The organism is Motiliproteus sp. MSK22-1 (assembly GCF_001968815.1).
Lineage (GTDB): Bacteria > Pseudomonadota > Gammaproteobacteria > Pseudomonadales > Balneatricaceae > Motiliproteus.
In genome coordinates this window covers 115343-173013 of the sequence record NZ_MIEQ01000022.1, presented here as the reverse complement: position 1 = coordinate 173013, position 57671 = coordinate 115343, and the positions used below count along the sequence as shown (strand labels likewise).

Genomic DNA, 57671 nt, shown 5'->3' with positions numbered 1-57671 from the left:
GGCACTCTCTACCAAAAGCGTTTTGGAGCCGGTGTTGACCTGATCTCCGCTTCTTTTTTTCAATATCTTGCCACTGCACTGTGGATGGCGCTGTTAAGCTACTTTTTCGAAAATCAACAGGTGGAGTGGCACCCTCAGCTTATCTGGTCGCTAGCCTGGCTGGTATTTGGCCTCTCGGTCACAGCCATCCTGTTGTTGATGTATATGATCCGTGAGGGCGAAGCCTCTAAAGTCGCGAGCTATTTTTACCTTGTTCCACCTCTAACAGCTCTGGAAGCCTGGTTACTGTTTGATGAAGTGCTCAGTATCGGCGCTATCGCAGGCGTATTGGTCACCGTCGTTGGTGTTTTCCTGGTACTGAAAGCACCAGGAAACCCAGCCAGATCAGTCAAGCTCAATGAAAAACGAGGCAACTTGTAAAATCAGCTCCTGAACCAACAGGTTTGATATGACTCAAAACGACAAGAAGGCCTCGAATCATCCTATTTTAACCGCCACGATATAGGGTATAAGTTACCTTCATAATCCATCCAGGCTGATCGATAATGATATCGACCAGCCTGGACAACGGTTACCCCTGCAAAACCTGAAGAACCTCCCCCGCGAATTCAACCTCCAACCCCGTCATTAAAAAGTATATGGATCTATACTTTCCAGCAGGGATAGAACTTAAAACGAAGCAACCTCGGTATCGATGGTTTTAAATGGAGGCCCCCATGTCAAACAAGAACACCCTGACATTAACCGACAATCGCACCGGAAAAACCATCAGTTTACCGATCCAAGCAGGCACAGCCGGACCTCCTGTGGTCGATATTCGCGGGATTTACGGCGATTTCGGACTCTTTACTCTGGACCCTGGTTTTAAGTCTACCGCCTCCTGTACCAGTAATATCACCTTCATTGATGGGGAAAAAGGGGTTTTACTCTACCGAGGCTACCCCATTGAGCAGCTAGCCGATCAAAGCAGCTTTGTTGAAACCTCCTATCTACTGATGAAAGGTGAATTACCAAATCAGTCACAACTGGATGATTTTGACCAATTGATTACCCGGCATACCATGGTTCATGAGCAATTGCTGAACTTTTATCAGGGTTTCCGGCGAGATGCGCACCCGATGGCGATCATGGTCGGTGTAGTCGGTGCATTATCAGCGTTTTATCATGATTCACTGGATATTCATGACCCCCGACACAGGGAATTATCAGCTATTCGACTATTGGCAAAAATACCAACCATCGCAGCTGCCTGTTATAAGCATTCGATTGGTCAGCCTTTTATCTATCCTGATAACAATTTGGATTATGCAGCCAACTTCCTGAAAATGATGTTTGCAGTACCGGGACAAAATTATCAGGTCAACCCGGTAGTGGCCAGGGCACTCGATAAGATTCTCATTCTCCATGCAGACCATGAACAAAATGCCTCCACATCCACAGTACGCTTAGCAGGCTCTACCGGTGCGAACCCGTTTGCAGCAATATCTGCGGGTATCGGTGCACTTTGGGGACCTTCTCACGGCGGTGCTAATGAAGCAGTGCTGAAAATGCTGTATGAAATAGGAACCGTTGAGAATGTTCCAAAGTTTATCAAGAAAGCCCAGGATCCGAATGATTCCTTCCGCCTGATGGGCTTTGGTCATCGAGTCTATCGCAATCACGACCCTAGGGCTCAGGTACTGAAAAAAGAAGCTAAAAAAGTCCTGGAAGCGCTGGATCATCATGATGACCCACTCTTCAAACTGGCTTTGGAGTTGGAACGAATTGCATTGGAGGACGAGTATTTTATCGAGAAAAAACTCTATCCCAACGTGGACTTTTACTCGGGCATTATTGAAAGTGCGATGGGCATACCCACAAACATGTTCACGGTCATGTTTGCCATGGCTCGTTGTGTCGGTTGGATTGCCCAGTGGAAAGAAATGATGGTCGATAAGGATCTGGTCATTGGTCGTCCCCGGCAACTATACCAGGGACCGGCTCAACGAAATTATAAAGCCGTTAATAGCCGTTGATGTAACGGACTCAAAATACCGGTTTCAATTAGCTCCGGTTTACATCAGTTGGTGATATCTGTGTCGTTGCCAATGCAAATAGTTCAAGCTCGGAACCAACACCTCGAAGAGCATGAGAGCCTAGTGAAACCCAATCGCCCCGGGTTTCATCGACAAAGGGTTTTGACGCCAAAACACGATAGCCTAATTGCTTGGTTAAATCCTCAATTCGAGCTGCTTCATTGGCTGCGGGACCGGTTACCGAAAAGTCCAGCCTTTCTGGCACTCCTATATTGCCGTGCATCACTTCACCAGTATGCAAGCCCAAACCATAGGATAGAGGATCTAAACAGTCGGCTTGTCGCTGTCGATTCAATCGCTTAATTCTCTCCTCCGCTTCAATTGCTGCATTCAATGCCCGCTGACAGGTGCCCTCGGCTATCGGAAAAATTGCCAGAATACCGTCACCAATAAAGCGCAGTACTTCCCCCCCGGCATCGATAACTGCTCCAGCGGTACAGTCAAAGAACTGATTGAGAGTCCGCAGATACTCAGGTCCAGTCAATACTTCAGCCATGCCCGTCGAATTTCTCAGATCACAATACAGGATTACCGCGGGTATCAGATCCCCATCGCCTCGACGAATTTTTCCACCCAAGACTTGCTTTGCGGTTTTTTCTCCCAAATAGGCGGTAAGTGCATTCAGAGATGCCCGCTCTCTCAGGGCCAATTTGATAGCCACGCCAAGGTATGTCGAGATATATTTTATCTCGACAATTTCCTGTTCACTAAAACCCTGAGTAGCATCAGCGCACCAACTCATCAGAACACCTTCATATACGGGCTCCATCTCAGGAGGAGGTCCAAAGCCAACAGCCGTAATAAGATAGTCCGTCGCTCCCCGGTCCCGAAACTGTTCCAAAACGGGGTAATCAAGACGGGCCTCAGGCCCTGTCAAATGTCGTCGGAAAAATGGCAGTTGATTATCAACTACGTACTTAAGAGGACTTAGCTGCCAATCCAGATTCTTCGAATCACTCGAAGAACCATGACCACGAAACTGGATATCCTCCATCCCATGATTTTTAAGCCAACTGAAGCTAAGTCCTTCGATGGTTGGGTGCAGAGTGCGCCAGGAAAGACTTACCCGATAAAGAGGAACCCCGGCTTCCACCATCTTTTCACAGATAATCCCAAGGAAGTCTGAAGTCAGGGCCGGCCCCAACACTCGCTCTATAAGGCAATGGGCTATCAACCTAATCTCTTCCCTGATATTTTCAACGCTACCCATCTGCCTCTCACAATAAATGTATTCAATTTTAATATACGGTATCTTAAACCATATTATTCAAAACACTTATTCGTTCTTGGCGGAATAATAATTTACTTATCAACGAGCCTTGTTAGCGGTTAGTGTCAACTGCAGCTAGTTCCGACCAGCCATCACTCCACCATCAACATCCCAGATAGCGCCGGTAACCCAACCGGCCTGATCTGATAATAAAAAGGTTATCACGTTAGCCACATCTTCTGGCGTACCTATACGACCGATCGGATGAAAGTCATTAAAACTATCGAGTACTGCATCAACCTCAGAGGGATCAATAAAAGACTCATAGATTGGAGTTTTTACTACAGCAGGGGAAACACAATTAACACGAATACCGACATCTGCAAGCTCCATTGCCAAATGTTGTGTCAAAGCATGCAAACCCGCTTTCGCCATTGAATAAGCCGATGAAGGAGTCGCTTTGATTGCCTGCTTAGCCCACATCGAGCCAATGTTGACAATACTGCCACCCCCTTGCGCTTTCATTTTTTCAGCTACGGTCTGGGTAACAAAGAAGATCGCTCTGTTGAGTCCCATATAGGCTTCATAATCACCAACCTCATGATCCAGAAAACCTTTTGGATGAAAACATCCCGCAGCATTCACCAACCGATCAATATCGACACCGGGCTCGGCCAGACAACGACAAAGCTGCTGAACCTGTTGTGGATCATATAGATCAGCACGCAAACTACTGACATTTCCGTATCCCCTTAGCTCTGTTTCTGCGGCAAACAACTTTTGCTTGTCTTTGCCCGTTATGATTACCTTCTGTCCTGACCTCAATAACTGTCGTGCAACCTCAAACCCCATACCGCTGGAGCCACCGATAACTAACGAACTTGCAATCACTTGAGTGGTCATACATTCTCCTGATAAATATCAACTTCAGTAGTAGCCACTTTAGTTTCGCTTCGACTGCTTGAAAACCAGGCACAAACAGGTACCCCAGGTACTTTTTGGTACATCTTTATGATTAATAAAGAGAAAAAATTCTCCAGAAAATCAGCTCCTGAGCAGACCGCCAGAATGGTGGAAACTATTTTTGGCTGTAAATGGTCTCTTACCCTGTTCAATCTGCTCGCTCATGGTATTAACCGACCCGGAGAGATGGTTCGTAATGTCGAAGGTTTGTCCACTAAGGTGTTGAATGATTGTCTGCGCAAGAATACTGAATTCGGTATTCTTGAAAAACGTAGTTTTGCAGAACTTCCTCCACGAGTGGAATATCATGTCACCCCTTTTGGAGAAAAATTCATTGCCGTGCTCGAACAAATTGAACAACTGCAAAAAGAAGCTGAGAATAACGATGACTGATGGTTAAAGGTCAGCATCGCCAGCGACATTGATAGCCAGCTATTATATATAGCCACTCAATATTAGATTTTGAAATAGGATAAGTACTTTGGAAACCTTGATAAACCTGTCAATACTGGCAGTTTTTATACCCACTTTTTTTTTCGTATCGATCACTCCCGGTATGTGCATGACACTGGCCATGACAATGGGTATGACGATTGGTCTGCGACGTACATTCCTGATGATGATTGGCGAATTGCTGGGCGTTGGTCTGGTGGCCCTGCTCTCAGTCGTTGGGGTAGCAACAATCATGCTGCAGTACCCTGCTGTTTTTCTGCTGTTCAAGTATTTAGGAGGGGCTTACCTGTTTTATCTGGGTATTCAGCTCTGGTTATCTCGCGGAAAGATGGCAGTAACAGAGGAACGGTTGGACGGCAACAATGCAACAGCGATGGAATTGGCTACTCAGGGATTTGTTACCGCCGTAGCTAACCCTAAGGGATGGGCATTTTTTGTTGCCTTACTACCTCCGTTTATCAGTGATGACTTACCGATGGCACCGCAAATCAGTATATTGCTAGCGATGATTCTGGTGATCGAATTCTGCTGTCTGGTCATTTACGCCAGTGGTGGCCGTACAATGAGTAAATTTCTGCAAAAAAGTGGAAACCTTCAGCTGATGAACCGTATCGCAGGAACATTGATGATGGTCGTGGGTATCTGGCTGGCTTTTGGTTGAAATGGTTGTCCAGAAAGAACAGCCATAAAAATACAGCCTCAGCGCCGGTTTCTTAACTTCGAGAGCTATCTATGATTTACCGAGTTGCCTGGATTCTAATTTTTGTACTGGTTCTGGTCTGGTCTGCGATAGAACCCAAGGATCAATTCACCTGGTTTCTTGAGGTACTTCCGGCGTTAATTGGCGCTGGAGTGTTGCTGATAACCCGCAAGAGCTTCCCGTTGACCCCTATGGTTTACCTGCTCATTCTTATTCATTGCGTTATTTTGATGGTAGGCGGGCATTATACCTATGCAGAAGTCCCACTCTTCGATTGGATTCGAGACTCCTTTGATCTACAGCGGAATAATTATGACAAAGTGGGCCACCTGGCTCAGGGATTCATACCTGCGATGATTGCCCGGGAGTTACTGATACGAAAGCAAGTCATCAGTACATCCGCATGGCGCAACTTTCTTACCGTCTGCTTTTGCTTGGCGTTCAGTGCATTCTATGAACTGATTGAGTGGTGGGTAGCTATAGCCAGCGGGGAGTCCGCCGAAGCATTTTTAGGGACTCAGGGCTATGTCTGGGATACCCAGTCAGATATGGGTCTGGCTCTGTTAGGCGCAATCATGGCGCTGGCACTTCTAGGGCGCGCTCATGATCGCCAAATTTATCAACTAAAAACCGATAATTCGGCTAAATAAACACCTGGTTCACTCGAATTAACTAACATATGTTAGTTTATTGGCTTTAAACTCGAAATAATTTCTAATTAGCATACCAGTTCGCAGACATACGCTAACAGTCCATTGATACTCTAACTGCGGATGGTGAGGGCTCTCCTGAACAAAGCCCTACAGGCCTGACCCCGGCCAAATAACAGTATGCTCAAAAGGCAACAATGGATAACCCACAAGGTTATCCATCTATTTGATTCAGAGTCCTCACAAAGTACTTTATGGATCAAATAAAAATTTAGCAGAATAGGTTTAGAGACCACCATCCTTTTCATTTTTCCGGTAACCCTATGTCTCATACTCTCGACCGTATCGACCGCCACATCCTGGAGATTCTGCAACAGGATGCACGTATCAGCATTAACGAGCTTGCCGATAAAGTTGGCTTGTCTCCCACTCCCTGTGGGCGGCGGATCAAGCAACTGGAACAGTCCGGCTTAATCGATAAACAAGTAATCTTACTGGATCAAAGACAGGCAGGGTTACCAATGACCGTTTTAGTACAGGTCAGCCTGGAAGCTCAAACGAAAGACAAACTGGAGGCCTTTGAGGAAGAGGTTTCAAAGCTACCTGAAATCATGGAGTGCTTTTTAATTACCGGGAGTGCGGCTGACTACATCCTGAAGATTGTCGTTCCAAGTTTGGATCATTACCAACAACTGCTACTCGATAGGCTGACTGCGATGCCAGGTATCAGCTCAATAATCTCGAATTTTGTACTTCGACAGCCCGTTAAGAAAACCGCTTTACCACTGAGTCAGCTAGGCAATAAATAAACTACTGCTCGTCATAAACCGCTAGCGCCTGATTCGCTCTTCCAAGACGGTGTGGGTGACAATTCGAGTCAAGCGCGGAAGCGCCTCCAGGCGGCTACGTAGATTATTTAGTTCAACCATGCTGGCTGCTTCAGCAAATATCATCATGTCCACATCACCTGTGGTGCTATGGCAGCTTTTTATCTCAGGATAGGACATCAGGATTGCTGAAATCTCATCGCAACAACCTTGATTGAAGGTGAGCTGAAAATAGGCGGCTACCAGACTTTGAGGTTGTTTTAATTCAACTCGATAACCAATGATATGCTGCTGATCTTCCAGTTTACGGATTCGCTCAGAAACAGCTGAGCGGGACAAGCCGACATGACGCCCAATTTCGGCATTCGACTGACGCGCATCCTGACTCAGGCAGGCAATTATTTTTTGATCAAATTTATCCGTCATTGTGATCAGAAGCTCTCTAGTGTAGCGGCACAAAAATATAACATAGCGGTGGTAAAGATCCCTGACGATTCGACGGTATAAAAAGCGAATCGCATGCAAAATCTGGCGGTTTAGCAATCTGCTTCCAGCAAGCATCAGAGTAAGCTTTGACGACCTCGATAGAAAAGCCGGTGCCGTATCAGTGCACCATTGAATGACAGAATAAAGTATTGATTCACGGAATAGAATAATGAGCGGATTTCACAAGCAGATATCATTACCTCAGGGCATATCTCTGCTGCTGACAACACTAATGGGGACCGGTGCATTTGTGGTTCCCTCGCTGGCGGCTACCATTGCCGACAAACAAGCGTTATGGGCCTGGGTGCTGCTTATTAGTCTGATGCTCCCCATAGCATTGACCTTTGCCATGCTTGGCGCTCGCCACCCCCATGCAGGGGGAACTGCCTACCTGTTATCCAAAGCTTTTGGCTCCCGTTGGGAAAACTTCACCGGCTGGCTCTATCTTTCGGTAATACCAACAGGCTTACCCGCTGCAATCACTATCGCAACAGGATATCTCGGAAACTTTCTCGGTATTGAAAGTGCATACCATGGTTGGCTAGCAGCACTGACACTGACACTCATCCTGCTGATCAACTTGATGGGAATCAAAGCCTCTGGACACATGCAGACTCTTATCGCTATCGCTGTGGGAGGGACCTTAACCGTACTCTTACTGGTCAGCGAACTGGAACTTAAAGACCTGCAACCCCCCCCGTTTGCCCTCCCGGAATTAGGTAATATCGGTGAGGCTATGGCAGTGATTTTCTGGTGCTTTGTTGGCATTGAAGCAATGACTCATTTAGGAGCCGAATTTAAAAACCCACGCCGGGATTTCCCTTTGACGATTATTATAGGAGTGGTTTTAACCGGCCTGTTCTACTACCTGACAGCGGCACTGGTCATCCGCTACAGCGCCTATGGAAATGAAAGTATTGACAGTCAATCGGTTGCGTTCTTGGCTGGACAGTTAATTGGTCCGGTAGGCGAAAAAGTTGTCAGTCTAATCGGTTTTCTGGCTTGTCTGGCCAGTATTAATCTCTATAACCTGAGCTTTACCCGACTGATCTGGAGCATGGCAGAAAATAGTGTATTACCAGCCCCGCTAGGGCAGCTAACCAGCCGCGGAGTTCCTGCCAGGGCCGCTATTCTGGTATTCATTATTTCAATGCTATGCCTGACCATTAAGTATCAGCTAGACGTAGGGCTGGATGAGCTTATCAAGTATTCTGATGGGGTCTTTGTCGTGATCTATTTGCTCGGTGTGCTGACGGGCCTTCGATTACTCAGTGGCTACCGAAAACAACTGGCCGGGTTGTCGCTAATACTTTGTCTGCTAGCGTTGATCACCATTGGCAGCTACGCAATATATGTACTCTTGGTATTGGCATTTTCCGTCTGTTGGGACAGATACCTTGAGCATAAAACCCTATCCATCAAAAAAGTTACAGACGGTTCATAACCCCCGGGTTGTCAGAATACGATTGTCATCCAACCGAAAAGTACGTAAAGCCCCTGTGTTTGGACAAGTGATCTTCAATAAAAAGGACTGAAGCTGCAGATCTACCGCATCATTGCTGCCGGCACCATAGAGTCGGTCTCCCAGTATCGGATGACCCAATCCCGCCAGGTGCTGGCGGATTTGGTGTTTTCTTCCCGTCTCCAACAACACCTCGATCAGAGAACACTGGCGTTGCTGATCAATGTCCAGCGTTGTCATTCGACTCCGGGCAGGCTTACCATTGAGTGGTTGGTCGATTAGCTGATTGTCCAGCAACAGCTCACCTCGAACCAGTGCCCGATAACGCTTCTCTACTTGTCGATTTTCAAACTGACCAGCCAGGTCGGCCGCCGTTGTTTTATCATGGGCAAGCAGAATTAAGCCTTCAGTCGCTCGATCAAGTCGATGTACCACAAAGGCCGACCGTTCAGGCTCCATATGGGTTTCAGCCCAACGGTAAAGTGTGCAATGGTCACCGTATTTGGAGCCCTGACAGAGCATGCCAAAGGGCTTGTACCAAACGGAATAATTGCCTTCATCCACCATCAATTCTGCTGGTTCAGGCTGCGTAGAGAGCACCTGAGCATCGTAATAGAGATGCAACTGATCGCCGTATTTCAATGCACTGCTACCACGCCGCAGACGTTTCGTCGTTCCCCGGGTTAACCAAACGGCCCCTGAGTGCATTACCCGCTTCAACTCACTGCGGCTGAGATCACAGTTCTCCGCCAACCATTCAACAGCTTTCTTTCCACCTTCCCGAATGTCAATGTGACGCTCATAGCGTAGTTGATCTTTGCTGCTCATATCGCACTAACCTTATGAGATTTACAATCCTTACTTTCAGAAACCATCACTATTAGTGATCTACAGTTTTTGACAACAAAGCCAATCAACGTTCTGACGGAGTCGGATTTTTTGCTCACAGTTTAAGGAAATCACTATAGATTCAGTGGCATAAACTTAGTTTTATTGCCTCTAAGCTGCACACCGGATCCAAAAAAAAACGGGCCGCAGCCCGTTTTTTCTGGAGTTGGAATTAAGATTCCACCCCTTCATCTTCACGCAGGTCTTTCATGCTGAGCTTAATGCGACCACGAGGATCAACATCCAGCACCTTAACATTTACCACTTGTCCTTCTTTCAGGAAGTCAGTCACTTTTTCAACACGCTCTTTGGCAATCTGAGAAATGTGCAGTAGACCGTCTTTACCAGGAAGGATATTTACAAAAGCGCCGAAATCAACGATACGTTCGATCTTGCCTTCATAGATCTTACCGACTTCAGCCTCAGCAGTAATCGCCATAACAGTATCGATAGCAGCCTGTGCAGCGGCTTTGTCAGCAGCAAAGATCTTGATGGTACCATCATCCTCAATATCGATAGACGCACCGGTTTCTTCAGTAATGCTACGGATAGTTGCACCACCCTTACCAATAACGTCACGAATCTTATCAGGATTGATTTTAAGCTGAGTCATCGCAGGAGCATTGTCGTTCAGCTCTGGACGGGCATAACCTATGACCTTGGCCATTTCCCGAAGTATATGCTGACGTGCTTCCAAAGCCTGCTCCAGCGCCTGTTCCATGATCTCCTCAGTAATACCCTCGATCTTGATATCCATCTGCAATGCAGTGATACCATTCTCGGAGCCAGCTACTTTAAAGTCCATGTCACCCAGGTGATCTTCGTCACCCAGTATGTCAGTCAGTACCGCAAACTTATCGTCTTCCTTAACCAAGCCCATTGCAATGCCGGCAACCGGACGCTTAACAGGAACACCTGCATCCATCAATGCCAGAGAAGCACCACAGACCGATGCCATGGAGCTGGAACCGTTTGATTCTGTGATTTCAGAAACAACTCGAATTGTATAAGGGAACTCTTCCTGGCTTGGCATCATGGCCTGAATACCACGTCGTGCCAATCGACCATGACCAATCTCACGACGGCCAGCACTCATCATACGGCTGCATTCGCCAACAGAGTATCCCGGGAAATTATAGTGGAACAGGAATGGATCCTTCTGCTCGCCTTCCAACGCATCGATGATTTGCTGATCACGGCTGGTACCCAGAGTTGCAGTAACGATTGCCTGTGTCTCTCCTCGTGTAAACAAGGAAGAACCGTGAGTCTTGCCTAACACTCCGACCTCAACATTAATCGGGCGTACAGTCTTAGTGTCACGACCGTCAATACGAGGCTCACCGTTAACGACGCGGCTGCGAACAATGTTCTTCTCAACAGAAGCAAACAGTGCACTCACTTCCTTAGCATCATAGTCAGAGTCTTCAGCGCCGGATAAAGCGGCAACTGCTTCGTTTTTAATTTCACCTAAACGACCATAACGGGCCATTTTATCGCTAATCTGGTACGCTTCAGTAATTGCATCACCATAGTTACTAACGATCTTTTCTTTCAGTTCGGTATTCACCGGTTCTGGCTGCCAGTCCCAGGTTGGTTTAGCGTTCTCTGCTGCAAATTCAGCCACAGCGTCAACAACAACCTGCATTTCATCGTGAGCAAACAGTACTGCACCCAGCATTTCATCTTCGCTCAGCTCGTCTGCTTCAGATTCAACCATCAGTACAGCGTCTTTGGTACCTGCGACAACCATGTCCAGCAAAGAGCTTTCAAGCTGTTCAAAGCTTGGGTTCAGAATGTAACCATTCTCTTCGTCGAAACCGACTCGTGCCGCGCCGATTGGGCCATTGAACGGAATGCCTGAAATGGCCAGAGCAGCGGAAGTTCCGATCATCGCAGCAATATCCGGATAGTTTTTCTTATCCGCAGATACGACAGTACAGATCACCTGTACTTCATTCATAAACCCTTTTGGAAAGAGCGGACGAATTGGACGGTCAATCAGACGGGAAGTCAGTGTTTCAAATTCGCTTGGACGAGCTTCGCGCTTGAAAAAACCGCCAGGAATTTTACCAACAGAGTAAGTCTTCTGCTGGTAATGGACAGACAGTGGGAAAAAGCCCTGGTCAGGACGCGCTTCTTTAGCACCCACTACAGCAACCAGCACTTGGTTTTCACCCATAGTGACCAGTACAGCACCAGAAGCCTGGCGGGCGATACGCCCTGTTTCCAGAGTGACTTCCTGGCCACCGAACTGGAATGTTTTAATCTTTGGATTCACAGTGAATTCCTCTAAATGAATTTTCTCTGTGCCCCGATGTTTAGCGGTTCAAATGAACTCGACCAAATCTCTGTTGTGCCTTTACAAGCCGTACTCTTTTGCACTCTCAAAATATCTTTCCGGGTATGGAATTAAAAATGCAAAAAAGTACGGGCTGATCAACAGATCCGAAGCACCTGTTTTCTACCTACTATGTACGGTTTTTACCATTCATAGTTTTTACTAAATATAACTTCCTATCTATTGTATCTAGCCAATGACTGCGTCCAGCTATCTACAAAACGTCAAAGGCCATAGCAAATGCTATGGCCTTTGAACTGATCTACTTAACGACGTAGACCCAAGCGACCGATCAACGTGGTGTAACGCTGAGCGTCTTTGGACTTCAGGTAATCCAGCAGCTTACGACGCTGGTTAACCATCCGGATCAGACCACGACGAGAGTGGTGATCCTTCTTGTTATCCTTGAAGTGTGACTGCAGACCAACAATGTTAGCAGTCAGCAGAGCGACCTGAACTTCAGGAGAACCAGTGTCTCCCTCAGCTGTTTGATAGTCTGCAACGATGGCCGCTTTGGCTTCGGCTGTTAGTGCCATGGTATATCTCCATTTCCAATATGCATGTGGCTTGTCGATTAGACTTATCCACACTGGTTAAACAAACGTCAGCACCGTGCATATTTACAGTACTACGCGACAATCCCGGTTCTCCTGGAAACCAACGGGTAACTAGCAGGATTACTGGGTTTTCATCAAACGACGAGGGATCAACACCCCATCTTTCGAAACTTCTCCAAGTCCAAGAAACGTACCTTCGGACTCGGCAACAATTCTAACTAAATCAGCAGCAGATTGAACCTGCTCCAGCTGCGCATCAGTTAATCTCAACTTACGCCCATTCTTAACAAATTCGACTTGTTGGTCGTCAATAGTCAACACAGGGAGATATTCCACTGCTGTCCAGGCTGGCAATAATAACTCATCCAATGCCCTCTGTACGACCTGATTTTCACCTGCTGATTCCTGCTTCCCTTCAGCCAGATCCGCTATTTCCTGGATTTGCTCCGGAGTCTTCATCATCACAGCCTTGTAGGGGCCGGAATCGAGACGTCGCAAGACGCTGACATGCGCACCACAACCCAGCAATTCACCCAGGTCCTCGACAATTGAGCGCACGTAGGTACCCTTGCTGCAGTGGATATCCAGATCAAGCTCGTCACCACGAACGTCAAGCAGTTCGATATTATAAATGATCACCTGACGCTTTTTGACTTCGACTTCAATGCCTTTACGTGCGAGCTTATAAAGCGGCTGTCCTTGATGTTTAAGGGCAGAATACATTGAAGGGGTTTGGGTAATCTCACCATCGAAATGTTCAGCCAATAACTGACAGACTTTTTCTGAAGTGACACCTTCGACCGGCCGCTGTTCCAAAACATCACCCTCAGCATCACCAGAAGCTGTTTTGATGCCAAGCTTAGCAGTGGTTTGATAGTGTTTATCGGCATCCAGAAGAAACTGGGAAAATTTAGTAGCCTCACCAAAGCAAATCGGCAACATGCCTGTCGCCAATGGATCTAACGCCCCGGTGTGGCCTGCTTTAGCTGCACCGTAAAGGCGCTTCATTTTCTGAAGAATGTAGTTGGAGCTAACCCCGGCCGGTTTATCCAGCAGCAGCACTCCATCTACATTCCGTCCCTTTCGACGTCTTGCCAACTCAGTCGTCCTCCGACCCCTCAGGGTTCGCGTCGGTGTTATCTTCCTGGCGCGAACGATCTTCATTTACCGCTTTATTGATTAGTGAAGACAGGTAATTGCCTCGAGAGACACTGTTGTCATAGTGAAAACGCAATTGCGGCATCACTCGTAGCTTAATCGTTTTAGCGGCTCTCCCACGCAGAAAGCCTGAGGCACGATTAAGTATTTGAACATTAGCGGCGATCTCTTCTTCAGTCTCAGCAATCCCCATAATGGTGATGTAGACATCGGCATAGTTGAGATCTCGGGAGACTTTAACTCCGTTAACCGTTACTAAACCCAGCCGGGGATCTTTAATCTCCTGCTGGATTAATTGAGCCAGGTCGCGTTGCAGCTGCTCAGCGACCCGTTGTGTACGACTAAATTCTCTGGCCATGTGAATGCTACTCAGCGATTAAAGCTGACGTGCTACCTCGGTGACCTCAAAGACTTCAATCTGATCTCCGACTTTAACGTCGTAGTTCTTCACACCGATACCACACTCCATTCCGTTGCGAACTTCTGCAACGTTATCCTTGAAGCGGCGCAAGGAATCCAGCTCACCTTCATGAACAACAACGTTGTCACGCAGTACACGAACCTTCTTGCTACGGTGGACCAGCCCTTCGGTCACCATACAGCCGGCAACCTGTCCAAACTTAGGTGAACGGAAGACTTCACGTACTTCAGCGATACCAAGAATATTTTCTCTTAGCTCTGGTGCCAACATGCCTGACAGGGCCTGCTTGACATCATCGATAATGTCGTAGATAACGCTGTAGTAACGCATATCCAGACCTTCTTTCTCCACCAAGGCCTTGGCTGGAGTATCGGCACGGACGTTAAAGCCAAAGATGACTGCGTTAGAAGCCATGGCAAGGTTGACGTCGGTTTCGCTTATTCCACCAACACCACTGGATACCACGACCACTTTTACTTCGTCGGTAGACAGGTCGGCCAACGCACTGATCAGCGCTTCCAAAGAACCACGAACATCCGTTTTCAGAATAACGTTAAGAATAGAAGCTTGACCGGAACCAATATTTGCAAAGACATTGTCCAGTTTAGCAGCCTGCTGACGAGCCAGTTTCACCTCACGGTATTTTCCTTGACGGAAAAGGGCTACTTCACGGGCTTTCTTATCGGTTTCAACAACTGCGAATTCGTCACCAGCATTAGGCGTGCCGTCAAGTCCAAGAATCTCAACTGGAATGGACGGACCAGCAGTTTCAACAGGTCGACCATTTTCGTCCAGTAAGGCACGGATACGACCATAGTTCTGGCCAGCCAGAACAATATCACCCTGACGAACAGTACCATTCTGTACCAACAGAGTAGCGACAGGACCACGACCTTTATCCAGACGTGATTCAACAACTACCCCCATACCCGGAGCGGATGGGACAGATTGAAGTTCTAAAATCTCTGACTGCAGAAGGACGGCATCCAACAATGCGTCAATACCTTGCCCTGTCTTTGCAGAGACTTCTATAAACTGAACATCACCGCCCCACTCTTCAGGCACAACTTCTTTGGCAGCAAGTTCGTTTTTAACACGGTCTGGATCTGCTGTTTCTTTATCAATCTTGTTGATTGCAACAACCAGAGGTACACCGGCTGCTTTAGAATGCTGTACAGCCTCTTCCGTCTGCGGCATAACACCATCATCAGCGGCTACAACCAGAATAACAATATCAGTAGCCTTGGCTCCACGGGCACGCATCGCAGTAAAGGCCGCGTGTCCAGGAGTATCCAGGAAACTGATCATACCGTGACCGGTTTCCACATGGTAAGCACCGATATGCTGGGTTATACCACCCGATTCGCCATCGGTTACCTTGGTGTTACGGATATAGTCCAGCAAAGACGTCTTACCATGGTCAACGTGACCCATAACGGTAACAACAGGGGCACGAGGTACCAGCTCACCTTCATAACTGATACCTTCCAGCACTTGCTCTTCAATATTAAGCTGGCTGGCCAGGCTGACTTTGTGACCCATTTCTTCAACAACAAGCGTTGCCGTGTCCTGATCAATTACCTGGTTAATGGTCGCCGCAGCTCCCATCTTGAACATCACCTTAATAACCTCTGCCGCTTTCACTGACATTCTCTTTGCCAATTCAGCTACGGTGATGGTTTCAGGAATTTCCACTTCATGAACAGTGGGTTCTGTAGGGCGCGCAAATGAGTGTTGAGCCGCTTGTGCTGGCGCTTTCAACTTAGTGCGTTTACCGCCCCGGCGGCGACTACCTGATTCATTGAAGCTAGGATCAAATCCTTGTCCTCGGCGTACTCCACGCCCAGGCTTCGCAGCCTTTTCAGTGCGCGGTGATTCCGATTTCTTGGAAGCTGATTTACGCTTGCCACCCTCTTTTTTATCACCGGACTCTTTCTTTGAGGGGCCTTTTTCAGCAGCCACCTGAGCCTGTTCGACCTTAACCCGATTCTCATCCGCTTGCTTACGGACTTCTTCTTCAGTTTTGGCTCGTTCTTCACCGGCTTTCTTACGAGCTTCAGCAGCGGCTTCCCGCTCAGCAGCGGACTTTGCTTCCGTCTCAGCCTTGGCCTGAGCCTTTAACTGTTGCTCTTTAGCTGCTTTAGCTTCCTGTTCAGCTTTTTCTTCCGCAGTAGGCTCATCGCGCTTAACATAAGTGCGCTTCTTTCTCACCTCTACATTAACCGCCTTCTTACGGCCACTACCATCCACTTTGAGCGTGCTGGTCGTCTTTCTGCTCAGCGTAATTCGCCGAGGGGCTTCTGAGCTGCCGCTCTCGCCATGACTACGTTTGAGATGAGAAAGCAGGGCTTGTCGCTCCTGTTCAGTCACCATATCCGCGCTGCTGCTGTGGGACAACCCGGCATCTTTCATCTGCTGTAGTAAACGATCCTCGGGAACGCCAACCACATCGGCAAGTTGCTTTACTGTAACTTCTGCCATTTTGGTTCTCCTGTTATCCGTCCCCGTGATTACTCTTCGAACCAGGGAGCTCGAGCGGTCATGATAAGCTGACCCGCTTTCTCTTCATCCATATCATCAATTTCCATCAAATCATCGATGGATTGTTCCGCCAGATCTTCCATAGTGACGATATTCTTGCTGGCCAGCACAAAAGCCAGATGACGATCCATTCCTTCCATCGTCAACAGATCTTCTGCAGGCTCGGCTTGCTCCAGCTGCTCTTCAGAGGCGATAGCTATATTAAGAAGCGCATCTTTCGCTCGGGTACGCAACTCATTGACGATCTCTTCATCGAGACCTTCTATCGCGAGCATTTCCTCCATCGGTACATAGGCCACTTCCTCAACGGAGCTGAATCCTTCCTGTACCAGTAACATGGCAAACTCTTCATCAAGGTCCAGGTGCCTGATAAACTCGTCAGCGACACTCGTAACCTCTTGTTCTTGCTTACTGGCAGCATCCGCTTCGGTCATGACGTTCAGGGTCCAACCCGTCAATTCACTTGCCAAACGAACATTCTGACCATTGCGGCCGATAGCCATTGCCAGATTGTCTTCTTCTACAGCCACATCCATGGAATGGGATTCTTCATCGACAACAATGGAAGCCACTTCAGCGGGCGCCATTGCATTGATGACCAACTGAGCAGGGTTGTCATCCCAAAGAATGATGTCCACCCGCTCATTATCCAGTTCACCGGAAACTGCCTGAACACGTGATCCACGCATCCCGACGCAGGCACCAACAGGATCGATACGCCCATCATTGGTCTTGACTGCTATTTTTGCACGAGAGCCGGGATCACGAGCAGCAGAACGAATCTCAATAACTTCTTCAGAGATTTCCGGAACTTCGATCTTGAACAACTCAATCAACATTTCGGGACAGCTTCGACTCAGAAACAGCTGAGGTCCACGTACTTCACTGCGAACTTCCTTCAAAATAGCTCGAACGCGGTCACCCATGCGGAACGTTTCACGGCCAATCAATTGATCGCGGCCCAACAAAGCTTCGGCATTGTTACCCAGATCAACGATGACATTATCACGAGTGACCTTTTTAACGGGACCACCAACCAGTTCACCCACACGGTCCAGGTATTCCTCAACCACTTTAGCGCGCTCGGCTTCACGAACCTTCTGTACGATGACCTGCTTAGCCGTCTGCGCAGCTATACGGCCGAAAGCGATAGATTCGACGGCCTCTTCATAAATATCACCAGCCACAAGCGAAGGATCTTTCTCATACGCCTCTTCTAAGGTCAGCTCGGTACCCAACAAAGCTAACTGATCATCAGCCACAACGGCCCAGCGACGGAAGGTATCGTACCCTCCCGTGGCCCGATCAATAACTACGCGAATATCCGCATCCTCTTCGTAGCGTTTTTTGGTGGCGGTAGCCAAGGCCAATTCGATCGCTTCAAAGATGACTTCCTTAGGAACGTCCCTTTCATTGGATACCGCTTCTACTACCAGGAGAATCTCTTTATTCATTCCACTGCCTCACCTTTCAACCAGGCCCGTTGTTCAGAACTGGGGAACAATATTCGCTTTGTCGATCGAATCGATCGGCAACAGATATTCATGGCTATCGACTTCGACCACAACTTCGTCTTCTTCTACGCCTTTAAGCAATCCGGAAAACTTACGGCGCCCATCAAAGGGAACACGCAGTTTAATCTGAACCTTATGGCCGATGTACTGAAGGTACTGCTCCAGGGTAAACAACGGTCGGTCCATTCCGGGAGAGGAAACTTCCAGGTTGTACTCACCTGATATGGGATCTTCAACATCAAATACCCCACTCAGCTGTCGACTGACCTCTGCACAATCATCAATCTGAATACCATTTTCAGACTCGATGAAAACCCTCAGCACCGTGTGGCGCCCTTGTGAGAGATACTCAATCCCCCAAAGCTCAAATCCCAACCCGGATACCACCGGGGCTATTAATGATTCGAGTTGTTCTAATTTGGTTGCCACAGCTACCTCTCGCTACAAACAAAAAATGGGTCTAAGACCCATTTCTATCCACCTGCACTCTCAATTTATTCGAGTACAAGCGCAATCCATACAGGCAAGTGCTGCCTGCTGTAATGCATTACACAAAACATCCACCTAACAAAAAGCCCCTAAAAAGGGGCCTCTCTCAAAATCCGGTATTAAATCTCGGGTCTAGCCTCAGATTCGGATCCGAATTATAGGTCCTTGACTACTTCTTATCAAGAGAAACAGCCGGTAGGTATGGTGCAGATGGGGAGACTCGAACTCCCACGTCCATAGGACACTACCCCCTCAAGGTAGCGCGTCTACCAATTCCGCCACATCTGCAAATCTTCAACAACTGCCTATATTAAAATAGGGCTGAGTTTTAATATTCTCGGTCAACACCTGAGGATGAGTGCCGAACCATTTCAATCTTTATTGAGCCGGAGGTACATCACCGTCAACAGCTGGCTTTGAAATTTCTTCCAAATCAGGAACCTCTACAGCTTTGGACTCTTCAACAACCGCTGTAGGTATACCCTGATCGCCTATGGAGTCTGCCTTTTGCTTTGCAAAAACAGCCAATGTAAAACTGGTCAAAAAAATCCCAGTTGCAATAAATGCAGTGACACGACCAAGAAAGCTACCACTACCCTGGCTGCCAAAAACTGTCTGGGAAGAACCGCCCCCGAAGGAAGCTCCTGCCTCGGCACCTTTACCCTGCTGCAGCAGCACCAGTGAAACCAGAGCAACTGCCAGAATAACGTGTGCAATAAGCACTAATGTTTCTGTTGTTTCCATGACTGACTTCTTTCGCCCTTACCAAACTTTTACTAACTAACGACTAGCCGCCTGGCAAATCGTCAAAAAATCCTCTGCCTTCAATGATGCACCACCAACCAGGCCACCATCAATATCCGCCATTGCCATCAGTGACTGGGCGTTTTTGGCATTCATACTACCACCGTACAAAATCTGCAATTTTTCAGCAACCACTTGGTTAGAAGCGGCGACCTGAGATCGGATCTCTTTATGTACTTCCTGAGCCTGTTCCGGGCTGGCTGTTTTTCCTGTACCAATAGCCCAAACCGGCTCGTAAGCAATGACCGCGCGATCGAATGCTGATTGACCCAGATGATCGATTACGGCATTAATCTGGGCGGAGACAACATCAAGTGTCTTACCTGATTCCCGCTCGTCCAGTGTTTCACCAACACAAAGAACAGGAACTAAGCCGCTCGCTTTCGCGGTTTCAAATTTTTTGGCAACCTGTTGATCCGTCTCTGAAAACAGCGCCCGACGCTCAGAGTGGCCGAGAATAACATACTGACACGCTAAGTCCACCAGCATCTCTGCCGACAGTTCACCAGTGTAGGCCCCACTGCAATATTCACTGCAATTTTGAGCACCTAACTTTATATCACTACCTGCGACCAACCCAGATACTCGATCCAGATAAACAGCAGGAGGACATATTGCCACATCCGCTTGCTTACCTAAAGAACAGGAGCCAGAAGAAAAACCTTCGATCAGCTCTTTAACAAGCGCTTCAGCCTGTTCCTTTGAGCCATTCATTTTCCAGTTACCAGCAACTAAAGCCTTACGCACGGACTTCTCCCATCCCTCAAGCGGAGCGGAATTTTAAACAAGTTACCACTAACTTACAAGCTCCGCTCCCAAATAAATTCCCTATCTGACTGATTGCTCAACAACCCCTGCTAACTCTTGCGCCAGTGAGTCAACCAGATGAACATCCTCTCCCTCAACCATAACCCGAACAACCGGCTCAGTACCGGACGGCCTCAACAGAACACGTCCCTTACCCTTTAGACGCGCCTCAACAGAACGAACAGCCTCTTGCACCTTCGGCAGCAATGTTGGATCCCCTTTTTCAACCAAGCGCACATTAACGATGGTCTGAGGAAACTTACTCATCTGACCTTTAAGTTCGGCAAGCGTCTTTTCCTGGGTGATCATAACTCTCAACACCTGAAGCGCTGCGACTATTCCATCCCCGGTACTGTTCAGGTTACCGCAAATAATATGGCCAGAAGCTTCACCACCTATCAACCAGTCATTTTTAACGAGTTCTTCAAGTACATAGCGATCGCCCACTTTCGCCCGAACAAAGGGTATTCCATGTTCCTTTAATGCCAACTCCATTCCGAAGTTACTCATCAACGTCCCAACCAACCCCCCATTGATAAGTCCCTCTTCTTTCATCGCCAGAGCAATAATCAACAGCTGCTCATCTCCATCAACCACTTCCCCCTGATGATCAACCATAATCACCCGATCACCATCACCATCAAAGGCAATGCCTAAATCGGCCTTTTCAGCCGTTACAACACGCTGTAGAGCTTCAGGCGCAGTCGCACCATGCCCCTCATTAATATTGATACCATCAGGCGAAACACCGATTGAAATCACCTCGGCTCCCAGCTCAGAAAACACCTTGGGAGCAATATGGTAGGTAGCCCCATGAGCACAATCCAGAACAATCTTCAGCCCTTTCAACGTCATATTACGCGACACAGTACCCTTACAGAATTCAATGTAGCGCCCGGCCGCATCATCCACCCGTCGCACCTTACCAATACCAGCTGAATCAACAGTACTCATGGGCACGTCCATCTGAGCTTCTATCGCCAGCTCAATCTCATCTGGCAACTTGGTACCATTGGCAGAGAAAAATTTAATACCATTGTCTTGATAGGGATTATGGGAAGCACTGATTACAATTCCCGCATCGGCTCGGAATGTTCGAGTCAAATAGGCTATTGCCGGGGTTGGCATAGGGCCTAACATTAGTGAATCAACACCAGCAGCAGACAAACCAGCTTCCAACGATGCTTCAAACATGTAGCCAGATATACGCGTGTCCTTCCCAATCAGTATTTTGCTTCGTCCTTTTCGGGAAAACACCTTGCCAGCCGCCCAGCCAAGCTTTAAAACGAAATCAGGAGTTACCGGATACTTTCCCACTTCACCACGAATACCGTCAGTTCCAAAATACTTTCTACTCACACCGCTCTCCCTTTGTTCAATTGCATCCACCCAGTAAGTGATACCGACAATCCATCAAACACTAACCTTAGCTATGGACACTCTCATTCAGTACAGCTGAAGTCATGGCAACCGCGTCATGAGTCGCGGCCACATCATGTACTCTAATTATCCAAGCACCCTTTGCAATAGCAAGCACCGCAGTGGCAAGACTACCAAAAAGGCGCTCCTCTACAGGTTTGGTCAACACCTGACCGATCATTGATTTGCGAGAAGTACCCACCAGCAAAGGCAAGCCTAATTCTGCCAACTGCGGCAACCTGTTTAATAACTGAAGGTTATGCTCAAGGGTCTTCCCAAAGCCAAACCCTGGATCCAGTAGCAATTGTGCCCGATCAATCCCAGCCGACTGACAATGTCTTACTCTCTCCTGTAAAAACGAGGAGACATCCTTGACCACATCAACATATTCAGGAGCAGCCTGCATTGTCTTCGGCTGCCCCTGCATGTGCATCAGGCAAACCGGCAATTTTGTGGCTGCGGCAGCCTTCAGCGCCCCCTCTCGAGTCAAGGCACGAACATCATTAATCATGCCACAGCCAGCCTTCGCTGCTGCCGTAATCACCTCTGCGGAGCTGGTATCCACGGAAATGACCACATCCAACTCCGAAGAAATCAACTCCACCGCAGGGATAACGCGATCCAATTCTTGCTGAATACTGACCTGTTGCGCCCCCGGTCTGGTAGACTCCCCGCCAATATCCAGTAAAGATGCACCAGCAGCAACCATTTCAGCAGCTCTCTGAAGCAGGTTCTGTCTATCCAGCCCTCCATTTTTCAAGAGCTGCCCACCGTCGGAAAATGAGTCCGGCGTAACATTCAGAATCCCCATTACCTGAGGACGGCTCAGAGCCAACCCTCTATTTCCACATTGCATCATTTCATTAGCCATGAGTTTTCCTAAACCTAGACCTGACAACGGCTACGCACTGCATACACCTTGAAAGCACTTCATTGCTGAAAATCATAAACATACAGTCACGAGTCGAAAAAGGCAGACAAAAGGATGTGACTAAACGTTGACTTTCCCACCCAACCCCAGATACAAAAAAGGCCAACCATTAGCGGTTGGCCTTTTAAAATATTACTCAGCTATCTCAATGCAACGGCTTGTCTGTTGCGTTGGGATCAATATCATACCCCCGATCAGACTCATCATCGCTTGCTTCAGGTACGTCTGGATCAATACCATCATCAGAGGATGCCTTAGAAGCTCCATCTTTATCATCGTCATCACCCCAGCCATCAGGTGCACGGACCTCTCTGCGCGCCAGCAAGTCATCCAGCTGTTTGGAGTCGATGGTTTCGTACTTCATCAAAGCCTGCGTCATTGATTCCAGAATATCTCTGTTTTCTTCCAGAATAGCTTTGGCCCGAGCATAACAACTATCAATGATTGCACGAACTTCTTCATCTATTTTTTTGCTGGTCTCTCCAGAGACTCCCTTACTCGGAGCCCCAGCCCCTCTTCCCCAAGGGTCAGCATCTTCATCATCATAAAGCAAAGGCCCCAATTCATCGGAAAGCCCCCATTTTGTGACCATACTCCGGGCTAATTGGGTAGCCCGCTGAATATCGTTCGAAGCCCCTGTCGTTACACCATCGCTTCCCAACGTCAATTCTTCTGCAATTCGACCACCATACAGACTACAGATCTGGCTAAGCAGCGCCTGCTTACTGTGGCTGTAACGATCCTCTTCAGGTAGAAACATCGTTACCCCGAGTGCCCGACCTCGGGGAATTATTGAAACCTTATAGACCGGATCATGATCAGGCACCAGACGACCAACAATTGCGTGCCCCGACTCGTGATAGGCAGTATTCAATCGCTCGGCATGAGACATCACCATCGAACGCCTCTCGGCCCCCATCATCACCTTGTCTTTGGCTTTTTCAAACTGCTCCATACTGACCACTCGTTTATTTTCCCGAGCAGCAAAAAGAGCAGCCTCATTGATCAGGTTAGCCAGATCAGCACCGGAAAAGCCTGGCGTCCCCCGAGCAATAACATCAGGCTTAACATCATCTCCCAGAGGAACCTTGCGCATGTGCACTTTTACGATTTGCTCACGGCCACGAATATCAGGTAAGCCAACAACAACCTGGCGGTCAAAACGCCCTGGGCGTAACAATGCCTTATCGAGGACATCCGGACGGTTGGTTGCGGCGATAACAATAATACCTTCGTTACCTTCAAACCCGTCCATTTCAACCAGTAACTGGTTCAGCGTCTGCTCCCGCTCATCGTTTCCGCCGCCCATACCAGCCCCACGATGACGACCTACGGCATCAATCTCGTCAATAAAGATAATGCAAGGCGCCTGCTTCTTGGCCTGATCGAACATATCTCTGACTCGGGATGCACCGACCCCGACAAACATCTCAACAAAGTCTGAGCCAGAAATAGAGAAGAAGGGGACCTTAGCCTCACCGGCTATAGCTTTTGCAAGCAAAGTTTTACCGGTACCAGGAGAACCGGAAAGCAGAACCCCCTTGGGAATATGACCACCCAGGCGCAAAAACTTACCCGGGTCCTTCAAAAACTCGACCAGCTCCTGAACTTCTTCTTTTGCTTCCTCAACACCAGCAACATCAGCAAAGGTAGTCTTAATCTGGTCTTCGCTAAGCAATCGAGCCTTGCTCTTGCCGAAGGACATCGGGCCGCCCTTACCGCCTCCGCCTCCCTGCATTTGCCGCATAAAGAACATAAACACCGCAATAATCACCAGAATAGGGAAGCTGGCTACAAGCAACTGACTCCAAATACTTTGCTGCTCAGGCTGCTTTCCTTCAATGGTCACATTGTGGTTATAAAGATCATCAACCAATTTAGGATCCTGCAATGCCGGACGAACGGTTTCGAAACGCTCTCCTCCCTGCAGCTCACCTTTAATTGTGTAGCCTTCTACCAGGACACTGGTAACCTGATCACTCCTGACTTTTTCAATAAATTGGGAATAACTCAGCTTGTTCGCGTCCACCTCGGTATTAAAGTTATTAAACACCGTTAACAATACCGCGGCTATAACCAGCCAAAGCACCAGGTTCTTTGCCATATCATTCAAGAGATGTACCTCTGCAACCTCATCATCGGTAACGGTTTACTGGTGATCAGTCACCATCGCACCGCCCGCCTATTTTTCTACCCGGATTTAAGATCTAAATCCACGGCAGAGCTGATAAATTTCTCGTGACCGAGCACGAGAGGAGTCCGGCTTTCGAGACTGAACCTTGCTGAAACTGTCCTTCATCTCAGCCAGCAAGCCGTCAAACCCTTCCCCCTGAAACACCTTAGCCAGCATTACCCCCTCTGGCTTCAGTACTTGCCTGGCCAAATCCAACGCCAACTCTACTAAATACATTGCCTTTGGCTGATCTATTGACGCCATTCCACTCATATTGGGGGCCATATCAGAAATTACAAGATCAACAGGACGCCCATCTACCGCTTCCAGTATAGATTCATACACTGAAGCCTCTGTAAAGTCTCCCTGTACAAATGTCACTCCAGCTATAGCGTCCATAGGAAGAATATCAGACGCAATCACTCTACCATCATCGCCAACAAGCTGCGCAGCTACTTGAGACCAACCCCCAGGAGCCGCTCCCAAGTCAATAACAGTCATACCTGGCCGAAAAAGGCGATCTTTCTTATCAAGCTCCAGTAGTTTGAAACTCGCTCTAGAACGATAACCCTCATCCTTCGCCCGTTGGACATAGTGGTCGTCGAAATGTTCCTTCAACCAACTTCCGCTGCTCTTTGATCGTGCCACTATATTTTCCCGGTCTCTAGTCGTTGCAAAATTTCTCGGCCTCTAGTCGCTCCAAATGTCTTTATGCCAGCCTGCCAAACAGATTGGAAGCGCCTGCCAACCGTAGCCAATCATTGAAAAACAAAGGGAAACGGGATGCAAATTTAGCCTTTTTAGAATGAATAGCCAGCTAATCAGTAACAAAAAGGCGAAAATATGACCAAAATTGGCTTTCCACACCAGATCAGTATTAAGTCCGACAGCCTCCTAAGGTAGAATACCGTATTTAAGTAACAGGCAACGGGCTGTTCCGTTCCCATCAAAAGGTTGATTATTCTATTATGAGCTTAACAGCCACGCAAAAAAAGCAATACCGAACCATTGGCCACAATTTAAACCCTCTTGTTACAGTCGCCGACAAAGGACTTTCAGAAGGAGTTCAGCTCGAAGTTGATCGCGCCCTCGAAGATCATGAACTCATTAAGATTAAGTTCAACGTCGGAGATCGTAAAGTAAAAAAAGCACTTATCCGTGAACTTTGCGAGCAGGTACAGGCCGAATTAATCCAGGAGATTGGCAATATAGCGCTGATTTTCCGTGAATCGGATGATCCAGACCCTAAACTTTCGAACCTGCTGCGCTAGGAATATTTAACCCTTTCCCCGCCAAAAGACTTTTTCATTGCCAGCCTTAATAATGGAAAAGTCGACAGCAGTACTTCCGGTGACCACACTAATAATGATCGGTCTCGATCTGGGGCTAATGTAAAACCCACACACTGACCCAATGGATCAGTATCCAAATATCCGGCTCGCCCACACCCTCATACGGACGCACGAAGACTCATGCAAAATACTTCTCCAACTCTACAACTGGCAATGGATTTAATAGCTCGCCGCTCCGTAACACCTGAAGATGCCGGCTGCCAGGATCTGATGATCGCACGGTTAAAATCTCTTGGTTTTGAGATAGAACTTCTGCCCTTTGCCGATGTAAGCAACTTCTGGGCTAGACGCGGAACAGAAGGACCGCTCTTTTGTTTTGCAGGTCATACAGATGTAGTCCCCAGCGGCCCTGAAGACAAATGGCAACACCCCCCGTTTACGCCGACACTGGAGAACGGCAATCTTTACGGTCGTGGCGCCGCTGACATGAAAGGCGGTATTGCCGCCTTTATAACAGCACTTGAAAGGTTTATCTCCAACCATCCGGACCACCAGGGGTCAATCGCCTTACTGATTACCTCAGACGAAGAGGGTCCCTTTATCAATGGCACCACTCGCGTCATCGACGTATTGGAAGCCCGTAATGAAAAAATCGACTGGTGTATTGTCGGCGAGCCTTCCAGTACCAGCCTTACCGGGGATACCATTAAAAATGGCCGCAGGGGCTCCATCAGCGGAGACTTAACGATTCACGGAGTTCAGGGACACGTTGCTTACCCACATCTGGTAAAAAACCCCATCCACCTGGCAGCACCCGCATTAGCAGCGCTATCAACCGAAATCTGGGATGATGGTAACGAGTTCTTTCCCCCCACCAGCTTGCAGATCTCAAACATTCATGCCGGTACCGGTGCAACCAACGTCGTACCGGGAGACCTGAAAGTTCAATTCAACTTGCGTTTTTCTACTGAGATTTCAGCGGAGCAAATCAAAGCCCGAACACAGCAGATCCTTGAGGCTCACGACCTTGATTTTGCACTCACATGGATACTCAACGGCAGCCCCTTCCTGACCAGCGAAGGCGCTTTGGTAACCGCCTGCCAGGAGAGTATTAAAGTAATTACCGGGAAGGAAACCGAGCTTTCAACCGCCGGCGGCACCTCTGATGGACGGTTTATCGCTCCAACTGGAGCCCAGGTTGTTGAACTGGGCCCCTGCAACGCCACCATTCACAAAGTAAACGAGCACGTCAAAGCAAAAGATCTGGATATACTGTCAGAGCTCTACGAAAACATTATGGCTCGACTACTCACTTAAAAGACGACTCTGACCAAATATGAAAGCCTCGACGCTATTACGCTGCCCACTATGCCGCACGGTGCTCAGACCCGATGGAAACAGCCTCAGCTGCACCAACAACCATTGCTTTGACAGAGCAAGACAGGGTTATTATCACCTGCTTCCGGCACAGAAAAAACGATCTCGCGCCCCAGGAGACAGCTTGCAGATGGTGCAGGGGCGCCGAAGCTTTCTTGACCTCGGCCACTACCAACCAATCGCCGACGAAATAAACAAGCTAGCGTTATCTGCTACCGAGAAGACAGACTCGGACCAGGACGATCAACTGCATATTCTCGACTGCGGCTGCGGGGAAGGTTACTACACCGAGAAGCTATCCAGAGCCCTCACTGATAACAGCACAACCAGACCGGAAACCGATATCATCGGACTGGACATATCGAAAGATGCCGTGCGCCTTGCCAGTCAACGCAGCAAACAGATTTCCTGGATTGTTGCCTCAGGAGCCGACACCCCTCTCCCCAACAACTGCCTGGATCTGATGACTTGCCTGTTCACTCCCTTGTCTCCCGGCGAGTTTCACCGCCTGCTAAAACCCAAAGGGGCGCTGGTTGTAGCCAGCACAGGACCGGATCACCTGATAGAACTGCGAGAACTTATCTACACTGAGGTCATCCGCAACAGCTTTGACCCGACCCGCAAGCTTTCTGAATACTTTGACCTAGCAGAGAAAACAACGGTCCGACACCACTTCAACCTTTGCAACAATCACAGCATCAAAGAGCTGCTGGCAATGACACCTCACCAGTGGCGCGCGCCAGCCGAAGCGCGGGAAAAGCTAGACCACCTCGAACATCTAGAGCTAAGTATCGATATTCAACTTTCTGTATTCAGCCCTCACCCATGAGCAATCAGAAGAAAACCAGCAACCAGACACCTGAAAACAGGAATAACCAGGAGCACAAAAGCCCCCCTGCAGAGAAAAACACTTCATCAGCAAAAAGATCAAACCAGAAAACCACCAATCAAAACACCAACAAGCCAGGAAGAAGCCTTAGACAGTTCCTTCTTGAGCAGGCAGGAAAGGAACGTCAGAACCTGAATATACTGCTGTCTGGCGCCAGCCTGTTTTTTTTAGGCATCGGCCTTATCTTCTATTCAGAGCATTTTCTGAACAGCTCTCTTCTTCAGGAAATAAGCGCACTAATTGGGCTACTGTTTAGCGCAGCAGGCGGTATACTAGCAGCCGTCGGCTATATCTGCCTCAGCATTCTCAGGATTTTTAAGTTTATCAATGATGACTAAAACCAGCCCCCAAAGTAACCACCCGGATATCGAAATCTATCTAAAATCCGTCCCTATAGAGCAAATAGAGACTTGGTTAAAACAGCGATTCGACTCTATTGAAAACCTAAAACAAAGCCGAAAAGTTAAGCACTACCTTATCACCCACAGCGATCAGCAAATTCCCGTCATGGTTGTAGAAAATGCATCCAAAGCATTCAGCAGCATACTTTTTGAGTCAGACGCCAGCCCTTGGGCACAGGATATTGATTGCGCTCGCGAAGCCTATCAGTATTTTTCCAAGGAAACTCGTTGCATTGCATCCGGCTGGAATGACGGAGATGAGCCTGATGAATGGATCGCGATTGATAGCGAAGGTGAAAAAAATATCATCTGGAAGACTTAAAAAACCAGCGGAGGAACTTTACTTTAAGATTGGCTGACCTTTCACCATTCAGGCCGCAACACGAAGCCGAGAGTCCTTGATCTCTTCCAGCATACTGTAACGCCCGGCCAACACTGCCGCCTGACTCAAAGGCACATTCCCTTCTCCAATTTCAGCCCCCCTTTGGACAGGCCTTTGGCGCCCCTCCAGGGGGACCGTATCCAACCAGCTGATCAACAACTGTAAATCCCCCATGTTTCCTTTGCGCAGGGCATTGTTCAAACGCCCAACCACCTCAGAGGTATATAACTCATCACGACTCTCGACCTGTTCAGAAGGCAGGGAATCCTGAGAAGCGGCCTCTAAATGAGAAACAAGGTGCTTAGACTCCGAGATCATGCTCAGCATCAGAGCAAACTGCGCCCCGTCCGTTTTACGGATCGCACTACCGAGCCCTCCCGTCAGGGCATCTATGCGAGCATGAACAATTTCGTTAGCTTTCAATAAAACTACCCCAAAGTCATAAAGGATCTATAAAACCAATGCCAGCAAGCCGATAGCAGATTATAGACAGTGCAAAGATCGGCCAGCAGTTCGATTTCTTTAACCCCCAATCTGCGTATCTGGCATCAGCTCGCAACACCCGTACCACTGCTTCATTCAGTCTAGTTCAAGAGCGAGCAGCCTAAAACACAACCTCATCGCTTTAAACAACACCGTAAGCTACGCCCCAAACAACCGCTTATAAACAACAGAGCATGAAAAATCACATTGATTTTTTAGACAGATACACCAACACTAGCGCGCTGAAGCGACAGCTATAAACGCACTTTCGCGTTACCGGACAACCTACAACAGACGGAGCATAAATCAACATGGGCAGATATCGTCCACCCAGAAGCAGAGGCTCGAACTACATCACCAGCGAAGGAGAGCGCCGCCTTAGAGAAGAACTGAAATACCTCTGGAAAGTAAAGCGACCCGAAGTAACGCAGTCAGTACAGGAAGCCGCCGCCCAGGGCGACAGATCCGAAAATGCCGAGTACATTTACGGCAAGAAACAACTAAGGGAAATTGATCGGCGAGTTCGTTTTTTAGATAAACGCCTGGAAGAGCTTGAGGTTGTTTACCGCCCCCCGACAGACCAATCGCGAATATATTTCGCTGCCTGGGTAACCCTTGAAGACGAAAACGGCAAGGAACACCGCTACCGGATTGTAGGCCCTGACGAAATCGATCTGGAGAACGGAATGATCAGTATAGATTCGCCAATGGCCAAAGCATTACTGAAAAAATCCATCGACGATGAAGTGCAGGTTATAACGCCTTCAGGCACCAAGTACTACGAGATTGTTGCAATCGAATACAACACCGACAAGAACTGATAGCGACTAAGAACCTGACCTCGACTTATTCAACATCAGATCACAATCCATAATCTCAAACTCCACCTGCGTGGACATATCAATACAAACCAGATTCTCATCATCTGCCACCTCTACGCTTTGACATGCATCCGCATAGATCTCACCGAAATAGCAGATATTAACATCCTGCTTTACCTCCATCACTGACGCACACCCGCTCAACAGAACAGCAATAACAAGAAACATGCCCAACTTCATAGCCTTCCCCTTACAAAAAAACGATCCTTACGCGATAAAACAACTTCAGCATGACGATAAACAACCCAAGGGCACCACTCCTCATGCCACACCCGGTCAGCAACAGGAGATCACAACCAAAATAAAGACCGGTCACGAAAAAAGGCATCCAGAGAATGCTTAGTTTATGGATAAGTAGGATTTTTTCAATCAAACAGAAAACGGATGAGTGCTTTAGTAAAAACAACTCAATAACAGCGATGCCAGATTTCAGCGAGAGATATCAATGATATGAGAGTGGTGGGTCGTGGGCGACTCGAACGCCCGACCAATTGGTTAAAAGCCAACTGCTCTACCAACTGAGCTAACGACCCGCCCAATTACCCTGTGCACAAAAGAAGTACAACCAAGGCTACAAGTGAAATTCGATGGTGGGTCGTGGGCGACTCGAACGCCCGACCAATTGGTTAAAAGCCAACTGCTCTACCAACTGAGCTAACGACCCATATTAACCGAATTTCGCTTTCGACGACGTTGGTATGCCGTCTCACTTTGATGGCTCCTCGAACAGGACTCGAACCTGTGACCAATAGATTAACAGTCTACTGCTCTACCAACTGAGCTATCGAGGATCAATCAAAAAATGGCGGAGGAGGAGAGATTCGAACTCTCGGTGGGCTATTAACCCACGCCGGTTTTCAAGACCGGTGCATTCGACCACTCTGCCACCCCTCCGCGAAGAGGTCGGCATATTACCCCATCCAGCGACGGTGTCAACATGTCCGTCTCAGTTTTTCGCTACTTTTGTATTCTTTCCACTATGAAGTGACTTTTTTCCTTATCTCCATCATTTTTTCCTTATCCCTATAGATAGAAAGAACACGGTGGGTAAATACCGAAGCAACGGAACCGGTAAACATCAGACTCAAAAAACTGAGACCATATTTACACGTAGATCAATGTATCTGTGCGAAAAATCAACCTGCCGAGGATTATATTTAACACTCGTCAATATTACTCATCACAAGCGATCATTATAATTGACAGCTGTAAAAATATTTGCTTTCCCCAATCGGAAGAAGTTAAGGTTACAGCCTATTTCTGGTGACAGGTTCTATTCAACTGTTTACAGACGGACAGTCACCGAAAAAATAAGCGCAGGCAGCACCAAAGCTTGCCAGATAACAATCAGAATATGACGGGAAAGTCGAGAATGAAGAACTTAAAAAAAACGATTCTGGGTCTTAGTGTTTCCGCTCTGATGCTAGGCGCAACCGTAGCCGAAGCAGATATAAAAATTGGCCTCGCTGGACCTGCAACGGGCCCTGTTGCTCAGTATGGAGACATGCAAAAAATTGGTGTAATGGCCGCCATTGAACAAATCAACAAGGCAGGTGGTGTTAACGGAGAGATGCTGGAAGGCGTTATCTATGACGATGCCTGTGATCCCAAGCAAGCAGTAGCTGTTGCCAACAAAATCGTCAACGATGGTGTACAGCACGTAGTTGGACACCTATGTTCCTCCTCAACCGAGCCTGCTTCTGATATCTATGAAGAAGAAGGCGTACTGATGATCACCGCAGCCTCCACTTCTCCAACGATTACTGAAAAAGGCTATCAGATGATCTTCCGGACTATCGGTCTGGATAGCCTGCAGGGACCCTTTGCAGCCCAGTACGTAATCGATAAGATAAAGCCAAAGAATATGGCTATTATTCACGACAAACAGCAATACGGTGAAGGCCTGGCGACTTCTGTCAAAAATGAAGTAGAAAAGGCCGGCATCAAACCGGTCATGTTTGAAGGTGTAACTGCAGGTGATAAAGACTTCTCTGCGCTGATCGCCAAGCTTAAGAAAAACAACGTGGATTTCGTTTATTACGGTGGCTACCACCCAGAACTGGGCCTGATCCTGCGTCAGTCCAAAGAGAAAGGCTTTGATGCCAAGTTTATGGGACCTGAAGGTGTCGGCAACCCGGATATCTCCAAGATCGCTGGTGAAGCTTCTGAAGGCCTGCTGGTTACCCTGCCACAAAGCTTCGATCAGGATCCTGCCAACCAGGCTTTGGTTAAAGCTATTAGTGATAAAGGCGAAGATCCAACCGGACCTTTTGTCTTCCCAGCTTATTCAGCCATTCAGGTTATGACCGATGCAATGAAGGCAACCGGATCTACTGATACTCAAGAACTGGCTGATTACATCCGTAGCAACACCTTCAAGACCACCACCGGTGACCTTGACTTCGATGATAAAGGTGACTTGACTGAATTCTCCTTTGTTGTTTACAACTGGCATGCTGACGGTAGCAAAACTGCGGCAAAGTAATTAAATAACAGGACGTTAGCAGTCGTTCCCTACCTCCATTGAGAACGGCTACGGAACTCCCCAAACACCCTTACCTTGTGATCCAAGGTTTAAGGGTGTTGTACTATCTGGTCCCCACAAATGACAGAAACAACTCTCTATGTGATACAGCAGCTTATCAACGGGCTGACTATCGGGTCCACCTATGCCCTGATTGCAATCGGCTACACGATGGTTTACGGCATCATCGGTATGATCAACTTTGCCCACGGCGAAATCTATATGATCGGCACCTATGTGACATTTATCGTCATCGCCGGCTTGATGGGAATGGGGATGGTCAGCCTACCCCTCATTCTGGTGGTTGCCCTACTATTAGCCGTGATTATCGCCAGCACCTATGGCTGGACGGTAGAGCGCGTAGCTTATCGACCCCTTCGTGGCTCAAATCGCCTGATCCCTCTTATATCTGCTATTGGCATGTCCATTTTTCTACAGAACTATGTGGTATTGTCCCAGGGTTCTCGCGATGTAGCTCTACCTCCTCAGATTTCAGGCGGCTGGACCTTCGGCGACCCAAGCCTGTTTGAAGTCTCATTCTCCTATATGCAATTGATAATCTGGGTTGCAACCTTCGTCGCAATGGGCGGACTGACACTGTTTATTTCTCGCTCCCGCATGGGACGCGCCTGCCGAGCCTGCTCGGAAGACCTGGGCATGACCAACCTGCTTGGCATAGATACCAACAAGATTATTGCCTTAACCTTTGTTATTGGTGCCGCTCTCGCAGCTGTCGCCGGGTTATTGCTGGGATTATATTACGGTGTGGTAAACCCCTTTGTTGGCTTTATAGCCGGTTTGAAAGCATTCACAGCAGCCGTGCTTGGTGGTATCGGATCAATACCGGGTGCCATGCTTGGAGGCTTGATACTGGGTGTAACAGAAGCCATGACTTCAGCCTTCTTCCCTTCCGAGTATAAAGATGTAGTCTCCTTCAGCCTTCTGGTGCTGATTCTACTGTTCCGTCCTAGTGGATTGTTGGGCAAGCCGGAGGTGGAAAAAGTCTAATGACTAAGAAATTCTATAATGCCGTTTTTGCCGCCGGTATAGCGTTGGTACTTGCCTGCCTGATGATTGGGGTCAAACTCAACACTGAAGGCACTCAACTGACCGTTACTGGAGCCACTACTGAGCAATGGGCCTGGATTGGTCTGGGTATCGCCATTGTATTTCTGTCTCAGTTATTTGCTGGTCAGATAGATCGTGCTTTTGGCAGCCTGCCCAAACCTAAAATTGGCCACCTGCTGCCAGAAGAAAAGAAAATGGCAATACTAAAACCCTGGCTGTTTGCAGCCCTGGTTGTTGGCTTGCTGGTCTGGCCGTTTATGGTCTCTCGGGGTGCTGTTGATCTTGCAACTCTGACGCTGATCTACGTTATGCTGGGGCTGGGCCTGAATATCGTCGTTGGGCTGGCAGGACTACTGGATCTGGGCTTTGTCGCATTTTACGCTGTTGGAGCCTACACCTACGCACTGTTATCCCAATATTTCGGACTGTCTTTCTGGGCGTGCCTTCCTATCTCTGCGGGCTTGGCAGCCTTATTTGGCTTCCTGCTGGGATTCCCGGTATTGCGGCTGCGGGGTGATTACCTGGCGATCGTGACTCTGGGCTTTGGCGAGATAATTCGTATCCTGTTAAATAACTGGACTAATCTGACAGGTGGTCCAAATGGGATTTCCGGAATTGCCAAACCAACACTGTTTGGGCTGGAATTTACCCGCCGCGCCAAAGAAGAAGGAAACATGACCTTCCATGAATTCATGGGGATCGATTACTCAAGCTCCTATAAGGTGATCTTCCTTTATCTTATTGCTGTTATCCTGATGCTTTTTGTCGTCTACGTAATCAATCGACTGATGCGAATGCCAATAGGCCGTGCCTGGGAAGCCCTGCGAGACGACGAAATAGCGTGCCGCTCACTAGGCTTGAACCGCACCGCCATTAAGCTTTCTGCCTTCACTCTCGGTGCTTCCACAGCAGGCTTTGCCGGATCATTTTTCGCAGCTCGACAGGGTTTTATCAGCCCGGAATCCTTTATCTTCATCGAGTCTGCAATCATCCTGGCGATAGTTGTACTGGGCGGGATGGGATCTCAGGTCGGTGTTATTCTGGCAGCCATTGTATTGACCATTCTGCCAGAATTGGCTCGTGAATTTTCTGAGTACCGAATGCTGTTATTCGGACTGGTCATGGTGCTGATGATGCGCTGGCGACCCGAAGGCCTGGTTCCCATGAAACGACCGCACCTGGAGTTGAAACAACAATGAGTCAGCTACTGCTTGATGTAAAAGGTCTGACCATGCGCTTCGGTGGCTTGGTAGCGGTAAACGGCGTCAACCTGACTGTTAAAAACCGACAGATCGTATCCGTTATCGGCCCGAATGGCGCTGGTAAAACCACTGTATTCAATTGCCTTTCAGGGTTCTATATACCCTCGGAAGGCAGTGTAATGTTTAAGAACAAACAGATTGCCGGAATGAAAGATTTCCAGATATCCCGACAGGGACTGGTCCGTACCTTTCAACACGTGCGTCTGTTCAAGAAGATGACGGTTATTGAGAATATGCTGGTTGCTCAGCATCGTCATCTGAACACCAACCTCGTAGCTGGTCTGTTTAAAACTCCGAGTTATCGTCGTCTTGAAGAAGAGGCGATGGATCGAGCAGCCTATTGGCTTAAAGAAGTAGACCTGCTGGAACATGCTAACCGGGAGGCTGACAACCTCGCCTATGGACAGCAGCGCCGCCTCGAAATAGCTCGCTGTATGGTAACCCAACCGGAGTTACTGATGCTGGATGAGCCCGCTGCAGGCTTAAACCCTAACGAAACCAAAGAACTGGACGAGCTGATCGTCAAGCTACGGGACGAACATGAAATATCAGTGCTACTGATTGAGCACGATATGTCGTTGGTCATGGGGATCTCCGACCACATTTACGTGATTGCTCAAGGCACGCCTCTGGCCGATGGTTCGCCAGAAAGTGTGAAAAATAATCCTGACGTAATCAAAGCGTATCTCGGGGAGGAATAAGATGCTTCGAATTGAAAATGTAAATACCCATTACGGGCAGATTCAAGCACTTCATGATGTCTCTGTTGAGGTTAAGAAGGGTGAAATCGTAACGCTGATTGGTGCCAATGGCGCCGGTAAAACGACCCTGATGATGACAATCTGTGGTGATCCGCAGGCATCCTCTGGAAAAATCGTATTCGACGGTAAAGATATCACCGGAATACCTACCGCCCAGATCATGCGTGAAGGGTTGGCAATTGTACCCGAAGGTCGTCGAGTCTTCTCTGGTCTGACAGTCGAAGAAAATCTTCATATGGGGGCTTATTTCAGGAACAAGCAGGAGTCCGATGAGATTCAGGCTCACGTTCTTGAGCTGTTTCCCCGTCTTCAGGAACGTTTTCTCCAGCGAGCCGGGACCATGTCGGGAGGCGAGCAGCAAATGCTAGCTATAGGAAGAGCGATGATGGCCAAGCCCCGGATGATTCTATTAGATGAACCATCCCTTGGACTTGCTCCGATTATCATTCAACAGATCTTCGATATTATCCAGAAGCTACGTGACGAAGGTGTCACTATCTTTCTGGTAGAACAGAACGCCAACCAGGCTTTGCGTATTGCAGACCGAGGTTATGTTCTGGAAAATGGTCGTGTTGTTCTTCATGATACAGGCCACAGCCTGCTGACTAACGATGAAGTCAGAAACGCTTACCTCGGCGGGTAATCGAGGTTAACATTCAATCCAAAGGCGGCCAATGGCCGCCTTTTTTGTAACAGCCATACAGCCAGTATAAGTTCTTGCTTCTTACCAAAGATATCCAATAATAGAGTGACCCGAGATTCTTCTATAACGGAGCGCCAATGAAACTGCTGACCTTGATTCGTCACGCTAAAGCTGAGACTCCTTTTGACTGTAGCGATTTTGATCGTCCTCTGAGTCCCCGCGGGGAAGCGGATATTATTCGTGTAGCCGATCGTTATAATCCTGCGAAGACGCCGCAAAAGATCATCGTCAGCAGCGCAAAAAGAGCCATGTCAACCGCAGAAAGTCTGATACGATCTCGACATTACCCGGATAACATACTGCACCCTGATCGATCGCTGTACAGCGCAGACAGTAATCAGTTAATTCAACTGTTAAGCAGCCAGGAGGAACACATTGAACACCTCGCCTTAATCGGCCACAACCCCACCATAAGCGAACTGGCCACCTCTCTGAGCGGGGAAATAATTCACTTTACTCCTGCAACCATCGTGACTTTTGAGCTGAATATCGATGACTGGCTGTCAGTGTCCGCACCCTGTGGGAATAGCTGTTACCAAGATTCACCATCTAATATTTGATTTTCTATTTATACTTTTGATAAGTCAAAAATCGAAAACAAATAATCTAAAATTAATATAAACACATCAAATCAAAGTATTGATGTGTTTATTTATGATATAGATCTATCATGTTTTATTATCTAATCTCAGGTAATATGGCCATTCAACACAGACTGCTTATCAATCAGGCCAGACATTGAATTTTTATCTACAGACACTTTCTGAGACGGCACAGATTGTCTTACCTATTTTTCTTCTGCTGATCAGTGGTTTTTTATTGCGTCGTCTGAAGGTTATTGACACCACCTTTGTCGATCAGGCATCACGACTGGTATTTAGCCTGACCTTACCGATATTAATCTTTCTGAGCGTCGCTCAGGCTGACTTCTTCCAGTTGTTCAGCGCCAGACAACTAACCTATGTCTACACCAGCACCTGTCTGGCTGTACTGTTGATATATTTCTGTACCCGCAAGCTGATTACAGCACCAGCGGATCAAGGTGTGTTTACCCAGGGAGCATTTCGCGGAAACTTTGGCATTATCGGTCTGGCAGTAGTATTTAACATGCTAGGAAGTCCAGGGTTACCTCCGGCCGCTTTGCTGCTTGCTCTGATCATCCCTCTCTACAACGTGCTTTCAATTATCGTCCTAAGCCTGTCAAATGAAGGAGGCTTAAACCCGAAGCAGCTGTTGATCTCGATTATCCGTAATCCGTTGATTCTGGCTGTAGCCGCCGCCCTTCCCTTTTCAATGTGGAGTCTACCGATGCCCGAGCTGCTGAAAAGCACAGGTAGTTATTTTGCAGACCTGACACTTCCACTGGCACTGCTGACAATAGGCGCTTCACTTGACCTTAAATATTTAGGTACCAGTTCAAAACCCGCGATACATGCCAGTCTGCTGAAGTTGGTGACCCTCCCCATACTACTGACCTTTGGAGCTTATCTCACTGGATTCCGTGGTAATGAATTAGCTATTCTCTTTGTTCTGTTTGGCAGCCCTACCGCAGCCGCCAGTTTCGTAATGGCAAAAGTCATGGGAGGGAACGGTACGCTGGCAGCGAATATTGTTGCCCTGACGACCCTTGGATCGATACTGACTTTGGGAACGGGAATCTATCTGTTAAAAATATTATCTTTGTAGCTCAATCATATAAACAACTCCGGACCGGATTCACTCACTCTAAATCAATGAAGTACTGTGTTGCACCAGGCTTGCATTGTCTGAGGTATTACTATGGAACATTCCGTCACACTTCCTATTCGCTGGGGAGATATGGATGCTTACGGGCACCTGAACAACGTTAACTACTTCAGATTGCTGGAAGAAGTAAGAATTCAATGGTTAAAAGAACTCGGAATAAACCTTAATGAGCAGGCAACAGGACCCGTTGTTATCAGCGCCAGTTGTGACTTTCTTAAATCAGTTGTCTATCCGGCCTCAATAGAAATCAGGACTCAGGTGGAACACCTGGGCCGTAGTAGCATTGAAATTTCCCATAAGCTTTATATCGCCGATTCTGAGCGTCCATTATGTGGCACAGGTAGAGTAAAGATGGTCTGGGTTGACTTTGCCACTGAGCAATCAACCCCATTACCTGAAACGCTACGATCTCACCTTAGTGCTGGCTGACTTATTAAATCCACCTGTTTGACTAAGGCGTCAATGCAGGAAAAGCAGTTAACGCAAGTACTGCAGGACCTCCTTAAAAGGATAGATACCGTTGCTTACTGAATTCAGACAAAAAAGGGCAGACCATGCACTTAGAAAGGCGTTAGGCAACAATAGTCCTGGTGAGCTGCTCAAAGCAATTCGAAAAGGAGCAAATACTAATCAGGCCTTTTCCCTGACAGAGGATACTTCCCCTCAGCTCCCGATTATCTGCGCGCTAATAAAGCAGGATCCTGAATGCCTTGCACTATTGCTCGAATCCGGAGCAGAGCTGCCCACAGCGGATGCCGATCAGCTGTCACTGATGTCCTTAGCAATCCAGTCAAAAGAAGCTCCGCTGGCCCTTCTGACAACACTATTGTCACAGGGTATAAATGCTAATGCCAAAGCAGGCTCTGCTTTTTTCTGCTGCTTGGATATTGAAGATGACAACCTGAAGTTATTGCTGATAACCCGGTTAATAGAGCATGGCGGTAACATCAATGTTCGAAACAGCAACAACAGCTCTCCTCTTGAGGTATTGCTGCAACAGGAAAAAACAGCTCTTGTTGGTGCGCTCATCAGCGCCGGAGCACAACTTCCAGAGAGCCTGGATCAACTTTCCTGTTCAGAAGAAATGAAAGTCTATGCCCGCCGCAAACAACAGGATCTGGCAACTCAGAAGCTTTTACTAGGCTCAACCTGATAAAATTAAACAGTTCAGCCCATGATCTCTACAGCGCCTTCTTCTATCAGCAACGACCACATTAGTACTCTTCGCCCCATGAACCCAATCCATCAACAGCACATTCCAACGGGACATATACGTATTATCATTCCTCTGAGAAAACTAAAATCCCTGTACTGTTATTGCCTTCTTACAAAAATGGAGCGATTATTTTAGCCTCAAGCTCAATACAACAGACATTCAGACAGGAACAGAATATGACCATGGTGCAGCAAGGAATTATGGAACCACTTCCGGCCAATGCCCGGTACCTGTTTTTCACTTTGCGGCCAGATAGTCCTGCTGATCAGCTAAGAAGCGCGATAGAAAACCTTCCCCAGCAAAAAGATCTTGTTATCGGTTTAGGCCAGTCCCTTATACAACAACTAGGGACCGATCTACCGGGCCTGCATCCGTTCCCGGCATTAACCCATCAGGGTATCGATGTTCCATCAACTCCCGCAGCCCTGTGGATATGGCTCCGCGGTGTAGACAGAGGTGAACTGCTGCACCGAAGCCGAATCATTGAATATCAACTGGCGGAAGTTCTGGAACTCGAACAGGTTACAGACGCCTTTGTCCACGAGGGTGGAAAGGACCTGACGGGATATGAAGATGGCACAGAAAACCCTGAAGGAGAAGATGCGGTACAAGCCGCCATCGCTCACCAGCCTGAAGCCCTTCAAGGCTCCAGCTTTGTCGCCGTACAACAGTGGCTGCATGACCTCGATGCTTTCGAAGCCATGCCCCAAACTCAGCAGGATCACACCATTGGGCGTCGTAAAAGTGATAACGAGGAATTAGACGATGCTCCTGAGTCCGCCCACGTCAAACGTACTGCTCAGGAGAGCTTTGTCCCGGAAGCCTTTATGCTAAGACGCTCGATGCCCTGGGTGACTGAAACAGGCTCAGGGTTAATGTTTGTTGCTTTTGGCCGATCACTGGAAGCTTTTGAAGCACAGATGAGGCGTATGCTTGGATTAGACGACGGTACTGTTGATGCACTGTTTCGTTTTACTCGGCCGATTACTGGTAGCTATTTCTGGTGTCCTCCAATCAAAGATAAAAAATTGGATCTCAGTGCACTCGACCTGTAAACAGCTCTCGTACTCAATAATTTATACACCTCTTATATCGCCTGGATGAGCTGCTCGTCTCTGACAGAGCTCATCCGACAGGCTTCGATAACCCAACCGTCACAGGAATACTCAATGTATATTGCTATGAACCGCTTTCGTATCGTTCCTGGCCAGGAGAGTGCTTTCGAGGAAATCTGGCGCCAAAGGGAGTCATATCTGGACACCGTTCCTGGCTTTTGTAGCTTTCACCTGTTGAAGGGACCGGAGAAAGAGGAGTTCAGTCTCTATGCGACTCATACCGTCTGGGACAGTATTGATGACTTTGAGTCCTGGACCCACTCTGAACAGTTTCGTAAAGCTCACGCCAATGCCAGAACACAAAGCCAACAAACCAAAAGCATCTATCTGGGACCACCACAATTTGAGGGCTTCGAGTCTATTCTTGCGCAATCCGCCCGCAACTCCGGTTAAAAACCTTCCCAGTAAAGAGATCCTCAGCTAGAGAGAATTAATCAAAGTTAAACAGCCTGATCCACAGACTTGAGCCAGGACAGGTTGTTTCCACCTTCATTACCTTAAACTGCCAGGATATTATCAAGCAGCTTTGTTACGCCGACGATGCTCAGAATGACATTTGCGCCCCTTTTACAACGGATTTATCCTGATGATCCCTAAAGCAAACACCAAGATGGCTCTCTCAAGCTCACCCACTCCCATAGAGGGTTCCCGTATTTTAAACGCTCGCCGTTCCCGCTGGAAAAAGCAAACAAATTCAATATGCTTGCCAGCAGCCGTGATGACGGCATTACTGCTTATTAGTGGCTGTAGCGGGCATCCAGGAACAGGCATCTGGGAAGCTAAAAGCACTAATCCCTCAGGATACTGGATGCTAAAAGTTCAATATGATGGTACAGCCACAGTATTAGCAAAAAATCAGGAAGAACCTTTGTTAGGCTGTTTCTGGCAAGCCACCGCCGCCGATATCATGAAGATGCAGTGCGCAACGGCCAATGATCCTGAAAACCCAGACACCTACCAACTGAGTATTACAACGGATCAAGCAACCTTCAGCAAAGAAGGGAAACAGCTGGCGTTGTTTCAGCGCAAACCATAGAGCGCCTTGTAAAGGATCTATAATTCCGCGGCTTTCCAACCAGTCAGCAAACAACCTCTGTTGTCAGATGGTCGGATAATAAGGAAAGTCTTTAGCACAAAGAGCGTATCCCCTTTCCCAGCCCTAAGCATATGCCTGACAGTTTCTGCAGCCCCCTCCACGACCGTGGCTATCGCCCAAAAATATAGTTACAGAGCAACCTTAGAGATAAGCAGAAATTGTTTTTTCCCAACAGAGTGTCGCGGATAAATATCGGTTTTAAGCCCTAGTATTAGCATTTCTAATACTAGGGCTTCGCTGGAACTGATTGTGTTTGCAGGGATTTTTCACCCCCCCTAGTATTAATTCTGCCAGGGTATAAAAGTTGATGAATATCCTTGGCAGGCGAATTCCAATAAAATTCATAGATCATTTTTCAGAACTTAATTTTTACGATTTCATAGGCAATAGAGCAACAAAGCTCCAGCCGAAAGAGAAGAATGCTGAGCCTTTTTATAGATGACAGACAGAGGTTCACACTCTGCGGCCATAGATCTTTTCCTGGGCATCTAAAGATCAATGAAGAGAGCCAGAGCTTAGAACAATAACCCAGTTAAAACCTGGCCAGCTCGGCTTGGAACTAACAGGGCCAGCTGCCATGCTAATCACAGACAGCAAAACAAAAAGAGTCAACGAACAGCATTTGAGGATGGATCATGTTAAATCCAAGAGACGTCAAATCCATTGAAGACGCCAAAGCCATTGTTGAAGAACGCGGCCTGACCCACGTTAAAGTCGGCGTTTTTGATAATGATGGCATTATGCGCGGAAAATATATGAGTAAAGCCAAGTTTTTTTCCTCTCTGGAAAACGGCTTTGCTTTCTGTGACGTAGTTTTGGGATGGGATTCTAAAGATCAGCTCTATGATAATGTCAGCTATACCGGCTGGCACACAGGCTTCCCTGATGCACCAGTACGGGTGCTACCTGAAAGCTGTCGGGAAATCCCCTTTGAAGATGGCATGCTGCTGTTTATGGGCGAATTCGAAGGACCAGCTGAATCACTCTGCCCTCGGGGCACACTCCGAAAAGTCGTTGATAAAGCAAAAGAACTGGGCTTCGATGCCTTTGCAGCCCTTGAGTATGAGTTCTTTATGTTTAATGAAACGCCCAAGAGTATTCGAGAAAAAGGCTATAAGGATCTGGAGCCGATCACCCCGGACTGGTTTGGCTACTCCATGCTCCGAAACTCCGTCCATGCCGAGCTTTACCAACAGATTCTAGCCATGTCGGAAACCATGGACTTCCCCATTGAAGGTTTACACACGGAAACCGGTCCAGGCGTACTTGAAGCTGCCATTACAGTCGATAGTGCGGTGAATGCAGCGGACAAAGGAGCGCTGTTTAAAACCTTTATGAAAGTCTTAGCCCAGCGTAATGACATGATGGCTACATTTATGGCCAAGTGGTCTGCTGATTATCCGGGACAAAGCGGCCATATTCATATATCTCTGCGCAATAGTGACGGTTCCGGTTCATCTTTTTACGACCCTAGCCAAAAACACAACATCAGTAAGATTCAGCGTCATTTCCTCGCAGGCCAACAGCGCCTGATGCCAGAATTTCTGTGTATGATCGCTCCGACTGTCAATAGTTATACTCGTCTGATCCCAGGGTTCTGGGCGCCAACGGACGCCACCTGGGGAGTGGAAAATCGAACTACCGCTCTAAGGGTTATTCCAGGAAGTGAAAAATCACAACGCGTTGAATATCGCCTCGGTTCTGCAGATGCCAATCCGTACCTGGCCCTTGCTGCGGCGTTGGCAGCAGGGATTTATGGAATCATGCAGGAATGGGAACCTGAAGCCCAGATTAAAGGTAACGCTTACGATCAGTGTCACCCGGAAGAACTGGCCTTACCTCGTACTCTTTGGGATGCTGCCCAACGTCTAAAATCCTCTGAAGCCGCTCGAACAATGTTCGGAGATCCCTTTGTTGAACACTATGCAGCATCCAGAGAATGGGAAGAACGAGAATTTCGCAAACACATCTCTGACTGGGAGATGAATCGCTACTTTGAAATTATTTAGCAGCCCTGAAGCAATCTGATCACCGTCAGAACCGATTGCTGTCGAGCTGTTTAAGTTACAAAACAAGTAATTCAAGACTGTGAGGCAGTGCAGGAACCCTGTGAGTCTCGGCACCTTGAAAAGAGAACCTGATATGTCCGAAGTACAAAAAACCGTCAGCCCTATTGATAACTCTGTCTATGTTGAACGCCCCTATGCAACTAAAGAAAGCATACGGCAGACTCTGGAACGTGCCAGCCAGGCGCAGCAGACTTGGAGCCAAACACCTCTGTCGGAACGGGCGGCGCTTTGCAGTCGCGCAATAGATGCATTTGTCGCTAATTCCGATGCGATTGCCGAAGAGCTGTGTTGGCAAATGGGGCGCCCTATTCGCTATGCCGCAGGGGAGGTTGCTGGTGTCGAGGAACGGGCTCGCTTTATGATTGAAGCAGCAGAAGAAGCACTAAAACCTGTACAAGTTGCTGAAAAGCCAGGATTTTCCCGCTACATAAAACGTGAACCATTAGGAGTGGCCTTCATTATCGCTCCTTGGAATTATCCCTACCTGACCGCAGTTAATGCGCTTGTTCCTGCCATCCTGGCCGGTAATACCGTGGTATTGAAGCACTCGGCCCAAACCCCTTTATGTGCAGAGCGCTTCGCTGAAGCCTTTACAAAAGCCGGTTTACCTGAGGGGGTATTTCAGTATCTGCATTTAACCCATGACGATACCGAGCAGTTGATTCAATCCCCGGAAATTAACTACGTAGCCTTTACCGGTTCAGTACCTGGTGGAGCCATGGTGGAACGTGCTGCAGCGGGGCGCTTTATCGGTGTTGGTCTCGAATTAGGGGGCAAAGATCCTGCTTATGTGCGGGCTGATGCAGATTTGGACCATGCGGTAGAAACCTGTATTGATGGCGCATTCTTCAATTCAGGCCAATCCTGTTGCGGCATTGAGCGTATTTATGTGGATGAATCAATTCACGATGCTTTTTTAGAGAAAGCGATCACTCTGGTTAAGCAGTATAAACTGGGCCGCTCAGATGATCCCGAAACAACCCTTGGGCCACTGGTTCGAAGCTCTGCTGCGGACTTCGTTCGTAATCAGGTTACAGAAGCGATTGAGCAGGGCGCCATTGCCCATATTGACCCCTCAGACTTCCCACAGAATAAACCTGACACCGCTTATCTGGCCCCACAACTGCTCAGTAACGTTAACCACAGCATGCGCGTAATGACTGAAGAAAGCTTTGGTCCGGTAGTCGGTATCCAAAAAGTCAGCTCTGATGAAGAAGCTATCAAACTGATGAATGACAGCGAATTTGGGCTGACAGCCTCGGTATTTACCCGGGATATTGATGCTGCAGTCTCTTTGGGTGAGCAGTTGGAAACGGGGACATTCTTCGTTAATCGCTGTGACTATCTGGATCCTGCTTTGGCTTGGACTGGAGTCAAGAATTCGGGAAGAGGCTGCACTCTGTCAGCACTCGGATTCGAATCTCTGACCCGTCCCAAGTCTTTCCATATACGTACTGAACTTTAACAGCGCCGTTCGTCTGATGAAACTATTGAGCAAAAACACTCAGACGAAAGACAAAATAGTGCTTCAGAGAGAAACAACATGAGCCAACTAACCTCAAACTGGAACTATCCAAACAGCATTCGGGCAGGGGCAGGCCGTATCAGTGAATTGCCCGCTGCTTGCAAAGAACTGGGCATAAAAGCGCCCCTGCTTGTTACCGATCCCGGGCTGGCCGCTCTGCCAATGATTAAAGCAGCGTTAGATCTTTGTGCAGACGAAGGGCTGAAGGCCGGTCTGTTTTCAGCTATTCAGGGTAATCCGACCAGTGAGCACGTAGAGGCAGGGGTTGCTGCATTTCGTCAGGGGAGTCACGATGGCGTAATTGCCTTTGGTGGTGGCTCCGCGCTGGATGCTGGCAAAGCCGTAGCACTGATGTCTGGCCAGACACGGCCTATCTGGGATTTTGAAGATATTGGTGACAACTGGACCCGTGTGATCGAGTCAGGTGTCGCTCCTGTCATTGCTGTTCCGACCACAGCCGGAACCGGCTCAGAAGTGGGACGCGCCTCCGTAATTACCGATGCCGCCAATCATGTTAAGAAAATAATATTCCATCCAAAAATGCTCCCTGGACTGGTCATTCTCGACCCCGCATTAACAGTGGGTCTTCCTGCCCATATAACAGCGGCAACCGGTATGGATGCCCTGTCTCACAATCTTGAAGCTTTATGTGCACCTGGCTACCACCCGATGGCGGAAGGCATCGCCATGGAAGGAATTCGATTGGTACATCAACACCTGCTTCAAGCTGTCGAGAATGGTAATGATCTTGATGCCCGTATGCAGATGCTCAGCGCTTCCAGCATGGGCGCAACAGCCTTCCAGAAAGGCCTCGGTGGCATGCATGCGCTGGCTCACCCTCTGGGTGCCGTCTATAACGCCCACCATGGTCTTCTTAATGCCATACTGATGCCCTACGTATTGAAAGCCAATAGGGAACAGGTTGAGGAGCGGATGCACCGCCTGGGCCGCTATCTGGGTCTTGAGCAACCAACTTTCGATGGCGTGCTGTCCTGGATTTTGGAGCTACGCAGACAGTTAAATATTCCTCACAGTTTAGCTGAGATCGGAATCAACGCCGATCAAGCAGATGAAATTGCCGCTATGGCTGTCGTTGATCCTTCAGCTGGAGGCAACCCCATTGCTTTCAGTGCAGAACAGTATGGATCAATTTTCCACAACGCTGTCAACGGCTCATTGTAAGACCCTAGAGAGGTATTTATGAAAATTGGCATTCTCCAGTGTGACCATGTTCAGGAAGAACTGCAGCCGGAATTCGGTGATTACCCATCGACATTCATCCGGTTATTGGGGGAGGCCGCACCGGATTGGGAATATGTTGTTTATCCGGTGCTTCATGGTGAATTCCCTTTATCAGCTGATGAATGTGACGGCTATATCACCACAGGCAGCCGTTATGGCGTAAATGACGGCTTTCCCTGGATTGACCAACTGGTGGATTTTGTCCGCGAAATAGATCAGCAGGAGATAAAATTTGTGGGGATTTGCTTTGGCCATCAACTGCTGGCAAAAGCCTTGGGAGGACGGGTAGAAAAATCTCCCAGAGGATGGGGGGTGGGAGTCTCGTTTAATCACATCACTGATCGCCGTGACTGGATGGAACCATTTCAACCAGGCATGGATCTGGTGGTTAGTCATCAGGATCAGGTTATAGAACTTCCAGACAATGCAGAAATTCTGGCCTCTAGCCAGTTCTGCCCTAACTATATGGTACAGATAGCAGACCATTTGCTGGGGGTTCAGGGCCATCCAGAGTTCAGTCGATCTTACTCAGCTGCCTTGATGGATCGGCGTCGAGATCGAATAAGCGCCAGCAGAATCAGGGAAGGAATGACCTCATTGCAGGCGGACGTAGATGACAGACTTATGATTCAGTGGATCGTGAATTTTTTTGCAGGCAGGCATACTTCAACGCAATAGTCCTTAATAACAAACGCCCCCAATGGTGACAATCCCTCGATGACAGCAAAGCCTTTCTTTTTTTTAAACTTTGTGATCACGCCACCTTAAACAAGGACTGGAATATCCAGTCCTCACTTTTTGAATAAAAACTCACATAAAGAACCTTCTTAAATTAGAAAACCATTGACAACCAAAGCGCAATTTTAGGATAGTCATTGTGAAACTTCATTTACTAGGTAAATTGGGGCAATTGACCGCCACATTCTGCGATCCATTGTTTTTCAGGTTGGAATAGTCAGCCATTGCTTTCAACAAACGATGAGAATAATTGGTCGCCTGTTTTCGTATGCAGGTCTCCAGCCCCTCGCTTTACCCGGATAATAAATAGTGCACAGATACCAGACCGGCAAATAAGTCCGCGATGTTCTCTGTGCTTCACAAAGATTAGAAGGACGATAATGATAAGCGCACAAAAGAACATCGTCAGTGGTGCTGTTATTGGCGCATTGCTGTTACTCGGCGGATGTATTTCCAATGAAACAAAACCAGGAGGAGAATCAGCAGTAGCTAACGGCTCTGGTGAAGTTGCAGGCATACAGGGAGAACCTCAGGAATTAGTTCTTTGTGAAAAACCGGTAGGAACTGCGGCTTTACTGGACGCAGAGAACAGCTCTGACTCCCAGTATCAACTTACCAGCCCAGTCCCTCTGGTAAAGCGATTTATAGAGCAAAGCCGATGCTTTAGCATTGTTGATCGCAGCCCGGCCTCTGCAACACAAACCAACAGTCAAAAAACGGCTGCTGACTACATCATCACTCCCACTATTACCGACACGCGAAACACCTTTGGGAGCGCTAGTGCCCAAGTGGCGTTATCGGTGATAAATGTACAGACCGGCCATCAAGAGACGATTGCTGAGGGTCTTGCCAACAAATCCAACGTTGGCTTTGCCTGGGGAACGGGCCTGGTGGGTAATTATGGCACCACAGATATCGGAAAAGTCACGACAGCCGCTTTTCTGGATGCTCATAATAAACTCATAGGCCAATTGGGAGCCTCTACTTCAGGCTCCATCTCTGCAATCAACAGTAAATATCAGGCAACAACTACCGTCAATTTCCGCAGGGGCCCTTCGACCTCTTCGGTAATACTAGGCAAACTTCTGGCAGGTGCCACGGTACATCCCACGGGCACCAAAGAAGGAGATTGGTGGCAGGTTGAAGCAAACGATAAAACGGGCTGGGTTCATTCAGACTACCTGACTCAGTAGTTCAGTTGAAAGAACCTTCTCAGGGTCGGCAGCAGCCGGCCCTTTTTTTTCTGTTAGCAGCCCAAAGTGAACGGGCCCACCCCTTAGGGAACCTTCAAATAAGTCCATTATGTTCTCAGTTTCCCTGGCCAATAATCATCGCCAGCTCTTGCCGCTCATTTGGGCCAGGTCAATTCCTCTTCATTAAAAGCATTCTATGATTCGCAGATACAGTGGCTGTCAACATGTCACTGGCAGCAGCAATCAGAGTAGATACAACTTTCAGATGGGGTTGCTTTAAGGATGAATTGGAAAACAATTCTGGCCGGGGTTGTCACTACGGTCATTATCAGTTTGAGCTTTCAGCTGGTTTTTGTACTGGCAGCTTCCTTTATTGGAAACGCTGGCAGCGGTAGTGGGTTTATTTCAACCTATCGTCAGGAGCTCTGGTACGCCAGTGCGATGGTTTCCCACTCGATTAGCATGGCTGTCGGTGGCGCAACTACAGTACTTTTATTTTCTCACTCTCAGCATATACGCCACGCCGCCATCGTTGGTGGGCTAGCCAGCAGCGTATTTCTAGTACCCCTGTTACTCGTGGGAACTCTTAACCTACAAAGCCTTGTTTATGTCATATTAGGCAGTGGTTGTGCGGCTTTGGCGGCATTAGCAATTACTCGATACTGTGCTGAAGAACCGTTGTTGGATCAGAACTAAAACACGCTTTTTCTGACCCACTATTCCCCCACCTCAATTTGCTCAAGCAACCAGGGTAACTCGACACCAATCTCCGATAAAAACTTGTTCCTTAAGATATCAATGCTATCGCTGGCTATTTTTTTCGGTAAATCACCTAATTCATCACGTCTGGCTACTAATGTGATAGTACGATGGAGCGGTTTTCCCGGTAGCGGAAGACACTGAACCTGATGCAATTTGATACCGGTTTGAAACAAACACAGCGGAGTTGTCAGGGTCCAACCCATGCCTGAAGACACCGATGAAACAATCGCAAATGAATTATCCAGCTGAAGGCGTTGTGGAGGCTCCAATTCAATACGGCGAAGATAACGCTCAATAGTTTGACCAATCAGTGAATTTTCACTGTAGCGAATAAAATCCAGTTCCGATTGCAGCCGTTGAAGGTCCGTGACATTACCCTTGTAGCTGTTAGGCAGGGCAAGAATGAATGGCTCTCGAAGGATCAGACGACGACTCAGGCCGGGATAATCTTCCAGAGCATCATCCGATATGATGATATCAGCATTCCTGGACAATAATGCATGGCCGTGCTGGTGAGACAGACCGGTACTGACGGACCAGTCTCGGGTCCGCTTCTTAACGGCCTCGATCAGATTTTTACCAACAGCCGTAGCAATAGAATCAACCAGGGCAATCTTTACATGCTGGAGTTGGGTAAAGTCCGCATGCTGGATTGCCTGATTGGTTTTCAACGCTTCTTTCAATAACGACATACTTCGATCATAAAGAAAGCGACCCGCAGTGGTGAGTTCCATTGGCCGCACAGAACGATCCATAAGCTCAGTATTGAGATTATTTTCCAGATTGGAAAGAGTTTGAGAAATGGATGATTGAGTCATACCCAAGCGTTCTGCTGCCGCAGTCATATTGCCGGTTTCAGCAACCCGGGCAAAAACCTCCAAAGATCTCAAATCAAACCCAAAGTTAGCAGCCATTAACTTTCTTCCCTTGATCCTTTCTGCGCTTCACCTTCTGTCTGATGACTCGCTTCCAACCAGACCTTGGTATCATGAAAAACAGCTCCTCCATTAGGAGCAGCGGCTTCGGCACTCACCAGCACGTTAATACCAACACCATCAATAAAATCAGCATTTGGCCAAACGCCTTCAACAATCACTACACCTCGTTGCAATCCGTCAAAAGGCCTGACATGCACTCTAACCTGCCCGCGGGAGTTCCCGATCAATACTATTGAATCAGGCTCAAGCCCCAACTCCAGACAATCATCCGGGTGAATCATAGCCCTGGGCCTCTGCTCCTTCTTTCGAGAGCCTGGGGTTTCAGTAAAACTACTATTAAGAAAGGTCCGGGCAGGAGCTGTTACTAACCGAAAGGGATGCTGCTGATCAGCCTGCTCCAGCAAAGTACAGTGATCTGGCAGCTGCGGTAATACGGCCCCCAACGGCCCCAGTGCCAGCCAGTCAGCGCGAAAATGAAAACGTTCATCTGGATGACCAAAGCCATCTAGAAAATGAGCTTTTTCAAAACAAAGAGCACAATCAACCCCTTGATCCTGATGCATTTTCTCCGCTGTCGGCAAGGGACCATGATCAAGCGCCTGCTCTATCACTTCAAAAGCTGATTTGCCTGTTGTCGAATGACGGCCTCCCAGCCGATGAATCAATTCACAGACCAATTCATAATTACTGCGACATTCTTTATAGGGCTTGATTACCGCCTTACTGACCTGCAGATGAGTGTGTCCACTGGCTGTGTAAATATCGTCATGCTCCAGAAACGTCGTCGCAGGCAAAACAATGTCTGCCATAGCCGCCGTTTCTGTCATCTGCTGTTCATGTACCACGGTAAACAGGTCATCACGCATAAACCCCTGGCGAACTTTGGCTGATTCAGGTGCAACAGCCATTGGATTACAATTCTGAATAAACAGTGCTTTAACGGGTGGACCATCTCCCAGATCCCTTGGATCACCGGTTAATACCGGACCAATGCGGGACATGTCCAGCTCTCTGGCAGCGGATTCTCCCTGATCCTGACCTTGACAGATTCGAGTATCAAGCCCTTTGTAGAGTTCACTATGACCAAACAGGGCCCCTCCTCCCGGATATTGCCAAGCCCCGGTCAGCGCAGGTAAACAACTTACTGCATGCATATTTGAAGCCCCGTTCCGAGAACGGCTCATACCGTATCCCATGCGTAAGTAGCTGCGTTGACTGCGTCCATAAAGACGAGCAAAAGTAACAATCTGCTCAGCATCAATACCGGTAACTTCAGCTGCCCATGCCGGTGTTTTCTGCATCAGATGAGTACGAATCTCAGCGTCAAAATCCGTGTATTTGTCCAGATAGTCCTGATCGACAAACCCTTCTTTCAATAGAACATTCATGACCCCGCAGGCTAAAGCTCCATCCGTGCCTGGTTTAGGCATCAGGTGGATATCAGCCTGCTGTGCAGTCGCCGTCCGATAAGGATCAACAACCACCAGCTTTGCTCCTTTTTTGCGGGCTTTTGCAACCTGAGTCATCACATTGATTTGAGTATGAACAGGATTTCCCCCCCAAACCACGATGAGTTCGCTGTCCGTAATTTCCCTGGCATCAACGCCTCGCTTCGCCCCAACACCGGCCAGCCAGCCCGCATTCGCGATCGATACACAGATGGTTTCTTTCTGCCGCGCATAACCCATTGCATGGCGAAGCCGATTTGCAGATCCCCGTTGCACCCAACCCATCGTCCCCGCATAGAAATAGGGCCAGATGGACTCGGGGCCAGATTCTGCCTGGATTGACTGAAATCGATCAACAATCGTAGTAAGGGCCTCTTCCCAGCTGATCGGTTCAAAAGCAGAGATGCCTATACCTTTTTCACCCACTCTTTTCAGCGGACGGCCAAGTCGGTCAGGATGGTGAACCCGCTCAGCATAGCGAGCAACTTTGGCGCATATTACACCAGCTGTATAGCTGTTGTGCTTACTACCATGAATTCGACCGATGTGGTGATCATCCAGTTTTTCCACCTCCAGAGCGCAAGTGCTCGGACAATCGTGAGGGCAAACCGCATAACGGCGTTCTAGAGACTGTTTCATTGGCAAATCCTGTCACTTCCTCTGACAACTCCACAAAGGTTCCTGAGAATGAATAAGGGCAACAATATACCTTACTTATGACCTCAGCAGCGCTGAAATTGTATTCAGCAGATTAAATATTAGGATTCTGCTTCCAACGCCTTAACCTGTTCGATCAACCAAGCTATTCCAGCATCGGCACTACGGTTTTTTGACCACACCAGATTGACGGAAAAGGGTTGTAATCTTAAAGGAAAGGATCGGCTCCCCATCCAGGGTTGATCCATCATCAGTTCTGCAGCTTTAAGGGGCACCACAGCCATCAGTTGAGAGCCTCGGATAATCTGCGGCAATGTCGCCACATAAGGAGTAGTCAGGTAAACTTTCCTTTCCAGACCCAGACTCGCCAGCAATGCATTAATCAGTAGGGGCTCTGTTTCTCGCATTGAAACAGCAATCTGCGGATAACCGACAAATGCTTCTACTGTCATGGCCTCGTCGTACAAGGGATGCTGTCGATCCATGACCACGACCAGCGGATCTTCATATAAAAAGCAATTCTGCTCAACAACCGGGATACGATCAAATACAGCTACCGCCAGGTCCAGATCAGCAGCAATCAAACGATCATTAACATCATCTTTGTCTGAAAGAGGGCAGTGAACCACCTGCAATCGAATTTCTGGTGCAATCTTTTGTAAGTGGCCCATGAGTTTTGGCAACAGTATCTGTGAACTGTAATCATTGACTCCTAATCTGAAACGGCGGGTACTGTTTACAAAATCAAAGTCCGTCGGCTCAAATAAGGAAAGATCAAGCTGCGACAAAGCATGTTGATTGAATCAGCAATACTCTCTGCGAAAGGTGTTGGATGCATACCTCCTGCCCGCTTGATAAAAAGCTCATCAGAATAATGCTCCCGTAACTTTTTTAGAGCATGACTCACCGCTGGCTGGCTTATGCAAAGCACTTTTGCCGTCTGAGATAAATGGCGATACGTCATCAGCGCATCAAAAATAACCAGTAAGTTAAGGTTCTGCCGGGCAAGGCGAATAAGCCGACGGTCATGCATAACAGAACCTCCCATCATTCTTCATTTGAATAACAAGTCATTCTAACAAATCATTTCTATCCTGGCGGCTTTGATCTTACACTTATGGAACCTGCGACTAAGTCCATTATGTTCTCAGCGAGCCCTGGAATGGCATAGCGGAAATGATCCATGAGCAACAAAAAAATTAACGCCAGTAACATCAATCCTGACATTTCTAGTGTCATTGAGTTTTTGGCTCCTCATTTCGGAGAACGGTTATCAACCGCAACGGCTCTGCGCGTACAGCACGGCCAGGGGGAGGATAGTCATGGATGTATCCCCCCGGACGCGGTGGTCTATCCCAGCAATAACGACGAAGTGGCCTTAATCGCACGCATCTGCAATGAATATAAGGTCCCTCTGATTCCTTACGGTACCGGCACATCCGTTGAAGGACACTTGCTGGCCTTGCAGGGAGGTATTTCAATCGACCTTTCACAAATGGATCAGATTCTTAGCGTCAATGCAGAAGACATGGATTGCCGGATACAGGCAGGTGTTACTCGAGAGCAATTAAACACAGATCTTCGTTATCAGGGACTGTTCTTTCCCGTAGACCCTGGCGCCAATGCCTCACTTGGAGGAATGGCAGCGACTTGCGCCTCAGGGACTAATGCCGTTCGTTACGGAACCATGAGAGAGAACGTAAAGGGTCTGACTATCGTCACCGCTGATGGCCGTATCATTGCTACCGGAACGCGAGCCCGCAAGACATCAGCAGGTTATAGCCTGACACAGCTAATGATCGGCTCTGAAGGAACACTCGGGATAATCACCGAAATACAGCTCAAACTCCACCCGATACCAGAGCTAACCAAAGCCGCAGTCTGCAGCTTCAAAGATCTGGAAGGAGCCGTCAATACGGTTATCGAAGCTATTCAGCTAGGTATTCCTGTTGCCCGTATTGAGTTACTGAATAGCTTGCAAATGAAAGCAAGCATTCAGTATTCCAAACTGAGCGCCTTTGAAGAAGCCCCAACTCTGTTTTTTGAGTTTCATGGCAGTACACAGGGGGTCGCTGAACAGATCGGAACCATTCAGGCGCTCAGTGACCATCACGGCGGTTCTGCCTTCCGCTGGGCAGAAAATACTGAAGATCGAAATACGCTCTGGAAAGCACGGCATCAAGCCTACTTTGCGGGCATGAGCTTACAACCCGGGTCCATGAGTATTCCTACTGATGTCTGCGTTCCTATATCAAGATTGGCAGACAGTATTCTTGATGCTGAACGCTATGCCGAATCTCTGGGCCTTCAGTGCCCGATTGTCGGCCATGTCGGTGATGGTAATTACCATATCCTTATCATTTTTGATGAAAACAACAGTGAACAAAAAAACAACGCAAAGAGATTATCAAACTACGTTGTTGAACAGGCGCTAGCGATGGGTGGCACCTGCACCGGCGAACACGGTATTGGCTCAGGGAAAAAGGAATACCTGTTGAAAGAGCATGGTGAGGGAGTAGAACTGATGCGAACGATAAAACTTGCTCTGGACCCTAATCGAATACTCAATCCCGGCAAGGTCTTCGACTGATCAGAAAACCAAGAATGCCTGAAAATTACCAATAGCAGTAACTTTCTCATGTTGTTATTCGAGACCGCTACCATCTGTGGTAAGTTGTTCGGCCCGATCCAACCCCCTGGCTTGTAATTCCTATGTCTGATCTTCTCTGGTACCAATATCTATTAATCGGTTTGGTTTTCAGTTGGAGTGGTTTCGTCCGCTCGGGCCTTGGCTTTGGTGGTGCGGTACTGGCGCTACCCTTTATGCTCCTGATACACAACGAGCCTTTGGTGTTTTTGCCAATCATCGCCATTCACCTGCTTATATTCTCACTATGGATTACCTATGGGCCACAATTCAAAGAGTTTGTAGGTCTCAATCGCCCCAGTGCTAACAAAAGCCCATCTGCCGCCAACGAGCCAACCATTGATTGGCCTTATCTTAAAAAAGCGTTGGCAATAATGATCATCCCCAAGCTGGTAGGGGTGCTGGGCTTACTGACCCTCCCTGCTAATCTGATGAGCGGTATTATTTTCGCCATCGTTTTTGTTTACGCGATAGGCTATACCCTCAATAAACCCTTTAAAAGCAATCACCCGGCGCTGGATATTATTTTTCTGATGCTAGGCGGTTACGTGAGTGGTACATCCTTAATCGGTGCCCCTTTAATCGTCGCTGTATTTGCAACACGCGTTGCAAAACACCAGCTCAGGGATACTCTGTTCGTACTCTGGTTTATTCTGGTGTGCATAAAAATGGCGACCTTTATTGCTGCTGGAGTCGATCTGCAACTCATCCATCAACTATGGCTGCTTCCTTGTGCCACCCTGGGGCACCTGATTGGCATGCGCTTCCATCAGCATATGGTTGAAGCAGAAACACCTCTGTTTTACCGCGTGTTGGGAATTGTTCTAATAATCATCAGCCTATTTGGCCTCTGGAACGCATTGACCTAAGGAGCCTGCCTGGTTCAACCCTGACTACCTGCACCAGAGACGGAACTTATCCTGTTTTTAGAGGACGTATGACATACAGGTAAAAAAGTCCGTCTTTGGAAGCATAAACCAAGGGATAGTCCTATGCTGATCACTCCGTTATACGCTGGCCTTGCGGCTCTGGTATTTATATTTCTCAGTATCCGCACACTGATGTTGCGCCGACGCTTAAGAGTTGCCATAGGGGATTCTGATCAGCCCCTGCTGTTGCGCGCAACCCGAGTACACAGTAATTTTGCAGAGTATGTACCGTTAGCCATCATCTTACTCTATTTCCTTGAAGTACAGGGTGCAGCAGATGGGCTAATCCATGGATTGGCGATCGCACTACTTCTGGGTCGGCTACTCCATGCTTACGGCGTTAGCCAGGTAGAAGAGAACTATCGGTTCAGAGTGATTGGAATGGGATTGACATTTTTAGTGGTAGTCACAGCTGCAACCCGTCTAATCATGGCAGCAACCATCGGTAGCTTTTAGTTCATTTCAAAGCTTTGATAACAGACGCGCACTAAGAATACCTTCGAAAACAATTTCTCATTAATAGCAGCCGATACTTTATAAATATCGAAGTACAAATTCTTTAGATGCACCCTTTTATAGATACCGGCCAGATTTATACCTGTCCGTTAGAACAACACACAAACTAAGACCCCTGCGTAACTCTTGTTTATCGCCCATATTCCGAGATTTATTGTGAGAAAGACGCTCGCGTTCTGATTCTTATCATCTGGCGCTGTTTTTAGCGCCAGATTCCATGTTTCAGGCGCACTCGCCCTGCAATAGCCGCTGCCAGTCAATCCGTAGGCTCAAGGACATCAACTGATTGTCCTTCAACCGCCTTCGGCACCCGTCTGAAAGAAAGACATCAATCAACGCCCTACTGTTGTAACGGTCAGATTATGCTGAATTCGAGCCAGTTATGCAGTGGTCTTAAAAAGCTGCGACATCACATGAAACCAAGAAAGCCAATAGCTCTATCATAATTTCTCTTTAGAAGTGACTCAAAGGGAGTTTTCCATGGAGGGGGGCCGGTAAAAATAAATACCGATGAATCATCTTTCTTTGAAGTAATACTAAATCCTAATGGAACGGACTTTATCACCCAATCTATGCCCAAACCTTCTACTTTATCGTATTTTATAACGTCAAAAGAATACAGAAACCACTGATCTTCCAGCATGGCACGCCGATGGTTAAGTACAACTGAATGGCTAGCTAACCCTAGTAGTAATGTAGATAACAACAAAGCACCAACGAGATATTTCCAGCCTTGGCGTGTCAATGCAAAAACCAGTAATAATATAGAGAGTATTGCACTACCAACTTTAAAGTCAGTTGATGCCGAGAATATTGGTATTCCTGCATCACTACCACTGACGACAAAAAAACTATCTGTCGATAGATATAGGAGTCCACAGGAGGGGACCAAAAAAAACAACACTAACAAGATCTTTATAATTATTTTTTTCATAAAGTAAACGA

Annotated in this window: 60 protein-coding genes, 5 tRNA genes and 1 pseudogene (2 of these 66 running past the window's edge); 36 read left to right on the top strand and 30 right to left on the bottom strand. The window is 47.9% G+C overall.

All coding sequences use genetic code 11. From position 1 onward, the window contains the following. Both BGP75_RS04020 and gltA read left to right on the top strand, forming a co-directional pair. A protein-coding gene (locus BGP75_RS04020; protein ID WP_076715743.1) for a DMT family transporter crosses the window boundary here: on the top strand, positions 1-420 show its 3' portion. The gene continues 507 nt to the left of window position 1, outside the view; the window shows 420 of its 927 coding nt (coding positions 508-927); the start codon falls outside the window, past its left edge; its stop codon occupies positions 418-420. A gap of 296 nt (positions 421-716) precedes the next feature. Further along, positions 717-2015, top strand: a complete 1299-nt coding sequence (gltA, locus tag BGP75_RS04015; protein ID WP_076715416.1) for a citrate synthase — start codon at positions 717-719, stop codon at positions 2013-2015. Between the two features lie 28 nt (positions 2016-2043). On the opposite strand, the gene BGP75_RS04010 is transcribed toward gltA, so the two are convergent. Together BGP75_RS04010 and BGP75_RS04005 are read right to left on the bottom strand one after the other, a co-directional pair. Then, on the bottom strand, positions 2044-3285 hold the full coding sequence (locus BGP75_RS04010) for an adenylate/guanylate cyclase domain-containing protein (RefSeq protein WP_076715414.1): 1242 nt from the start codon (positions 3283-3285) through the stop codon (positions 2044-2046). A 135-nt stretch (positions 3286-3420) separates the two neighbouring features. Further along, positions 3421-4188, bottom strand: a complete 768-nt coding sequence (locus BGP75_RS04005; protein WP_076715411.1) for an SDR family NAD(P)-dependent oxidoreductase — start codon at positions 4186-4188, stop codon at positions 3421-3423. A gap of 108 nt (positions 4189-4296) precedes the next feature. On the opposite strand from BGP75_RS04005, the gene BGP75_RS04000 reads away from it, so the two are divergent. From BGP75_RS04000 to BGP75_RS03985, 4 genes are all read left to right on the top strand, one after another. Continuing rightward, positions 4297-4641 (top strand): helix-turn-helix domain-containing protein, encoded by a 345-nt coding sequence (locus BGP75_RS04000; RefSeq protein WP_076715409.1) that lies wholly within the window; start codon positions 4297-4299, stop codon positions 4639-4641. A gap of 97 nt (positions 4642-4738) precedes the next feature. Beyond that, positions 4739-5362 carry a LysE family translocator gene (locus tag BGP75_RS03995; RefSeq protein ID WP_198939268.1) on the top strand — a complete coding sequence of 208 codons (624 nt, stop codon included), beginning with the start codon at positions 4739-4741 and terminating at the stop codon, positions 5360-5362. A gap of 71 nt (positions 5363-5433) precedes the next feature. After that, the gene (locus BGP75_RS03990) at positions 5434-6051 is read left to right on the top strand and encodes a DUF2238 domain-containing protein (protein WP_076715402.1); all 618 of its coding nucleotides are present in this window, start codon (positions 5434-5436) and stop codon (positions 6049-6051) included. Between the two features lie 323 nt (positions 6052-6374). Beyond that, positions 6375-6860, top strand: coding sequence for an Lrp/AsnC family transcriptional regulator (locus tag BGP75_RS03985; protein WP_076715399.1), 486 nt, complete (start codon positions 6375-6377; stop codon positions 6858-6860). Between the two features lie 21 nt (positions 6861-6881). Here the strand turns inward: BGP75_RS03985 and BGP75_RS03980 are convergent, their stop codons facing one another. Then, positions 6882-7304, bottom strand: coding sequence for an Lrp/AsnC family transcriptional regulator (locus BGP75_RS03980; RefSeq protein ID WP_076715740.1), 423 nt, complete (start codon positions 7302-7304; stop codon positions 6882-6884). A gap of 229 nt (positions 7305-7533) precedes the next feature. Here BGP75_RS03980 and yjeH point away from each other — a divergent pair, with 229 nt between their 5' ends. Beyond that, on the top strand, positions 7534-8808 hold the full coding sequence (gene yjeH / locus BGP75_RS03975; RefSeq protein WP_076715396.1) for an L-methionine/branched-chain amino acid transporter: 1275 nt from the start codon (positions 7534-7536) through the stop codon (positions 8806-8808). Here the strand turns inward: yjeH and BGP75_RS03970 are convergent. From BGP75_RS03970 to rlmE, 15 genes are all read right to left on the bottom strand, one after another. Next, positions 8803-9654: an RluA family pseudouridine synthase gene (locus tag BGP75_RS03970; protein WP_076715393.1), complete on the bottom strand. Its 852-nt coding sequence runs from the start codon at positions 9652-9654 to the stop codon at positions 8803-8805. The two genes, yjeH and BGP75_RS03970, sit on opposite strands and share 6 nt — an antisense overlap. 232 nt (positions 9655-9886) lie before the next feature. After that, complete coding sequence (pnp, locus tag BGP75_RS03965; protein WP_076715390.1) at positions 9887-11992, bottom strand: polyribonucleotide nucleotidyltransferase; 2106 nt, start codon at positions 11990-11992, stop codon at positions 9887-9889. 326 nt (positions 11993-12318) lie between these two features. Beyond that, a complete protein-coding gene (gene rpsO, locus BGP75_RS03960; RefSeq protein ID WP_076715387.1) occupies positions 12319-12588 on the bottom strand; it encodes a 30S ribosomal protein S15 in 270 nt (89 codons plus the stop codon). Positions 12589-12729: 141 nt separating this feature from the next. Then, positions 12730-13707, bottom strand: coding sequence for a tRNA pseudouridine(55) synthase TruB (gene truB, locus BGP75_RS03955; protein WP_076715384.1), 978 nt, complete (start codon positions 13705-13707; stop codon positions 12730-12732). A 1-nt stretch (position 13708) separates the two neighbouring features. Further along, entirely contained in the window at positions 13709-14125 is a 417-nt protein-coding gene (gene rbfA / locus BGP75_RS03950; RefSeq protein WP_076715381.1) for a 30S ribosome-binding factor RbfA, read from the bottom strand. Between the two features lie 18 nt (positions 14126-14143). Continuing rightward, a complete protein-coding gene (gene infB, locus BGP75_RS03945) occupies positions 14144-16669 on the bottom strand; it encodes a translation initiation factor IF-2 (RefSeq protein ID WP_076715378.1) in 2526 nt (841 codons plus the stop codon). 29 nt (positions 16670-16698) lie between these two features. After that, positions 16699-18183, bottom strand: a complete 1485-nt coding sequence (gene nusA, locus BGP75_RS03940) for a transcription termination factor NusA (protein ID WP_076715376.1) — start codon at positions 18181-18183, stop codon at positions 16699-16701. Between the two features lie 33 nt (positions 18184-18216). Next, positions 18217-18672, bottom strand: a complete 456-nt coding sequence (gene rimP, locus BGP75_RS03935; RefSeq protein WP_076715373.1) for a ribosome maturation factor RimP — start codon at positions 18670-18672, stop codon at positions 18217-18219. A gap of 262 nt (positions 18673-18934) precedes the next feature. Then, positions 18935-19020: transfer RNA gene (locus BGP75_RS03930), tRNA-Leu, on the bottom strand. Between the two features lie 90 nt (positions 19021-19110). Further along, positions 19111-19476, bottom strand: a complete 366-nt coding sequence (gene secG / locus BGP75_RS03925; RefSeq protein WP_076715370.1) for a preprotein translocase subunit SecG — start codon at positions 19474-19476, stop codon at positions 19111-19113. Positions 19477-19512: 36 nt separating this feature from the next. After that, positions 19513-20283 carry a triose-phosphate isomerase gene (gene tpiA / locus BGP75_RS03920; RefSeq protein WP_076715367.1) on the bottom strand — a complete coding sequence of 257 codons (771 nt, stop codon included), beginning with the start codon at positions 20281-20283 and terminating at the stop codon, positions 19513-19515. Between the two features lie 81 nt (positions 20284-20364). Then, the gene (gene glmM, locus BGP75_RS03915; RefSeq protein ID WP_076715364.1) at positions 20365-21702 is read right to left on the bottom strand and encodes a phosphoglucosamine mutase; all 1338 of its coding nucleotides are present in this window, start codon (positions 21700-21702) and stop codon (positions 20365-20367) included. A 67-nt stretch (positions 21703-21769) separates the two neighbouring features. Next, positions 21770-22633, bottom strand: coding sequence for a dihydropteroate synthase (folP, locus tag BGP75_RS03910; protein WP_076715361.1), 864 nt, complete (start codon positions 22631-22633; stop codon positions 21770-21772). Between the two features lie 205 nt (positions 22634-22838). Next, complete coding sequence (ftsH, locus tag BGP75_RS03905; protein ID WP_076715737.1) at positions 22839-24797, bottom strand: ATP-dependent zinc metalloprotease FtsH; 1959 nt, start codon at positions 24795-24797, stop codon at positions 22839-22841. Between the two features lie 96 nt (positions 24798-24893). Next, positions 24894-25514, bottom strand: a complete 621-nt coding sequence (rlmE, locus tag BGP75_RS03900; protein WP_076715358.1) for a 23S rRNA (uridine(2552)-2'-O)-methyltransferase RlmE — start codon at positions 25512-25514, stop codon at positions 24894-24896. Between the two features lie 320 nt (positions 25515-25834). Between rlmE and BGP75_RS03895 the strand changes: the two genes are divergently transcribed. The 6 genes and pseudogenes from BGP75_RS03895 to BGP75_RS03875 all read left to right on the top strand — a co-directional run bounded on the left by BGP75_RS03895 (position 25835) and on the right by BGP75_RS03875 (position 29147). Further along, positions 25835-26137, top strand: a complete 303-nt coding sequence (locus tag BGP75_RS03895) for a YhbY family RNA-binding protein (protein WP_076715355.1) — start codon at positions 25835-25837, stop codon at positions 26135-26137. Between the two features lie 201 nt (positions 26138-26338). Next, on the top strand, positions 26339-27475 hold the full coding sequence (gene dapE / locus BGP75_RS03890) for a succinyl-diaminopimelate desuccinylase (protein WP_076715352.1): 1137 nt from the start codon (positions 26339-26341) through the stop codon (positions 27473-27475). Positions 27476-27494: 19 nt separating this feature from the next. Continuing rightward, positions 27495-27632, top strand: a pseudogene (locus BGP75_RS27715) (putative RNA methyltransferase); the annotation flags it as partial. A 33-nt stretch (positions 27633-27665) separates the two neighbouring features. Further along, on the top strand, positions 27666-28364 hold the full coding sequence (locus tag BGP75_RS03885; protein ID WP_158070060.1) for a methyltransferase domain-containing protein: 699 nt from the start codon (positions 27666-27668) through the stop codon (positions 28362-28364). Continuing rightward, on the top strand, positions 28361-28762 hold the full coding sequence (locus BGP75_RS27355; RefSeq protein WP_233152834.1) for a hypothetical protein: 402 nt from the start codon (positions 28361-28363) through the stop codon (positions 28760-28762). Before BGP75_RS03885 ends, BGP75_RS27355 begins: the two co-directional genes overlap by 4 nt. Next, a complete protein-coding gene (locus BGP75_RS03875) occupies positions 28752-29147 on the top strand; it encodes a hypothetical protein (RefSeq protein ID WP_083704605.1) in 396 nt (131 codons plus the stop codon). Before BGP75_RS27355 ends, BGP75_RS03875 begins: the two co-directional genes overlap by 11 nt. Before the next feature lie 48 nt (positions 29148-29195). Here BGP75_RS03875 and BGP75_RS03870 read toward each other — a convergent pair whose 3' ends face one another. Then, positions 29196-29630 (bottom strand): hypothetical protein, encoded by a 435-nt coding sequence (locus BGP75_RS03870; RefSeq protein WP_076715346.1) that lies wholly within the window; start codon positions 29628-29630, stop codon positions 29196-29198. Positions 29631-30001: 371 nt separating this feature from the next. Between BGP75_RS03870 and greB the strand changes: the two genes are divergently transcribed. Beyond that, complete coding sequence (gene greB, locus BGP75_RS03865) at positions 30002-30511, top strand: transcription elongation factor GreB (protein ID WP_076715344.1); 510 nt, start codon at positions 30002-30004, stop codon at positions 30509-30511. A 6-nt stretch (positions 30512-30517) separates the two neighbouring features. Here the strand turns inward: greB and BGP75_RS03860 are convergent, their stop codons facing one another. Next, positions 30518-30751: a hypothetical protein gene (locus BGP75_RS03860; protein ID WP_076715341.1), complete on the bottom strand. Its 234-nt coding sequence runs from the start codon at positions 30749-30751 to the stop codon at positions 30518-30520. Here BGP75_RS03860 and BGP75_RS26990 point away from each other — a divergent pair. Next, positions 30738-30914 (top strand): hypothetical protein, encoded by a 177-nt coding sequence (locus tag BGP75_RS26990; RefSeq protein ID WP_158070059.1) that lies wholly within the window; start codon positions 30738-30740, stop codon positions 30912-30914. The two genes, BGP75_RS03860 and BGP75_RS26990, sit on opposite strands and share 14 nt — an antisense overlap. Before the next feature lie 114 nt (positions 30915-31028). On the opposite strand, the gene BGP75_RS03855 is transcribed toward BGP75_RS26990, so the two are convergent. The 4 genes from BGP75_RS03855 to BGP75_RS03840 form a co-directional block, all read right to left on the bottom strand. Next, positions 31029-31104 (bottom strand) — tRNA-Lys (locus BGP75_RS03855). Between the two features lie 55 nt (positions 31105-31159). Continuing rightward, positions 31160-31235: transfer RNA gene (locus BGP75_RS03850), tRNA-Lys, on the bottom strand. Positions 31236-31286: 51 nt separating this feature from the next. Next, a tRNA-Asn gene (locus BGP75_RS03845) sits at positions 31287-31362 on the bottom strand. A gap of 12 nt (positions 31363-31374) precedes the next feature. Further along, positions 31375-31465 (bottom strand) — tRNA-Ser (locus BGP75_RS03840). A 478-nt stretch (positions 31466-31943) separates the two neighbouring features. Between BGP75_RS03840 and BGP75_RS03835 the strand changes: the two genes are divergently transcribed. The 18 genes from BGP75_RS03835 to BGP75_RS03750 all read left to right on the top strand — a co-directional run bounded on the left by BGP75_RS03835 (position 31944) and on the right by BGP75_RS03750 (position 49525). Further along, positions 31944-33056 (top strand): branched-chain amino acid ABC transporter substrate-binding protein, encoded by a 1113-nt coding sequence (locus BGP75_RS03835; protein ID WP_076715338.1) that lies wholly within the window; start codon positions 31944-31946, stop codon positions 33054-33056. 120 nt (positions 33057-33176) lie between these two features. Continuing rightward, the gene (livH, locus tag BGP75_RS03830; protein WP_076715335.1) at positions 33177-34103 is read left to right on the top strand and encodes a high-affinity branched-chain amino acid ABC transporter permease LivH; all 927 of its coding nucleotides are present in this window, start codon (positions 33177-33179) and stop codon (positions 34101-34103) included. Beyond that, positions 34103-35362 (top strand): high-affinity branched-chain amino acid ABC transporter permease LivM, encoded by a 1260-nt coding sequence (locus BGP75_RS03825; protein ID WP_076715332.1) that lies wholly within the window; start codon positions 34103-34105, stop codon positions 35360-35362. The genes livH and BGP75_RS03825 overlap by 1 nt, the downstream gene beginning before the upstream one ends. Then, positions 35359-36126, top strand: coding sequence for a high-affinity branched-chain amino acid ABC transporter ATP-binding protein LivG (gene livG / locus BGP75_RS03820; protein WP_076715330.1), 768 nt, complete (start codon positions 35359-35361; stop codon positions 36124-36126). The genes BGP75_RS03825 and livG overlap by 4 nt, the downstream gene beginning before the upstream one ends. Before the next feature lies 1 nt (position 36127). After that, positions 36128-36829 (top strand): ABC transporter ATP-binding protein, encoded by a 702-nt coding sequence (locus BGP75_RS03815; protein WP_076715327.1) that lies wholly within the window; start codon positions 36128-36130, stop codon positions 36827-36829. A 137-nt stretch (positions 36830-36966) separates the two neighbouring features. Continuing rightward, on the top strand, positions 36967-37449 hold the full coding sequence (locus BGP75_RS03810; protein ID WP_076715324.1) for a histidine phosphatase family protein: 483 nt from the start codon (positions 36967-36969) through the stop codon (positions 37447-37449). Between the two features lie 178 nt (positions 37450-37627). Next, a complete protein-coding gene (locus tag BGP75_RS03805) occupies positions 37628-38575 on the top strand; it encodes an AEC family transporter (RefSeq protein WP_076715321.1) in 948 nt (315 codons plus the stop codon). Between the two features lie 93 nt (positions 38576-38668). Beyond that, positions 38669-39064 carry a thioesterase family protein gene (locus BGP75_RS03800; protein WP_076715318.1) on the top strand — a complete coding sequence of 132 codons (396 nt, stop codon included), beginning with the start codon at positions 38669-38671 and terminating at the stop codon, positions 39062-39064. Positions 39065-39155: 91 nt separating this feature from the next. Further along, positions 39156-39788: a hypothetical protein gene (locus BGP75_RS03795; protein WP_076715316.1), complete on the top strand. Its 633-nt coding sequence runs from the start codon at positions 39156-39158 to the stop codon at positions 39786-39788. A gap of 239 nt (positions 39789-40027) precedes the next feature. After that, positions 40028-40906: a Dyp-type peroxidase gene (locus BGP75_RS03790; protein WP_076715313.1), complete on the top strand. Its 879-nt coding sequence runs from the start codon at positions 40028-40030 to the stop codon at positions 40904-40906. Between the two features lie 114 nt (positions 40907-41020). Continuing rightward, on the top strand, positions 41021-41359 hold the full coding sequence (locus BGP75_RS03785; protein ID WP_076715310.1) for an antibiotic biosynthesis monooxygenase: 339 nt from the start codon (positions 41021-41023) through the stop codon (positions 41357-41359). A gap of 193 nt (positions 41360-41552) precedes the next feature. After that, positions 41553-42002 (top strand): hypothetical protein, encoded by a 450-nt coding sequence (locus BGP75_RS03780; protein WP_076715307.1) that lies wholly within the window; start codon positions 41553-41555, stop codon positions 42000-42002. 695 nt (positions 42003-42697) lie between these two features. Next, entirely contained in the window at positions 42698-44071 is a 1374-nt protein-coding gene (locus tag BGP75_RS03775; protein WP_076715305.1) for a glutamine synthetase family protein, read from the top strand. Between the two features lie 133 nt (positions 44072-44204). Beyond that, the gene (locus BGP75_RS03770) at positions 44205-45596 is read left to right on the top strand and encodes an aldehyde dehydrogenase family protein (RefSeq protein ID WP_076715728.1); all 1392 of its coding nucleotides are present in this window, start codon (positions 44205-44207) and stop codon (positions 45594-45596) included. Positions 45597-45674: 78 nt separating this feature from the next. Continuing rightward, the gene (locus tag BGP75_RS03765) at positions 45675-46838 is read left to right on the top strand and encodes an iron-containing alcohol dehydrogenase (RefSeq protein WP_076715302.1); all 1164 of its coding nucleotides are present in this window, start codon (positions 45675-45677) and stop codon (positions 46836-46838) included. Between the two features lie 18 nt (positions 46839-46856). After that, positions 46857-47576: a glutamine amidotransferase-related protein gene (locus tag BGP75_RS03760; RefSeq protein WP_076715299.1), complete on the top strand. Its 720-nt coding sequence runs from the start codon at positions 46857-46859 to the stop codon at positions 47574-47576. A 440-nt stretch (positions 47577-48016) separates the two neighbouring features. Next, positions 48017-48829: an SH3 domain-containing protein gene (locus BGP75_RS03755; RefSeq protein WP_076715296.1), complete on the top strand. Its 813-nt coding sequence runs from the start codon at positions 48017-48019 to the stop codon at positions 48827-48829. A gap of 282 nt (positions 48830-49111) precedes the next feature. Then, positions 49112-49525, top strand: coding sequence for a hypothetical protein (locus BGP75_RS03750; protein WP_076715293.1), 414 nt, complete (start codon positions 49112-49114; stop codon positions 49523-49525). 20 nt (positions 49526-49545) lie between these two features. Here the strand turns inward: BGP75_RS03750 and BGP75_RS03745 are convergent, their stop codons facing one another. The 4 genes from BGP75_RS03745 to BGP75_RS26600 form a co-directional block, all read right to left on the bottom strand. Then, positions 49546-50505 carry a LysR family transcriptional regulator gene (locus BGP75_RS03745; protein ID WP_076715290.1) on the bottom strand — a complete coding sequence of 320 codons (960 nt, stop codon included), beginning with the start codon at positions 50503-50505 and terminating at the stop codon, positions 49546-49548. Then, positions 50505-52616 (bottom strand): molybdopterin oxidoreductase family protein, encoded by a 2112-nt coding sequence (locus BGP75_RS03740; protein WP_076715287.1) that lies wholly within the window; start codon positions 52614-52616, stop codon positions 50505-50507. The genes BGP75_RS03745 and BGP75_RS03740 overlap by 1 nt, the downstream gene beginning before the upstream one ends. Positions 52617-52735: 119 nt before the next feature. Beyond that, positions 52736-53422 carry a LysR substrate-binding domain-containing protein gene (locus tag BGP75_RS03735; RefSeq protein ID WP_076715284.1) on the bottom strand — a complete coding sequence of 229 codons (687 nt, stop codon included), beginning with the start codon at positions 53420-53422 and terminating at the stop codon, positions 52736-52738. Next, positions 53371-53667: a LysR family transcriptional regulator gene (locus tag BGP75_RS26600; protein WP_158070058.1), complete on the bottom strand. Its 297-nt coding sequence runs from the start codon at positions 53665-53667 to the stop codon at positions 53371-53373. The genes BGP75_RS03735 and BGP75_RS26600 overlap by 52 nt, the downstream gene beginning before the upstream one ends. Positions 53668-53817: 150 nt before the next feature. Between BGP75_RS26600 and BGP75_RS03725 the strand changes: the two genes are divergently transcribed. The 3 genes from BGP75_RS03725 (at position 53818) to BGP75_RS03715 (ending at position 56666) form a co-directional block, all read left to right on the top strand. Further along, positions 53818-55224 (top strand): FAD-binding oxidoreductase, encoded by a 1407-nt coding sequence (locus tag BGP75_RS03725; RefSeq protein WP_076715281.1) that lies wholly within the window; start codon positions 53818-53820, stop codon positions 55222-55224. Positions 55225-55346: 122 nt separating this feature from the next. Continuing rightward, entirely contained in the window at positions 55347-56150 is an 804-nt protein-coding gene (locus BGP75_RS03720; protein ID WP_076715278.1) for a TSUP family transporter, read from the top strand. Between the two features lie 123 nt (positions 56151-56273). After that, the gene (locus BGP75_RS03715) at positions 56274-56666 is read left to right on the top strand and encodes an MAPEG family protein (RefSeq protein ID WP_076715275.1); all 393 of its coding nucleotides are present in this window, start codon (positions 56274-56276) and stop codon (positions 56664-56666) included. 469 nt (positions 56667-57135) lie between these two features. Here the strand turns inward: BGP75_RS03715 and BGP75_RS03710 are convergent, their stop codons facing one another. Both BGP75_RS03710 and BGP75_RS03705 read right to left on the bottom strand, forming a co-directional pair. Then, on the bottom strand, positions 57136-57660 hold the full coding sequence (locus BGP75_RS03710) for a hypothetical protein (protein WP_076715273.1): 525 nt from the start codon (positions 57658-57660) through the stop codon (positions 57136-57138). Continuing rightward, positions 57657-57671, bottom strand: the 3' end of a protein-coding gene (locus BGP75_RS03705; protein WP_076715270.1) for a phosphodiester glycosidase family protein. The gene runs 810 nt beyond the window's last position; the window shows 15 of its 825 coding nt (coding positions 811-825); the start codon falls outside the window, past its right edge; its stop codon occupies positions 57657-57659. The genes BGP75_RS03710 and BGP75_RS03705 overlap by 4 nt, the downstream gene beginning before the upstream one ends.

Coding starts and splice junctions, on each gene's coding strand:
- gltA (WP_076715416.1), top strand. CDS start 717: ATGTCAAACAAGAACACCCTGACATTAACCGACAATCGCACCGGAAAA.
- BGP75_RS04010 (WP_076715414.1), bottom strand. CDS start 3,285: ATGGGTAGCGTTGAAAATATCAGGGAAGAGATTAGGTTGATAGCCCAT.
- BGP75_RS04005 (WP_076715411.1), bottom strand. CDS start 4,188: ATGACCACTCAAGTGATTGCAAGTTCGTTAGTTATCGGTGGCTCCAGC.
- BGP75_RS04000 (WP_076715409.1), top strand. CDS start 4,297: ATGATTAATAAAGAGAAAAAATTCTCCAGAAAATCAGCTCCTGAGCAG.
- BGP75_RS03990 (WP_076715402.1), top strand. CDS start 5,434: ATGATTTACCGAGTTGCCTGGATTCTAATTTTTGTACTGGTTCTGGTC.
- BGP75_RS03985 (WP_076715399.1), top strand. CDS start 6,375: ATGTCTCATACTCTCGACCGTATCGACCGCCACATCCTGGAGATTCTG.
- BGP75_RS03980 (WP_076715740.1), bottom strand. CDS start 7,304: ATGACGGATAAATTTGATCAAAAAATAATTGCCTGCCTGAGTCAGGAT.
- yjeH (WP_076715396.1), top strand. CDS start 7,534: ATGAGCGGATTTCACAAGCAGATATCATTACCTCAGGGCATATCTCTG.
- BGP75_RS03970 (WP_076715393.1), bottom strand. CDS start 9,654: ATGAGCAGCAAAGATCAACTACGCTATGAGCGTCACATTGACATTCGG.
- rpsO (WP_076715387.1), bottom strand. CDS start 12,588: ATGGCACTAACAGCCGAAGCCAAAGCGGCCATCGTTGCAGACTATCAA.
- rbfA (WP_076715381.1), bottom strand. CDS start 14,125: ATGGCCAGAGAATTTAGTCGTACACAACGGGTCGCTGAGCAGCTGCAA.
- infB (WP_076715378.1), bottom strand. CDS start 16,669: ATGGCAGAAGTTACAGTAAAGCAACTTGCCGATGTGGTTGGCGTTCCC.
- nusA (WP_076715376.1), bottom strand. CDS start 18,183: ATGAATAAAGAGATTCTCCTGGTAGTAGAAGCGGTATCCAATGAAAGG.
- secG (WP_076715370.1), bottom strand. CDS start 19,476: ATGGAAACAACAGAAACATTAGTGCTTATTGCACACGTTATTCTGGCA.
- folP (WP_076715361.1), bottom strand. CDS start 22,633: ATGGCTAATGAAATGATGCAATGTGGAAATAGAGGGTTGGCTCTGAGC.
- ftsH (WP_076715737.1), bottom strand. CDS start 24,797: ATGGCAAAGAACCTGGTGCTTTGGCTGGTTATAGCCGCGGTATTGTTA.
- BGP75_RS03895 (WP_076715355.1), top strand. CDS start 25,835: ATGAGCTTAACAGCCACGCAAAAAAAGCAATACCGAACCATTGGCCAC.
- dapE (WP_076715352.1), top strand. CDS start 26,339: ATGCAAAATACTTCTCCAACTCTACAACTGGCAATGGATTTAATAGCT.
- BGP75_RS03885 (WP_158070060.1), top strand. CDS start 27,666: ATGGTGCAGGGGCGCCGAAGCTTTCTTGACCTCGGCCACTACCAACCA.
- BGP75_RS27355 (WP_233152834.1), top strand. CDS start 28,361: ATGAGCAATCAGAAGAAAACCAGCAACCAGACACCTGAAAACAGGAAT.
- BGP75_RS03875 (WP_083704605.1), top strand. CDS start 28,752: ATGATGACTAAAACCAGCCCCCAAAGTAACCACCCGGATATCGAAATC.
- greB (WP_076715344.1), top strand. CDS start 30,002: ATGGGCAGATATCGTCCACCCAGAAGCAGAGGCTCGAACTACATCACC.
- BGP75_RS26990 (WP_158070059.1), top strand. CDS start 30,738: ATGCCCAACTTCATAGCCTTCCCCTTACAAAAAAACGATCCTTACGCG.
- BGP75_RS03860 (WP_076715341.1), bottom strand. CDS start 30,751: ATGAAGTTGGGCATGTTTCTTGTTATTGCTGTTCTGTTGAGCGGGTGT.
- BGP75_RS03835 (WP_076715338.1), top strand. CDS start 31,944: ATGAAGAACTTAAAAAAAACGATTCTGGGTCTTAGTGTTTCCGCTCTG.
- livH (WP_076715335.1), top strand. CDS start 33,177: ATGACAGAAACAACTCTCTATGTGATACAGCAGCTTATCAACGGGCTG.
- BGP75_RS03825 (WP_076715332.1), top strand. CDS start 34,103: ATGACTAAGAAATTCTATAATGCCGTTTTTGCCGCCGGTATAGCGTTG.
- livG (WP_076715330.1), top strand. CDS start 35,359: ATGAGTCAGCTACTGCTTGATGTAAAAGGTCTGACCATGCGCTTCGGT.
- BGP75_RS03815 (WP_076715327.1), top strand. CDS start 36,128: ATGCTTCGAATTGAAAATGTAAATACCCATTACGGGCAGATTCAAGCA.
- BGP75_RS03810 (WP_076715324.1), top strand. CDS start 36,967: ATGAAACTGCTGACCTTGATTCGTCACGCTAAAGCTGAGACTCCTTTT.
- BGP75_RS03800 (WP_076715318.1), top strand. CDS start 38,669: ATGGAACATTCCGTCACACTTCCTATTCGCTGGGGAGATATGGATGCT.
- BGP75_RS03790 (WP_076715313.1), top strand. CDS start 40,028: ATGACCATGGTGCAGCAAGGAATTATGGAACCACTTCCGGCCAATGCC.
- BGP75_RS03785 (WP_076715310.1), top strand. CDS start 41,021: ATGTATATTGCTATGAACCGCTTTCGTATCGTTCCTGGCCAGGAGAGT.
- BGP75_RS03780 (WP_076715307.1), top strand. CDS start 41,553: ATGATCCCTAAAGCAAACACCAAGATGGCTCTCTCAAGCTCACCCACT.
- BGP75_RS03775 (WP_076715305.1), top strand. CDS start 42,698: ATGTTAAATCCAAGAGACGTCAAATCCATTGAAGACGCCAAAGCCATT.
- BGP75_RS03770 (WP_076715728.1), top strand. CDS start 44,205: ATGTCCGAAGTACAAAAAACCGTCAGCCCTATTGATAACTCTGTCTAT.
- BGP75_RS03765 (WP_076715302.1), top strand. CDS start 45,675: ATGAGCCAACTAACCTCAAACTGGAACTATCCAAACAGCATTCGGGCA.
- BGP75_RS03760 (WP_076715299.1), top strand. CDS start 46,857: ATGAAAATTGGCATTCTCCAGTGTGACCATGTTCAGGAAGAACTGCAG.
- BGP75_RS03755 (WP_076715296.1), top strand. CDS start 48,017: ATGATAAGCGCACAAAAGAACATCGTCAGTGGTGCTGTTATTGGCGCA.
- BGP75_RS03750 (WP_076715293.1), top strand. CDS start 49,112: ATGAATTGGAAAACAATTCTGGCCGGGGTTGTCACTACGGTCATTATC.
- BGP75_RS03745 (WP_076715290.1), bottom strand. CDS start 50,505: ATGGCTGCTAACTTTGGGTTTGATTTGAGATCTTTGGAGGTTTTTGCC.
- BGP75_RS03740 (WP_076715287.1), bottom strand. CDS start 52,616: ATGAAACAGTCTCTAGAACGCCGTTATGCGGTTTGCCCTCACGATTGT.
- BGP75_RS26600 (WP_158070058.1), bottom strand. CDS start 53,667: ATGCATGACCGTCGGCTTATTCGCCTTGCCCGGCAGAACCTTAACTTA.
- BGP75_RS03725 (WP_076715281.1), top strand. CDS start 53,818: ATGAGCAACAAAAAAATTAACGCCAGTAACATCAATCCTGACATTTCT.
- BGP75_RS03720 (WP_076715278.1), top strand. CDS start 55,347: ATGTCTGATCTTCTCTGGTACCAATATCTATTAATCGGTTTGGTTTTC.
- BGP75_RS03715 (WP_076715275.1), top strand. CDS start 56,274: ATGCTGATCACTCCGTTATACGCTGGCCTTGCGGCTCTGGTATTTATA.
- BGP75_RS03710 (WP_076715273.1), bottom strand. CDS start 57,660: ATGAAAAAAATAATTATAAAGATCTTGTTAGTGTTGTTTTTTTTGGTC.